General features: G+C 51.3%; 51 protein-coding genes and 1 pseudogene. 14 read left to right on the top strand and 38 right to left on the bottom strand.

Annotated elements, in window-relative coordinates:
- Nucleotides 1-299: 299 nt before the first annotated feature.
- A complete protein-coding gene (locus PsW64_RS04655) occupies nucleotides 300-1,400 on the bottom strand; it encodes a helix-turn-helix domain-containing protein (protein WP_082831016.1) in 1,101 nt (366 codons plus the stop codon).
- An 819-nt stretch (nucleotides 1,401-2,219) separates the two neighbouring features.
- On the opposite strand from PsW64_RS04655, the gene PsW64_RS04650 reads away from it, so the two are divergent.
- On the top strand, nucleotides 2,220-3,377 hold the full coding sequence (locus tag PsW64_RS04650; protein WP_063302857.1) for an acyl-CoA dehydrogenase family protein: 1,158 nt from the start codon (nucleotides 2,220-2,222) through the stop codon (nucleotides 3,375-3,377).
- Nucleotides 3,378-3,381: 4 nt separating this feature from the next.
- A complete protein-coding gene (locus tag PsW64_RS04645) occupies nucleotides 3,382-4,149 on the top strand; it encodes a 4'-phosphopantetheinyl transferase superfamily protein (protein ID WP_082831015.1) in 768 nt (255 codons plus the stop codon).
- Nucleotides 4,150-4,188: 39 nt separating this feature from the next.
- Here the strand turns inward: PsW64_RS04645 and PsW64_RS04640 are convergent, their stop codons facing one another.
- From PsW64_RS04640 to PsW64_RS04625, 4 genes are read right to left on the bottom strand one after another with little or no spacing between them, the layout of a single operon-like run.
- Nucleotides 4,189-5,391 carry an ABC transporter permease gene (locus tag PsW64_RS04640; protein ID WP_063302855.1) on the bottom strand — a complete coding sequence of 401 codons (1,203 nt, stop codon included), beginning with the start codon at nucleotides 5,389-5,391 and terminating at the stop codon, nucleotides 4,189-4,191.
- Between the two features lie 4 nt (nucleotides 5,392-5,395).
- Entirely contained in the window at nucleotides 5,396-6,538 is a 1,143-nt protein-coding gene (locus PsW64_RS04635; protein WP_063302854.1) for an ABC transporter permease, read from the bottom strand.
- Nucleotides 6,538-7,245 (bottom strand): ABC transporter ATP-binding protein, encoded by a 708-nt coding sequence (locus PsW64_RS04630; protein ID WP_063302853.1) that lies wholly within the window; start codon nucleotides 7,243-7,245, stop codon nucleotides 6,538-6,540. The genes PsW64_RS04635 and PsW64_RS04630 overlap by 1 nt, the downstream gene beginning before the upstream one ends.
- A gap of 2 nt (nucleotides 7,246-7,247) precedes the next feature.
- Nucleotides 7,248-8,351, bottom strand: coding sequence for an efflux RND transporter periplasmic adaptor subunit (locus tag PsW64_RS04625; protein ID WP_063302852.1), 1,104 nt, complete (start codon nucleotides 8,349-8,351; stop codon nucleotides 7,248-7,250).
- Between the two features lie 342 nt (nucleotides 8,352-8,693).
- Between PsW64_RS04625 and PsW64_RS04620 the strand changes: the two genes are divergently transcribed.
- The 6 genes from PsW64_RS04620 to PsW64_RS04595 all read left to right on the top strand — a co-directional run bounded on the left by PsW64_RS04620 (nucleotide 8,694) and on the right by PsW64_RS04595 (nucleotide 15,131).
- Complete coding sequence (locus PsW64_RS04620; protein WP_063302851.1) at nucleotides 8,694-9,764, top strand: glycosyltransferase family 4 protein; 1,071 nt, start codon at nucleotides 8,694-8,696, stop codon at nucleotides 9,762-9,764.
- A 100-nt stretch (nucleotides 9,765-9,864) separates the two neighbouring features.
- On the top strand, nucleotides 9,865-10,689 hold the full coding sequence (locus PsW64_RS04615; RefSeq protein WP_063302850.1) for a glycosyltransferase family 2 protein: 825 nt from the start codon (nucleotides 9,865-9,867) through the stop codon (nucleotides 10,687-10,689).
- A gap of 1 nt (nucleotide 10,690) precedes the next feature.
- Nucleotides 10,691-11,662 carry a glycosyltransferase family 2 protein gene (locus PsW64_RS04610; protein WP_063302849.1) on the top strand — a complete coding sequence of 324 codons (972 nt, stop codon included), beginning with the start codon at nucleotides 10,691-10,693 and terminating at the stop codon, nucleotides 11,660-11,662.
- A gap of 64 nt (nucleotides 11,663-11,726) precedes the next feature.
- On the top strand, nucleotides 11,727-12,653 hold the full coding sequence (locus tag PsW64_RS04605) for an ATP-grasp fold amidoligase family protein (RefSeq protein ID WP_082831013.1): 927 nt from the start codon (nucleotides 11,727-11,729) through the stop codon (nucleotides 12,651-12,653).
- Nucleotides 12,625-13,608: a hypothetical protein gene (locus tag PsW64_RS04600; protein ID WP_063302847.1), complete on the top strand. Its 984-nt coding sequence runs from the start codon at nucleotides 12,625-12,627 to the stop codon at nucleotides 13,606-13,608. The genes PsW64_RS04605 and PsW64_RS04600 overlap by 29 nt, the downstream gene beginning before the upstream one ends.
- A 362-nt stretch (nucleotides 13,609-13,970) precedes the next feature.
- A complete protein-coding gene (locus PsW64_RS04595; RefSeq protein ID WP_063302846.1) occupies nucleotides 13,971-15,131 on the top strand; it encodes an IS30 family transposase in 1,161 nt (386 codons plus the stop codon).
- 283 nt (nucleotides 15,132-15,414) lie between these two features.
- On the opposite strand, the gene PsW64_RS04590 is transcribed toward PsW64_RS04595, so the two are convergent.
- The 4 genes from PsW64_RS04590 to repC all read right to left on the bottom strand — a co-directional run bounded on the left by PsW64_RS04590 (nucleotide 15,415) and on the right by repC (nucleotide 19,436).
- Nucleotides 15,415-16,641 (bottom strand): hypothetical protein, encoded by a 1,227-nt coding sequence (locus PsW64_RS04590; RefSeq protein ID WP_063302845.1) that lies wholly within the window; start codon nucleotides 16,639-16,641, stop codon nucleotides 15,415-15,417.
- Nucleotides 16,642-16,703: 62 nt separating this feature from the next.
- Nucleotides 16,704-17,132 (bottom strand): hypothetical protein, encoded by a 429-nt coding sequence (locus tag PsW64_RS04585; protein WP_063291674.1) that lies wholly within the window; start codon nucleotides 17,130-17,132, stop codon nucleotides 16,704-16,706.
- Between the two features lie 116 nt (nucleotides 17,133-17,248).
- On the bottom strand, nucleotides 17,249-17,701 hold the full coding sequence (locus PsW64_RS04580) for a MarR family transcriptional regulator (RefSeq protein ID WP_063291673.1): 453 nt from the start codon (nucleotides 17,699-17,701) through the stop codon (nucleotides 17,249-17,251).
- 304 nt (nucleotides 17,702-18,005) lie between these two features.
- Nucleotides 18,006-19,436, bottom strand: coding sequence for a plasmid replication protein RepC (gene repC, locus PsW64_RS04575; protein ID WP_063302844.1), 1,431 nt, complete (start codon nucleotides 19,434-19,436; stop codon nucleotides 18,006-18,008).
- Nucleotides 19,437-19,988: 552 nt separating this feature from the next.
- On the opposite strand from repC, the gene PsW64_RS28410 reads away from it, so the two are divergent.
- Nucleotides 19,989-20,915, top strand: coding sequence for a M48 family metalloprotease (locus PsW64_RS28410; RefSeq protein ID WP_063291671.1), 927 nt, complete (start codon nucleotides 19,989-19,991; stop codon nucleotides 20,913-20,915).
- 73 nt (nucleotides 20,916-20,988) lie between these two features.
- Here the strand turns inward: PsW64_RS28410 and traI are convergent, their stop codons facing one another.
- The 11 genes from traI to PsW64_RS04515 form a co-directional block, all read right to left on the bottom strand.
- Complete coding sequence (gene traI / locus PsW64_RS04565) at nucleotides 20,989-22,128, bottom strand: TraI/MobA(P) family conjugative relaxase (RefSeq protein WP_063291670.1); 1,140 nt, start codon at nucleotides 22,126-22,128, stop codon at nucleotides 20,989-20,991.
- A gap of 3 nt (nucleotides 22,129-22,131) precedes the next feature.
- Nucleotides 22,132-22,494 carry a hypothetical protein gene (locus PsW64_RS04560; RefSeq protein ID WP_063291669.1) on the bottom strand — a complete coding sequence of 121 codons (363 nt, stop codon included), beginning with the start codon at nucleotides 22,492-22,494 and terminating at the stop codon, nucleotides 22,132-22,134.
- Complete coding sequence (locus PsW64_RS04555) at nucleotides 22,491-23,789, bottom strand: DUF5710 domain-containing protein (protein ID WP_063291668.1); 1,299 nt, start codon at nucleotides 23,787-23,789, stop codon at nucleotides 22,491-22,493. Before PsW64_RS04555 ends, PsW64_RS04560 begins: the two co-directional genes overlap by 4 nt.
- Nucleotides 23,790-23,840: 51 nt before the next feature.
- Nucleotides 23,841-25,898 (bottom strand): type IV secretory system conjugative DNA transfer family protein, encoded by a 2,058-nt coding sequence (locus tag PsW64_RS04550; protein WP_082831012.1) that lies wholly within the window; start codon nucleotides 25,896-25,898, stop codon nucleotides 23,841-23,843.
- Complete coding sequence (locus PsW64_RS04545) at nucleotides 25,898-26,836, bottom strand: ATPase, T2SS/T4P/T4SS family (RefSeq protein ID WP_063291667.1); 939 nt, start codon at nucleotides 26,834-26,836, stop codon at nucleotides 25,898-25,900. The genes PsW64_RS04550 and PsW64_RS04545 overlap by 1 nt, the downstream gene beginning before the upstream one ends.
- Nucleotides 26,837-26,972: 136 nt before the next feature.
- Nucleotides 26,973-29,546 (bottom strand): hypothetical protein, encoded by a 2,574-nt coding sequence (locus tag PsW64_RS04540; RefSeq protein ID WP_153042340.1) that lies wholly within the window; start codon nucleotides 29,544-29,546, stop codon nucleotides 26,973-26,975.
- Between the two features lie 51 nt (nucleotides 29,547-29,597).
- Nucleotides 29,598-30,737 carry a TrbI/VirB10 family protein gene (locus PsW64_RS04535; RefSeq protein ID WP_063302842.1) on the bottom strand — a complete coding sequence of 380 codons (1,140 nt, stop codon included), beginning with the start codon at nucleotides 30,735-30,737 and terminating at the stop codon, nucleotides 29,598-29,600.
- Between the two features lies 1 nt (nucleotide 30,738).
- Entirely contained in the window at nucleotides 30,739-31,725 is a 987-nt protein-coding gene (locus PsW64_RS04530; protein WP_063302841.1) for a TrbG/VirB9 family P-type conjugative transfer protein, read from the bottom strand.
- Nucleotides 31,722-32,501, bottom strand: coding sequence for a VirB8/TrbF family protein (locus tag PsW64_RS04525; RefSeq protein WP_063302840.1), 780 nt, complete (start codon nucleotides 32,499-32,501; stop codon nucleotides 31,722-31,724). The genes PsW64_RS04530 and PsW64_RS04525 overlap by 4 nt, the downstream gene beginning before the upstream one ends.
- Complete coding sequence (locus tag PsW64_RS04520) at nucleotides 32,494-32,685, bottom strand: hypothetical protein (protein WP_063302839.1); 192 nt, start codon at nucleotides 32,683-32,685, stop codon at nucleotides 32,494-32,496. Before PsW64_RS04520 ends, PsW64_RS04525 begins: the two co-directional genes overlap by 8 nt.
- A 5-nt stretch (nucleotides 32,686-32,690) precedes the next feature.
- Nucleotides 32,691-33,740 (bottom strand): hypothetical protein, encoded by a 1,050-nt coding sequence (locus PsW64_RS04515; protein ID WP_063302838.1) that lies wholly within the window; start codon nucleotides 33,738-33,740, stop codon nucleotides 32,691-32,693.
- Between PsW64_RS04515 and PsW64_RS04510 the strand changes: the two genes are divergently transcribed.
- Complete coding sequence (locus PsW64_RS04510; RefSeq protein ID WP_063302837.1) at nucleotides 33,739-34,368, top strand: hypothetical protein; 630 nt, start codon at nucleotides 33,739-33,741, stop codon at nucleotides 34,366-34,368. The genes PsW64_RS04515 and PsW64_RS04510 overlap by 2 nt on opposite strands.
- A gap of 17 nt (nucleotides 34,369-34,385) precedes the next feature.
- On the opposite strand, the gene PsW64_RS04505 is transcribed toward PsW64_RS04510, so the two are convergent.
- The 18 genes from PsW64_RS04505 to PsW64_RS04410 all read right to left on the bottom strand — a co-directional run bounded on the left by PsW64_RS04505 (nucleotide 34,386) and on the right by PsW64_RS04410 (nucleotide 52,758).
- On the bottom strand, nucleotides 34,386-35,171 hold the full coding sequence (locus tag PsW64_RS04505; RefSeq protein ID WP_063302836.1) for a hypothetical protein: 786 nt from the start codon (nucleotides 35,169-35,171) through the stop codon (nucleotides 34,386-34,388).
- Nucleotides 35,168-35,740, bottom strand: coding sequence for a hypothetical protein (locus PsW64_RS04500; RefSeq protein WP_063302835.1), 573 nt, complete (start codon nucleotides 35,738-35,740; stop codon nucleotides 35,168-35,170). The genes PsW64_RS04505 and PsW64_RS04500 overlap by 4 nt, the downstream gene beginning before the upstream one ends.
- Before the next feature lie 46 nt (nucleotides 35,741-35,786).
- Nucleotides 35,787-38,144 carry a VirB4 family type IV secretion system protein gene (locus PsW64_RS04495; protein WP_063302834.1) on the bottom strand — a complete coding sequence of 786 codons (2,358 nt, stop codon included), beginning with the start codon at nucleotides 38,142-38,144 and terminating at the stop codon, nucleotides 35,787-35,789.
- Complete coding sequence (locus PsW64_RS04490) at nucleotides 38,141-38,464, bottom strand: hypothetical protein (RefSeq protein ID WP_063302833.1); 324 nt, start codon at nucleotides 38,462-38,464, stop codon at nucleotides 38,141-38,143. Before PsW64_RS04490 ends, PsW64_RS04495 begins: the two co-directional genes overlap by 4 nt.
- A gap of 10 nt (nucleotides 38,465-38,474) precedes the next feature.
- A complete protein-coding gene (locus PsW64_RS04485) occupies nucleotides 38,475-38,792 on the bottom strand; it encodes a TrbC/VirB2 family protein (protein ID WP_063302832.1) in 318 nt (105 codons plus the stop codon).
- Nucleotides 38,793-38,799: 7 nt separating this feature from the next.
- Nucleotides 38,800-39,258: a hypothetical protein gene (locus PsW64_RS04480; protein ID WP_153042339.1), complete on the bottom strand. Its 459-nt coding sequence runs from the start codon at nucleotides 39,256-39,258 to the stop codon at nucleotides 38,800-38,802.
- An 80-nt stretch (nucleotides 39,259-39,338) separates the two neighbouring features.
- Nucleotides 39,339-40,043 (bottom strand): nucleotide-binding protein, encoded by a 705-nt coding sequence (locus tag PsW64_RS04475; RefSeq protein WP_063291653.1) that lies wholly within the window; start codon nucleotides 40,041-40,043, stop codon nucleotides 39,339-39,341.
- Between the two features lie 36 nt (nucleotides 40,044-40,079).
- A complete protein-coding gene (locus PsW64_RS28320; RefSeq protein WP_063302830.1) occupies nucleotides 40,080-40,406 on the bottom strand; it encodes a TraK family protein in 327 nt (108 codons plus the stop codon).
- Nucleotides 40,407-41,900: 1,494 nt separating this feature from the next.
- Nucleotides 41,901-42,602 carry a hypothetical protein gene (locus PsW64_RS04460; protein ID WP_063302828.1) on the bottom strand — a complete coding sequence of 234 codons (702 nt, stop codon included), beginning with the start codon at nucleotides 42,600-42,602 and terminating at the stop codon, nucleotides 41,901-41,903.
- A 482-nt stretch (nucleotides 42,603-43,084) separates the two neighbouring features.
- On the bottom strand, nucleotides 43,085-44,950 hold the full coding sequence (locus PsW64_RS04455; RefSeq protein WP_063302827.1) for a ParB/RepB/Spo0J family partition protein: 1,866 nt from the start codon (nucleotides 44,948-44,950) through the stop codon (nucleotides 43,085-43,087).
- A 441-nt stretch (nucleotides 44,951-45,391) separates the two neighbouring features.
- Nucleotides 45,392-45,940, bottom strand: coding sequence for a DUF5983 family protein (locus PsW64_RS04445; RefSeq protein WP_063302825.1), 549 nt, complete (start codon nucleotides 45,938-45,940; stop codon nucleotides 45,392-45,394).
- A gap of 22 nt (nucleotides 45,941-45,962) precedes the next feature.
- Nucleotides 45,963-46,418, bottom strand: coding sequence for a hypothetical protein (locus PsW64_RS04440; protein ID WP_063302824.1), 456 nt, complete (start codon nucleotides 46,416-46,418; stop codon nucleotides 45,963-45,965).
- Between the two features lie 39 nt (nucleotides 46,419-46,457).
- A complete protein-coding gene (locus tag PsW64_RS04435) occupies nucleotides 46,458-47,327 on the bottom strand; it encodes a methyltransferase (protein ID WP_193757747.1) in 870 nt (289 codons plus the stop codon).
- Between the two features lie 513 nt (nucleotides 47,328-47,840).
- A complete protein-coding gene (locus PsW64_RS04430; protein ID WP_063302823.1) occupies nucleotides 47,841-48,455 on the bottom strand; it encodes a recombinase family protein in 615 nt (204 codons plus the stop codon).
- A gap of 516 nt (nucleotides 48,456-48,971) precedes the next feature.
- The gene (locus PsW64_RS04425) at nucleotides 48,972-50,204 is read right to left on the bottom strand and encodes a type II toxin-antitoxin system HipA family toxin (RefSeq protein WP_063302822.1); all 1,233 of its coding nucleotides are present in this window, start codon (nucleotides 50,202-50,204) and stop codon (nucleotides 48,972-48,974) included.
- Nucleotides 50,197-50,787 (bottom strand): helix-turn-helix domain-containing protein, encoded by a 591-nt coding sequence (locus tag PsW64_RS04420; protein ID WP_082826971.1) that lies wholly within the window; start codon nucleotides 50,785-50,787, stop codon nucleotides 50,197-50,199. The genes PsW64_RS04425 and PsW64_RS04420 overlap by 8 nt, the downstream gene beginning before the upstream one ends.
- 170 nt (nucleotides 50,788-50,957) lie before the next feature.
- Nucleotides 50,958-51,698: a M48 family metallopeptidase gene (locus tag PsW64_RS04415; protein WP_063302821.1), complete on the bottom strand. Its 741-nt coding sequence runs from the start codon at nucleotides 51,696-51,698 to the stop codon at nucleotides 50,958-50,960.
- Nucleotides 51,688-52,758, bottom strand: a complete 1,071-nt coding sequence (locus tag PsW64_RS04410; RefSeq protein ID WP_063302820.1) for a hypothetical protein — start codon at nucleotides 52,756-52,758, stop codon at nucleotides 51,688-51,690. Before PsW64_RS04410 ends, PsW64_RS04415 begins: the two co-directional genes overlap by 11 nt.
- Before the next feature lie 34 nt (nucleotides 52,759-52,792).
- Between PsW64_RS04410 and PsW64_RS04405 the strand changes: the two genes are divergently transcribed.
- The 4 genes and pseudogenes from PsW64_RS04405 (at nucleotide 52,793) to PsW64_RS28405 (ending at nucleotide 57,060) form a co-directional block, all read left to right on the top strand.
- Nucleotides 52,793-53,503 (top strand): IS6 family transposase, encoded by a 711-nt coding sequence (locus PsW64_RS04405; RefSeq protein ID WP_063302819.1) that lies wholly within the window; start codon nucleotides 52,793-52,795, stop codon nucleotides 53,501-53,503.
- 215 nt (nucleotides 53,504-53,718) lie between these two features.
- Nucleotides 53,719-54,960 (top strand): multidrug effflux MFS transporter, encoded by a 1,242-nt coding sequence (locus PsW64_RS04400; RefSeq protein WP_193757746.1) that lies wholly within the window; start codon nucleotides 53,719-53,721, stop codon nucleotides 54,958-54,960.
- Nucleotides 54,950-55,852, top strand: a complete 903-nt coding sequence (locus tag PsW64_RS04395; RefSeq protein WP_063302817.1) for an SDR family NAD(P)-dependent oxidoreductase — start codon at nucleotides 54,950-54,952, stop codon at nucleotides 55,850-55,852. The genes PsW64_RS04400 and PsW64_RS04395 overlap by 11 nt, the downstream gene beginning before the upstream one ends.
- Before the next feature lie 109 nt (nucleotides 55,853-55,961).
- Nucleotides 55,962-57,060 (top strand): annotated as a pseudogene (locus tag PsW64_RS28405) (IS1595 family transposase).
- The last annotated feature ends 206 nt before the right edge of the window (nucleotides 57,061-57,266 follow it).

Here is a 57,266-nt window from a genome sequence, read left to right as displayed (position 1 = left end):
TTTTTTTTTGGCGGAGATAAAAGGCTTTTGGCGGCCTATTTTCCGAAACACATTTGATTTACGCGTTTCAATAGTTTCAGGAAACAGGACTTCCCTATCCAGATCTAAAAGAAGACGCGCGGGTCTGCTGGGGCATGGTCAAATTGCGCCGTTGATGGTCAGCTGAAATGGAAAATGCAAAAATCTCCGTGCCCGGCTGCTAAGTTGAAAACAGCAGCCGGATGCTCGAGCAACATAAGGTTGGCTTTAGGCAATTTAGAGCGGCAAAAGATTCAATTATTCGTTCCATAGTTCTTGATTCACGCTTCAGCGGCAACCACGTTCGCTCGCGAACGCCACATTTGCGGCGGCATGTCAGTGATGCGTCGGAACTCGCGATGAAAGTTCGACTTGGTCTGAAAACCCACATCCAGCAAGATCTCAGTTACCGATTTGTTTGTGGATTCTAGGAGCTGGCAAGCTTCAGCAATACGATATCCGTTCACATATTGCGAGACATTCATGCCGGTTGCCTGATTGATCGCTTGAGAAACTTGACGTTCTGGGGCGACAACCTTTCGGGCAAGGCGATTAAGGTTCAGGCTCGGTTCCCGATACACTTTCCGCTCCTCCATGAGCGTGGAAAGACGCTCAATGATTTCCTCATGACCTTCAGATACGTCGACGGTCTCGCATTCAGCTTCTTGCTTGAGGGGAGCTTCGACCGCGAACTTACCTTCTTCCTGAGATGTTGGATCATCATCGATTGGCGGAAGGGCCAGCGAACTACCGCGGCTCGCCGCCGCTCCAACCGCACCGAGCATGGCAAGAATGAGTGTGTGGCCAAATACGATCAGTACAGGCGCCTGTTTTCCTTCGGCGAACATGAAGTTGAGCATCACTATGGTGTCGATGACAGCTGAAAGACAAAGGATCAGAGTAGAGAACAAGATGCTCCTGTGAATGAAGGATACACCCTCCAACGGGAAGTGGATGAAAGCATCTTCACCTGGCACCAAAAAATAAATAATTCGACCGGCGTAGGAGATGACAATAAGTATCAGCAAGAGATCTATCGGTTCTCGGTAAAATATGACGCATATTGTTATCAATGTAGTCGGTATCGCACTGTAAACTGGACTGTGTCCATTCTTGCGCAGAAGTTTAGTTAGGCTGAAGTAGATTAGGGCCGGGATCATCGAGCCAACAATTGGCATAACGTAGGAGACGCTCAGAATTCCGTATCCCCAGCGCAGTCCGATGAGAATGGATTGCAAGGCGCTGACGAAGACTAGAGCAATGAAGCTCAGCTGAAGGGGGGAGGTTTTTCTATCGCTTCTCAGTGCTGTGAAGGAATAGGCAACGAAAACGGCAGCGACCAAGAACGAAAGGGGGACCATCGGCATTTGTAGTAACGGCATCAGGACTCTGGTGTTTGGCTCAATGGAAAAGATGATGGACGCTTTCGAACCAGGTAAAACCCATCTTCAATCCAGGGTAGATTAACTCAAGAAGTTCGCGCTATTATTGTACCCCTAGGCAGATTTGGCAAGCCCCAAGTGACGCTTGGTGAGGTTGTGAGCACCAAATATGAGCTGGACCACGACCGCGCCGTTCTAAGATCGCGGAATATTTTTCATCCACTGTCAAAAACGCCGATGCCATTTTAGGTGTGGTTTGTAAAGGGGGGGAGCTTCTGCAGAGGGAGGCGGGGCCTTATTGCCTGAGGCTACGGGTCTGATAATGGTCCTGCCGTTCGACGCCTCGCGGAGTTTGACTGGATTCCCTTAAATTGAGGTCTGTTGAGGATACGTGTAAAATATACTCACATGACCGTATCTTATTGACTTGCCGACATTAATTCGAGTGGAGTTAACATCCTCATTCGGCTTTCTTTCTGATAAGTCTCTCTGCGTCCATTTAGGTACAGGTTTCTGGACGACGGATTTGAAAAGTTAAGTTGCTGAATTTAGGTCTTATTTTCTTCGGGTTTCGCGAAACCTTTTTTGGACGAACATCAAGTGAAAATCCGCTTATCTCGAAGTGAGAACATTTTACACGTACCCTCAACTGACCCCAAAATCGACATGTCGAACGCATTGACATGACCCTCAAGCCCGAAACGGCTGGCAAAAAATCAACTCCTGGTTGAGAATTGTAGAATTTTTCTGATAGATATATTTTACAGTGACTTTTCTGGACGGACTAATTTGTATCAAACGTTTTATCGGGAATTTTAAATGTTCAGACGTGATATTTTTGATGACGAACATATCGTTTTGCGAAAACAAGTATCCGACTTCCTCGATATGTATATCGTTCCATTCCACGACACCTGGTCGCAAAATCAGACAGCGCCAACCAAAATTTGGCGCGAGGCCGGGGCGCAGAGACTGTTGTGCCGCGGACTGCCCTCGGAGTTTGGCGGAGCACAAAAGGACTTTCGCGATTCAGTTATTATCATCGAAGAAATTGCAAAACGACGTTTGCCTGGCTGCCTTCTCTTTTTGCAAAGTGACATCATTGCGCCGTTTTTGCATCAGGTCGGCAAACCAGCTCAGCGCGAAAAATGGTTGCCGAAAATATGTTCAGGTCAATCGATTTGCGCGCTTGCGATGACAGAGGCTCAATCGGGAAGTGATCTGTTCTCGCTTGATTGCAGTGCTGAGTGGGACGGAGACAAGTTTATTTTGAATGGTGTTAAAACTCATATTTCCAATGGGTCTACGGCCGATATCATTCTGGTTGCCGCACGCAGCAAAAAAACAGGGCTCGATGGACGGCCTGGTTTTACGCTTCTTGTTCTCGAGGGAGATCCGGTAGGCCTGACCCGAGAGAAGATTTCCAAGTCGGCAATGAGGGCACTTGATACGGCGACCCTCCGTTTCGAAAATATTCGGGTTCCAAAAGAGAACCTTCTCGGTGTCGAAGGAATGGGTTTCTTAAATCTCTTTACGTTTCTTAGTATCGAACGTTTGGTCTTGTCGGTCTTCGCTCAGGCCGCCACAGAGGCGCAGCTGACTGAGTTGATTGCCTTTTGCCACGCCAGAAAGACGGTAGCTGGCACGGTGTTGGATTTTCAGAACACGCAGTTTGCGCTCGCAGACCTTTACGCAGAGTGTGCGGTCAATCGCACCTTTGTTGATCAATGTATTGCTGGCCGCTTGAAGGCCGAGGCAGATCCGCGTGCCGGGTGTATTGCGAAATTGCGAACCACCGAAACTCAAAAAAAGGTTGCAGCCTTGGGTGTTCAACTGAGAGGGGCATCCGGGTTGAGTGGTGATGAGGGAAAACAGGCCATCAAGGATCTGACGGATAGCTCGGCCCAATCCATATGGGGCGGCAGCAGTGAGGTGATGCGAGATATCATCGGTCGGAGTCTCGCCAATCTCTTCTAGTTCGATGCGCTTGATGGCCAAGAAACAACCTCGGAAAATCCAGCATGTCTCACGGCAAATCGGCCCTTCTGAAGTGCATATCTGGCATCTACACTTGATGTCGTCAGTAGTGGGCTCGCGTCTGGATTTTTCCAGGGAGGAGAGAGTTCGTTTTTTGAGAATGGCACATCGAGACCAACGGCGTGTCTATATGCTGGCGCATCATGCACTCCGGCACATCCTGGCGAGCTATCTTTCGATCCCTCCTGCGCAAGTTGCCTTTCGGACCCAAACTGGAGGAAAGCCCGAGTTGGTTGGGACGGCCCCAGCGCGAGGACTGCATTTCAACATTAGTCATTCAGGGGATCGAGCGGCCATCGCAGTCAGTCGTGCCGCTGCGCTTGGGGTCGATATCGAGCGGGTCCGGTATGATGGGCGTGTCGAAGCGGTGATCCGAAGGTTTTTCGCAAGCGAAGAGCGGGATATTCTCGAAGGATACGACGCACAGTCTCGGCATAAAGCTGCTTTTCAGCTTTGGTCGCTCAAGGAAGCCTACATCAAGGCAACGGGGAAGGGGCTTGCGCAGCGGCTGGACAGTTTTGCCATGGATTGGCGTAGAGACAGGCCAGTTCTCATTCGTTCCATTGAGGCATCTGAGAAGGAGTGGACACTCCGGTCCTTTTCACCGCATCCCGATTATTGCGGTGCGGTGGCAGTTCGAAGTCGTCGGGTCTCAGTAAGGCATCTCTCTCTGAGATATCAGAGTCCTGGGCGCTATCTCGTGGTACCTTGATCCAGGCTGTTTCCAATGAGATAGCGTCCTCACTTGGCTTTATCCGTGTGCGCGCAGGGCGATGATGACAGGTAGTCGTGTGGCGGATAGAGCGGGCAATGCGCCACCGACAACGCCGACGAGCAGTCCCAGAACGCCAGCCGTCAGCATGACTGTACGGTCAATTGTTAGCTGAAACGAAATGCTGACGTCATTGCTGCCGACGGTGCTTGCTTGCCAGCCGTTGAAAAGCAGCCATGAGGCCAAAAGGCCGATTCCGACGCCGATTGTGGCCAGAACCATCGCCTCGACCCAGGTGGCGAGAAAGGCCGGGATACGACCAAATCCAAGAGCGCGAAGGGTCGCGACCTCGATTTTGCGATCCGACAGAGAGCTCATCATGGTGTTGAGGGCACCGGCTGTCGCTCCTATGGCCATGAGTAGCGCAAGCGGCCAGCCGAACATGCGGATCAAGGTCGCCGTCCTGTCCGATTGCGAGGCATAAAGATCTGCTTCGGTGAGCGCAGCCAGAGGCGTTGCCGAGAGATTACCAAGGGCCTGCTGAAGCCTTGCAAGGCCCGAGGCATCGGCCAAACGCAAGCGAACGCTTTGAATTTCGCCCATGCGATCAAATGCTGAGCGGGCCGCGTCAAAGTCGGTCCATATTTCGGATTCAAATGCACTGCCACCAGATGTGAAATGGCCAACCACGGTCCAAGTTACCGGACCAAGGCGAGCGTCACGGCCCATGGCGAGCTCTGGGAAATTTGCAAGAATTTGCTTGCCAACAACAATTTCGCGCGCGCCCGGTGCGGGCAAGCGTCCCTCGGAAAGTGTGATGCCGTCGCGCAAGGTAGGACCGGTCGGGTCCATGCCCCGAAGGGCGACAACCTTTGAAAACGTGCTTTGCTCTTTTTGCATTTGCACGGGGATGACGATTTCCTTTGAGAGCAGCATGTTGCCAGTCGCGTCTCGAGCGACGCCGATGTCTCCTTGAATAGCTTCAAGGCTTCGGAGCGCATCTGCGGGAACTTCCGAGCCGTTTTCCTGATTTGTGCCGCCGCCGAGAATGACGGCGACTGAAGTAGAGCCTGCACTCTGTAGTGCTTTTTCAAAGCCTGTTGCCATGGAGAGGAAGCCGGAGAGCACGCAAACCACCAGCGAAATCGACAGGGCCATCGAGGCTGCAATCGGAAGTCGGCGCGGAAGACTGAGCAGGTTGGCTTTTGTCATTACAAGTGTTTGCTTGAGACTGGAGGACATGGGTTTATCTCGCTCTGAAAGCTGCGGTGATTGGCGTGCGCATGGCGTAGATCGCGGGCAGGGCCCCGGTCATGAGACCAAGCACAGCGATGTAGACGATAGCCTGGGCTAAAACGCTTGCCGAGAAGACCAGGCCGAGGCTCGATCCGATCAGCACCGTCGCCACCTTGGCTAGGGCCAGGCCGATCACGCCCCCGATGACAAAAACGAACAGGGTCTCGACCAGAACCAGTGCCAGGATACTTTTGGACGAAAAGCCAAGGGTCTTGAGCAAGCCGATTTCAAAGGTCCGCTCGCGCACAGCGAAGACCATAGTGTTGATGACGATCATCAAAAGCGTTACGAAGGCTGCCCCAACAACTAGGTTGATGATCAGGGACACATCCGCGTATTGGCGCAAGAAAGCTTCCAGAAACTGCTTTTCTGACTGGGTGCGCGTCGGCGCTGCGGAATTGGCAAAGAACTCGTCAATCTGAGCCGCCAGTACGCCAGAGGAAACACCCTGATCTGGAACAACGATGAAAGCATCCACCGTATCCTGACCACGAGCCCTGGAGCGGTTGATGAAGTCGTAGTTGGCGATGATGAAATAGGTGTCGATGCTTGGGTTTTCTCCGTCAAATATCCCGGCGATTTCAAACTGCCAGTCGCGGGAATTGTTAGCTTGGACCATCTGGAAGGCCGTGACGGTCACGCGCTGGCCAACGGTCCAACCCTGGGTTTCAGCTAACGATCGGCCAACGAGGATCTGGTTCTTGTTTCGGCTGATCGCTGCCGTCAGATCCGGTGTCAGTCCGAGTTCATGGCCGTTCGTGACGGCAACGAGATCCGGGTTGACAGCTGTGATCGAGACCACATTGCGCTCAAGGGTGACGAAGCCGCGCAACTGGGTGATATAAGCGGTTGCTGCAACGTTTGGAAGCGATGACACCTGGTGGAAATAGGCCATGGGCAAAGGCTGCGAGCGGCCGGTGGCAGAGCCGACGCGCAACAGATCGTCGCTTGCCCCGGCAGAGCCTTGTGCGCCGTTGAGGAAACTGGCCGTCAGTCCGTAGATCATGAAGGCAGCAGCGACCGAGAAGAACAGCAGCAGGGTGCGCATGGGCTTGCGCCACACGCTCTTTCTGGCGAGTTTGAAAAAAGTCATCAGGCAGCCCTTTTCTCTTCGATAAACTGCCCCTTGTTGAGGTGCAGTGTCCGTTTTGCTTGTGTGGCGGCTTGCGGGTCGTGGGTAACCATGACGATAGTCTTACCAAGTTCACGATTGAGCAGACGAAGCATGGACAGCACTTCATCGGCAGATTTGCGGTCCAGGTCGCCGGTTGGTTCATCGCACAGCAACAGATCAGGATCAGCTGCAATGGCACGTGCGATGCCGACGCGCTGTTGCTGGCCACCGGACATCAGAGAAGGATATTGCTTTTCCCGGCCTCCAAGGCCGACGAGTTCAAGGACCTTGGAAACGCGAACCCGCCTTTCTTTTGCGCTTAGCGGCTTTAGCAAAAGCGGCAGTTCGACGTTCTCGGCAGCGGTCAGCATCGGCAGCAGGTTATAGAACTGAAACACGATCCCCATATGATGGGCGCGCCAAGTCAGGCGGGCATTTTCGCCCATCTGGTCCAGGCGGGTGGCACCGATTGCGATCTCACCGCCATCGGAGGCTTCCAGTCCGGCAAGCATGTTGAGCAAGGTGGACTTGCCCGAACCGGAGGGGCCCATGACGGCAACAAAGTCGCCGCGCGGGATTTCCAGATCGAGATTATCAAACAGGAGGATGGCCTCGCCACCGATCCGGTAACCCTTGCGTACATTGCGCAGGGCGATGAAGGGCTTTTCAGAAGACGTTGGGATCATGTCTATGGCTCCAATTGGGCGTTTTGAGGGGATATTAGTAGGCGAATACGCGCTGCCATGTTGGGCCTGATGCCTTCGGGCGGCGCGGAGATGGAGAGCCTCAAGTTAATCGTGCCGCGGTCGGCAGAAACGATGGGGGCGATGCGTTGAAGTGTGATTTCAAAGGGTTGATCCGGGAAGGCGTCGAGCATCGCCTCTCCGGTTGCGCCGGGCTGAAGAGGAGAGATCGCCTTTTCCGCAACGCTTGCGTCAATCACTAGACTGCTGGTGTCGACTAGAACCAGAAGGTTTTGACTTTCCCGAACGCTGTCAACGCGCGCCAGAATGGTGTCGCTCACACGGGCATTGATCTGGGTCACTGTACCTGCGAAGGGCGCGCGGATGGTCAGCTCATCCACTTGCTCTTGCGCGATCTCGACAGCCAGTTCGGCGCTTAGAACGTCCTGGCGAGCCTGCTGCTCAAGGTTGATTGCGCTCTTCCAGTTGGTTTCGGCCTGTTCGAAGGCTGATCTGGAAATGGCTGAGCGTTGCGCCAGAATTTTGTTGCGGTTGTAGGTGGCAATCGCCTGCACCAAAGCGATCTCCCGGGCCTTCAACGCTAGATCAGCAGAGGTTTTTTGAAGTTTGGCCTTTTCCAGGGCAAACTGGGCCTCAGGGGCATCGATAATTGCGAGAACCTGACCTGCCTCTACCTGGTCTCCCACCTCGACATTGAGCGAGTGAATGGCACCTTCGTATTTGGAAAAGACCGAGGTTGACCGAGGGGCGATAACGAAGCCGGATCCAGTGATCTCGCGTGCGGCGATGCGGGCAGGAGACGGATTGTCCACGAGCGTATCGCTCACTTTTTGGGTTTGTGACATAGGTGTCGCTGCGGCAGGCTCGAATTCGCCGAAGAGCCTTTCCAGATCAAGGGGAGATTGCAGGTCGACCCAATGGCCGGTCGAAACCAGGGCCACTCCAAGGCCGACGGCTGCTGTGATGGCGACGCCGAATATCCAAGGAAGGGTCTTCCGGCGTGGCTTTTGCTGGGCCGTCAAAGGCTCAATCGAGAGGGATTTGAGCGTTTCGGCAAGTTTGCGGTCGTTTTCAGTGAGCGTGGTCATGTCCCCACCTAATACCTTTGCGCACTTGTCTTCGACCTAGAATGCGATTCTGGACGTTCTAAAACGCGATTTGAGAAGTTGGTCTTTGCGGAAAGTTGGATGGCTCTTGGGAGTTTTAAACATGGACAGCCGGGGCAATGATCTCGCGGTACGACCGCGAAACCGCCACCAAACCTGGCAGGATCACACGTAAGGCCGCGTCGAACAGCAGAGCTCGAACCATCCTCGGGAAGGGTAAAGTCTTGGGGCGGCATCAGAATAAGGACCGAGGAATGGGGATTTAAATTGCTAATTAAAACGAACCCTTCTAAAACAGCTTCAAAAAATTAGGAAGTTTCCATAATGAAAATTGCTGTTGTTCTGCCTAGGGGCATGGTCTTTTCAGAGACTGGGGCTACCTCGATAGACTTGGTTGTTAGAGATCAAATTCAAAACAGCCAGTATAACCAAACAAGCTATGTTGTTGGCGTAGATGTTACTGAGCCTTTCGAAGGAATTGATTACCGTCCCATTTTACCGCTAGGGCAACGTCAACTTAATAAAGCATATTTGGAGCAGATAAAGAAGGATGTCCCTGATGTTGTGGTAGTGCATCAGTATCCGCAAACTGCTGCATACTTGGCACAGCATCTACATAAGGTACCTGTCATTTTGTACCGCCACGGTCTTCTCAAAAAGAGAGCAGGTTGGGCATCTAAACTCATTAAGCAGTTCCAGTTCCGAAAGCTCGCGCGGATTATATTCGTTAGCGACTTCATAAGGGACGCATTTCTTGAGGATTTTCCAAGCTGCAAGGCGCGGTGCACTACAATTAATAATGCGGTAGATACCAACTATTGGGCTCCCTCTGTGGAGAAGAAAAAAAGCATTTGTTTTGCTGGTCGAGCTCGGCAGGATAAGGGTATTCTTGAACTAATTTTAGCGTATCAAAGTCTTCCTGAAAGTGAGTGGGAACTTGATCTTGTTCTTGCCGTCCAAACTGATGCTGAGCGCGCCTTCTTTGGTTACGTTGAGCATCAGCTGAAGGATGCAAAAAATATCAACCTTCGGAAGAATTTGAGGTCGAATGAAGTGCGGGAGGTGTTTGCTTCCGCACAAATCGCAGCGTTGCCCTCGATTGTAAAAGAGGGATTCCCGCGTGCGGTTGTCGAAGCAATGTCTAGTGGGTGCGCAACAATCACTACCCGTAGCGGAGGTACGCCGGAGGCTGTCGGTTCAGCAGGAATTCTTCTGGAGAAAACTACTCCTGAGGTAATCAGTAAGGCGCTTTTGGGGCTTATTTCTCATCCAGACGAAATCGTGCAATGGGGGCGCCGCGCACGTCTACATGCAATCAATCACCTCGATCTTAAGGTTAAAGCAGTTGAATATGATGCTGTGCTGAGCAGCTACCTGAATGCGGCATTACTATGATAACAGACGATCTATGGGGCTACACCAAGGAGGTCACTCTCGACTTCTCCAGATCGGGAAAACCCACCAGCCAGGTGGTCCAAAAAAGGGGAGCACCTCAATGCAAATAAACAGGAAAATTGAAGATCAGGTCTCGATCATTGTGAAGACCTTCGAGAGGCCCGACCTTATCAAGCGGTGCGTCCATAGTATTCGGGCTCTTCATCCGAGGCTGCCGGTTATCGTTGCGGATGACAGTCAGGAAACAGTTCGCTTCGAAAACGACCCGCATACCACCGTCTTGTCTCTTCCCTATGACAGCGGCATCTCTTGGGGTCGCAACCGCGCGTTGGAACAGGTTGTGACGCCCTACTATATCCTGATTGATGACGACCATTGCTTTGAAGCTGACAGCAATATTGACGGCTTGATCCGAGTTCTTGAGGGCACCGATATGGATATCGTGGCCATGCGCATGATCGATTACCGCAATGGCAAGAGGTATTCTCGCGGAGAGCTTGTTTTTGCCGGAACCATGGATATTGAGGGAGGGGTGTTTCGCCACAAAGTAGGGGCAAATCGGGGCTATCACGCTGATCACCCTCTCTATGATCTTGTTCTGAACTGCTACATCGCCAAAAAATCCTCTACCTCAGACCTGACCTTTGATGAGAATATCAAGATCGGCAAAGAACACGGAGACTACTTCTTACAGGCAAAAAGCAAAGGCCTAAAGATTACAGTTGCCAAAGACGCCTATATCCACCACCGCCCTGTTTATTCTGATGCTTACAATAAATTCAGAAAGAGAAGCGACGACTACTCGACGTACTTCTTCAACAAACATGGAATTGAGAGTGAAGAAATTATTGGTTCTCATTATTTCATTGAAAACAAGGTCCGACATTACGGCTCCAGACTGCTGAGTTTCTTCAAGAAAGTTTAAAATGGATAGCAAACCACCAATAGTCGGTGTTGTGATGCCCGTGAGGAACGGGGAGATCACGATCAAGGACGCGATACTGAGCATCTTGACGCAAACTCTGGCGGACCTCGAACTTATCGTTATTGACGATAACTCCACCGATGGGACAAGGCAGATTCTTGAGGATTTGTGTTCGAAGGACTATAGGATCCGCGTGTTTGCATCTGAGGGAACCGGTATCAGTGCGGCAAGAAACACCGGCCTAAAGCACGTCAGAGCCGAATTTTATGCCTGCATGGACGCCGATGATATCGCGCAGCCCACTAGGCTAGAAAAGCAGGTAAACGCTTTTCTGGCGCGCGCAGACCTTGTTTTGCTTGGCAGTTTTTGTTCCACATTTCACGGGAACCCCGGTCTTGAGGAAAAAGTACCTCTGCCCACCGGAAACAAGAAGCTGCAAGTGGAAATACAGTTTGATCCGACTTTCTTCCATCCCAGCATTATGGCCCGTACTGAGCATGTACGGAAGGTTGGTGGATATCGCTGTGCATTCGATGGAGCGGAAGATCATGATCTCTATCTGAGGCTGGCCAATGTTGGTGACATTGATATTCTTCCAGAGTATTTGCTAAGCTATCGGCTACACCAAGCGCAGATCACTCAAACAAAAAAAGCGCGGAGCCGTGTTGCCTCGCTGGCCGCTGTTCGAGCGAACGAACTATCGTTGACCGATGAGGACCTTATGCTCTTAACGTCCATTGACGAGTTGGCATACGACAGGCTGGAAAGCATGTGCGCTAAAAAAGGAAGACTTTCAAAGCGGCAGGTAACACAGGCCGTGCGAACATTTCCGGCACTGGCTGCCCGCCAGTATGACCAGCCAAAGCTCACTGGGTTAAGAAGGAAGTGGATGGCAAAGCTCTTGCTTTCCTGTGACTTCCTTGCTGCCATCCGCTTCCTGAAAAGAACGACTGGTCTGCGCTACCAGTCCTGATTCTGTATTGCGATAGAAAATCAGAAAATATGTATTTTCTACTCTAGAAAGTAAGGCATTCCAAATGAGTATTGATGCGATCAAAAACAACTTAAAGATTGTTTCACGTCCATATTCTTACCTAAGTAGATGTCTCGGGTATAGCCGCACAGTTCAATCCGTGAAGAAGTCTTTTCAAAAAAGGATGGGGTACCCTTTAGATATTGATAATCCGCAAACTTTTAGTGAAAAACTACAATGGTTAAAACTGAACTACTCCGATGAATGCTTAGTAGCGTACTCTGATAAGTTAGCTTTTAAAGATCATATTACTGAGATGGGGTTAGATCATTACAAGATCAAAACCTTTGATTCAGCTTCATCGTTCAATGGCATTAACTGGGAAACTTTACCTAAAAGTTTCGTTCTCAAGACCAACCACGATAGTGGTTCAGTTTGGTTAGTACACGACAAGAACGCAGCAAATACCGAGCTACTAGAAAAAAAAGTAGATACATCCCTAAAAAGCACCTTTGGATTAAAAACATTTGAATATAATTATCAAAAAATCTATCCAAGAGTCTTTGCCGAAGAGATGCTTTATGATTGCGATCTAAAAGATTTTAAGTTTTTCTGTTTCAACGGAAAGCCTCACTACATTCAAGTTGATTTTGATAGGGCTACTAATCACACAAGAAATTTTTATAACACACGATGGGAAAGACTTAACTTTTCTACATCGGGATATAAGATATCTGACAGGGTTATAGAGCGCCCAGATCATCTTGATGAAATGCTTGAAGTCTCGGAAATCATTGCTTCGACTTTACCATTCTTACGGGTCGATTTGTACTACGTAAATAAGAAAATCTACATTGGAGAAGCGACTTTTTTCCCAAGTGCTGGGTGGGGCAAGTTCTCAGAATCAAGCTGGGATTTGAAGCTTGGCAACCTACTGAAGCTTCCAGAAAATCTCAAAAACTATGAACCTGGAAAAAGAGTTTATGAGTAATAATATAGATCTTAGAGATATGGTTACAGTAATCATCAGGTCTATCGGAGAGCGAACAGAGCAGTTGTGCCATTCTCTTATTGCAACTCAAGTTCCATCGGAAAACATTCACATTGTTGGAGAGGTTCCGTTCTCAATTACTCTTGAGAAAACCTACAAAATAGGGTTGCAGGAAAACAGAAAGTGGACTCTATGCATCGATTCAGATGTTTTAGTAAAATCAGGGACTATCAAAGAGTTGATCGGTTTTGCAGAAACGTGTCCCGAAGAGGTATTTGAAGTTAATGCCTTAGCTATTGATAAATTTCTTGTAAGCCCTCGAGAAGTTGGACAGCGATTATACAGGACAAGTTCGTTAGATTTGGCGCTGGAACACGTGCACGCCGCCAGAACCGAACTCAGGCCAGAGACGTTCATCGTAGATAAAATTATAGAAACCGGATTGAGGCAAGAACATGCGAACGTGATTGTCGGCATACATGACTTTGAGCAATCCTATCGCGACATTTTTCGCAAAGTATTTATACATACCAAGAAACACAGGGACGCAGGTGTCGCAGCAGACTACAGACTATGGGAAAAGTACTCAAACTTTGATGAGGACTTCAAAGTAGCTCTGGCTGCCTACGATCTGGCTACTAAATATTCCGATAGCGTGATGATAGATCGTGATGCAAAATTTATGGCCCTATTTGATGAAGTCTTAGATAAACTAAAGCTTATTGAGAAGGATTCTTTATCACCAGGTAAAAGTACTTCTTTTGAGTTAGTGAGCGCTATACTCAACGACCATTTGTTAATGTACAAGGTACTACAAAAAGAAAATCCTTCATTGTACAGAGATCTGAAATCTAAAGGATTCCTAAAGAAACTGATAAGAAGAATAGCTCACATTCGACTTAGGAAAGACAGAAAGTTGGTCAAACTCTTCGGCATTACTTTTGTCGATAGTTAATCTGTGTCGTTTGGGATTCCACTCTCAAAGGTTCTTCCCCGCAAAGGGACGAAACGCGACATCCATTTTTGCGTAACATGTTGATAAAAATTCCAATACACCGAGTTTTACTCCCCCAAAAGTATGGCAAAATCCCGCTAGATTTTTGGTTGAAGAATGCCGAAGCTGTCCGCGAGCTTTTCATCCGAAAAGTCATACTGGCCCAGTCGGAAGGTTTGTGCGTACGATCCCGCTAAGGGAGAACAAATGAGAAACCTTGCTGCTGGTCTAAATTCTCTTAAAGGTCTAACGTCAGTTTTAGGCGGTGGGTTCAACTGGTGGGTGCAACACTTTAATCTTTAAATAGAGATGGAGTGTTCTACATGAAGTATCGCCGCCGTATTTACTATTCTTCCGCACAACGAGCACAGATTTGGGATCGATGGCAGCGGGGAGAGTCGATGAGTTCGATTGGCCGCCTGTTTGACCGGAACTCCTCCTCGGTATTTTCTGTCATTTCGCCAACCGGAGGCATCCGCCCCTCTGACCGGCATCGTGGTAAGCTGACGCTGAGTTTGAAGGAGCGTGAGGAAATATCGCGCGGTCTCAGCATTAACGCCTCTTTACGATCTATAGCCCGCAAGTTGAACCGGAGCCCGTCTACGATCAGTCGCGAGGTGCAACGAAATGGTGGTCGGCTTGCTTATCGTGCAGCAGCGGCTGATCAGGCCGCCTGGGACCGCGCTCTACGGCCCAAGACATGCAAACTCGCTTGCCATCCTTCTTTGAGCCACGCAGTATCTGTGAAGCTGCGCAGCAAGTGGTCTCCAGAACAGATTGCCGGTTGGCTCAAACGTAGCTTTCCAGGGGACGTAACCAAGCAAGTGTCTCACGAGACGATATATCGAAGCCTTTACATACAGGCCCGCGGCGTATTGAAGAAAGAACTGCTGGACCATCTGCGTGCTAAACGCACGATACGTCGGTCCAGACACGCAAGCCTCAAACGGAATAGTTTAGGCCAAATTAAGGATGCCGTTTCGATCAGCAAAAGGCCTGCTTGCGTCGAAGACCGTGCAATACCGGGGCATTGGGAAGGAGATCTGATCGGAGGATCCAAGAATAGCTATATTGCCACTCTTGTTGAGCGGCAAACACGCTATGTCATGTTGATCAAGGTTGCCAACAAAGACACGAGCAGTGTTATCTCCGGGTTGATCAAACACACCCACAAATTACCAAAAGAGCTTTACAAATCTTTGACTTGGGATCGAGGCAAGGAGATGGCAGATCATCTAAGCCTGACATTAGTAACGGATGTTGCTGTATACTTCTGCGACCCACATTCACCGTGGCAACGAGGATCAAACGAAAACACGAACCGCTTGCTGCGGCAATATTTGCCCCGAGGTACTGACTTATCTGTACACACGCAGCCTGAACTTGATGCAATCGCAAGACAACTCAACGAACGACCACGCAAGACCTTGCAATATCAAACTCCAGCTGAGAAGTTTTCACAGTGTGTTGCCGCGACCAGTTGAATCCACCTCACTCAGCAACCAGCTGACCAAAATCGACCTATGGTTGAAGTCACGCACTGGCCGGGTGCGTTTAGATTAAGGCCAAACGGCAGCAATTGGTCAGCTACGTCGTGCCGCTACTAGGAATGCTTTGCGCCGATGAAGGTCCGCAAAGGGGGGCTTTCGGTATGAATCTTTATTACTCTCCCACAGCCGCAAAACAAAAGATTACGGCACCACAGATTTTCATCTTTATGATGCCGTAAGACCTTACATGGCCCAGTTCAGCCGACGAGACAAAAAATTAGGATCGTTTCGCTTTTTTGCGCGCAACAGCCGACTTCAGTTCTTCGAATTTATCATCAAGTCGCTCTATTCTATCTGATAGATATTGCTTAACTCCACTGTCATTTCTTACTCGGAAATATGAAGCGTTCATGTGGGTATGATCTTTCAAAATATTCTTTATTTCCTCTATGAAGGCGGTTTGTTTTTCCTTCAGGGCTGCGAGATTATAGTTTTTCTCGTGACATTGGCGGGGAAGGTAAACCTCACTGTAGACTAAGAACGCTTTGCCTATTCCATTGGCTTTGCCAAATGAATGGTTTCTTTCGCAGTACTTCTTAAAGGTTGAAAAAAGCTCTCCAAGTTCCAAGGTCTCAGCCTGTGCTTGATTGATTGCTTTAACTAGCAAAGTCTTCCGCTCGTTATATCGCTCCTGCCTTTCCTCCAAACCAACAGAGTAATCTTTCTGAAGTGTCACCACCTTTTCAAGGGCCGACGTAATCGGACGTTGGAAGCGGTCCAAACGCAGCTTGTCAAACGGATTACGCAGCGTGGGATCACCCAGGGCCACCTCATCGGCCAAAACCATCGCAAGCTTTTCCTGCTCGCTATTCAGGAAGTCACGATACGCTGAAAATTCTGTTTCTTCGCAGATGGAAGGTAGGTTGAAACGAAATGAATAGAGAATCTTGGTTTGTTTATTCTCTTCCCTTAGTTTTTCGATATCTGCACAAGCAGCTTTAACTCGCCTGATTGTTTCTGGAAGACGGTCCTGTGTATTTTTCACCATCTTCAACCCTTGTTGGAGATCTTCCTTGTGCTGTGAAAGGATTTCGGCATTTCTTCTCTCAATCAAGCTTGCCCTCAGATCAATAATCCGCCTGGCGAGTTCTGCATTCTCGAAATGTTTCAGCTCAAGTTCTGTTGAGTTTCGTTCGGGGTCACTCAGCCTTTTTTGCAGATCTTTTCGGCATTCAAGCGTCACTTGACTAATTAAAGTACCATCAAGCCCGGCATAGATCGGCACATCCAAGCCAGCCATAAGCATCACGCATTGTTCAGTTGATTCCGAAATCAATGGCTGAAGGTCGCTGTTAAAATTCCAGCCTTTGTCGCCAAACAGAGCTGTAAGTTGATCATCAGACACTTCAGGAAGAGGATTGCAGCTCACTAATAGAGCGCATGACAATATAGCTACTGCGCTCAAAGTTGCTTTTGCTGAATGCTTCAAAATCATTTTATTCATAGTCCTTCCAAGAAAATAAGTCTCATTTCGCGAATAAAAAACGCATTATGGAGGCGCGGTGGTCACTGCAAGCCTTCCAACAAGCGCTGCAGGCGAGCACCATCAGGGCTATCCAGCAGCGTGACTTTCTCTTGATTGGCTTTGCCCGGATTGGTGATCATATCGAATGAACTTGTGATCTGAGTACCACCATCAACCCTGCTGAAGCGCAAAGCAGCACGGGCACGTGGAATGCCATCGCTGTAGGAGGCATGCTGCTTTCGTTCCGTGCTGTTTGGGGTGAGGATCTGTTCGACCACAACAGTGTTGCTGGTCTTGCGGATCACCTTAAATCCTATGCCAGCAAATGCATCGATCACAGCCTTTTTGGCTGCTGGAACAGATTTTTGTGTCACCACCCGAGGTGGCTGTTTTGATGAGACGGGAATGGATGTTGTTTGGCAGGCCGCTAAGAGCATGGTTGCGGCAAGAAGAACGAAAAGCTTTTTCATGGAAATCTCCGTTTGAATGATCCATCAAGTTGCGATGGGTGGATTGGTAAGTGATCTGCAACAGCGCAGAGCTTGGGACTGAGTGCGGCTGAGTGAGAAATGACACCCTAAGCGAGCTAAGAACGGCCAGCCGTTAAGGAGGCGAGATCCTCAAAGTTGCCTGAGCGGTCTATGCCGCTCATAATTTGGATGAAGGTTTTTGAGAGCACAGTGCGCTGTTCTTCATTGAGATTTGCCAGCAGGTTTTCAGCTGCTTGCCTGCGGGACTTGACAAGTTCATCAGCTTTTCTTTTGCCCCCGGCCGTGAGCTTCACCTTAACTTGACGGCCCTCACGCTTCATACGCCGGACAAGCTTGCCCTCTTCTAACCGGTCGACAAGCGTTGCCGTTGCGGATTGACTGAGACAGACTTGCTTTGAGATGTACGCAAGAGAGGGCGCTGCTTTTCTCCGCAGAAGTAGCAAGATTGCTGCGCAATTTGCTGGAAGCTCCCCATAGGTTTGCACAACTGCATCTTCTAAAGCGGTGCTGACTTCACAAAGCTGGTCGGCAAGATACTTGGCCTGCACTATAAAATACTCCAAATTCAAATTTCAAAACAATGAGGTGTTGTTCGTTCCCAACATCGCTCAGATCGGTTCATTTCTTCCGTCACAAAAACGGGGGAGAGCGCTGTCAAGGATCGACCCTGAGGCGGGGTATCTCCCACTGGAATGCACTTGCAGCTCGTGTCCTTCTTGCATGACTTTTGGGCCGGATGTGCCGGCGCAAAAGTCCTGCAGGAAGGATGGGGAGGCCTCAGGGTCGGGGAGCAGTAGCTCCCTTGTCCTTGACAGCGATCGGGGGCACAGTCCCATTTTTTTTGAGAGGTGCTTATTCATCCAGATTTGCCTTGCTGAGCAGGCCAAAAACAGACTTTTGAAGGTGCAGATCCCCGGCTTTAGCTTTTGCCAGACAGCCGCGCACAAAGCCGCCATAGGAGTTGATGGTGGTGGCCGGATCGGTGCTGCGGCGCTCGGCAATCACAATCAGCGTTGCGGCCGCGCTGCTCCCAAGTTTGCTGCACGCCTCCTGCCATGCTGGTTTTGAGATCCCAAGATATCCTGCTGCCAGTGTTGCGGCCTCGATGACAGAATCCCAATCGGCACCACCGCTCTTTGAGGCATTGCGGATCATATCGCGCAGCATGGGACTGGCACAGGCTAAAACCTGTTTGAGCGTGATGTGCTCGATACCGGAGCTCAGGAGCACGGCTTGTGCTGAAGGCGGTTCAAGACCGGGCAGGGGAGGCGAGTTGGACCTGTCCTCATGTGCAATCGGGTGTTGACGTGCTGGAGCAGCACTTTCACGCTCGATCTTTTCAAGAGCCCTTTCCGCGTCAGCGGTCAAAGCAATCTTCAAGTCATTGCCGGCAGGCAGTGTCCGCTCACTACTTCTTTCGTTAGAAAGTGTTTGTTTTGTATTGCTTGTATTTATGTGTCGGAACTGGATTTCCGACCTGTCGGAAGTTTTCTTCCGACCAAAGGTGTTTTGAGGTTCGGATTCCGCTGCTGGATCGTCCTCGATCTGGTCAGTGGAAGAAGCCTCACGCACCTCATGAAACGCTGCGATCAGCTGCAAGAACTGCTTGCTCCATTGCAACAGCTGGGTGATGGTCAAGCGTGCCTCGATGCGGCGCGGCAATGACAGCAACAGCTTTTGCGCATCCCCTGCAGCTGGATGGCCTGGATGCAATGTCAGCCGCTGTCTTAAGACCTTTTTGTGAAGCAGGAGCGTTGTCTTTTGCTGTTTCCAGACAAGGGCGCGCTGCTCCAGTTCTTGCGCCATGCAGTACAGGCGCTTGTAACTTGCGGCCAGAGGGGCAAGATTGACACCAAACGCCTGCAGGAGCTCGCCACCAGCTGAGCGATGGCCGAACCGGCGCAGGTTGCCACTGTCATGCCAGCACACAAGACCGGCACGGTTTAAGGCCCGCTCGATGTTGAGCACCTGGCGCTCGCAGATCGAGCGCTTGTTGGCGGTCGCGCTCACCGTCAAATAGACAATCGGATTGCTGCCGCTCTGCCAATCCTGATCGCGGGTATAGCCCACGAGGAATTCCAGGTGCGCAACTTGTGTTGCGGTCAAACCAAGCTCGCGTTGCAGCTTCTTCACCAGCGAGAGCACATCCCATCGGCTCACACCGACCGGCAGGCCTGCAAAGCTTCTGGCCGCGACTTCTGCCTTCTCATTCTGCTGGCGCGATGTGTTGCCGATTCCAAACACTGCCGCTGCCTCATCTGGCATATAGGCATCAATAAACATTCCAAAATTCCGTCTTCACCGGAAGCGTTGAGCTAAATTCAGAGTGAGTTTTCCTGTTCGCAAAAATTATTGCGTTCTTCACTCTTGCAATTTATGGGAGGGCAACATAGAAATTCAGGTGCTAATCTTGGTTTCTATGTTGACCTCCCCTGGTGGCCTCTGGCTTCCAGGGTTTACTTTTTTATAGGGCAGTGCCCTGATTGCTTTTGTCCTTGAGATTTTCATTAAATTTCATTCAATTGTTACAAACCCCTTTTCGATTTAAAAAGTACAAGTTTAATCAACTTGTGTGTTACACACATGTAAAGACTGATTTCTGATCAATTATTCATAGGACTTTCGAATAGAGCTATGGATTTCCCTAAGTCTTCGAGTAAACTAATCTCATTCTTACTTATTAATTGAGCATCACTACATTATTGATAATGCCCTCCTTTACTTGAACACATTAACTATACTTGAGTTAGTTGTGAACAAAGATGGAACATGCCCAAGTTTCATTGAGAACTCCCCCAGAGTTTTGTAAACTAAAACCAATGGAGGGACATTCAAATGCGCAGAGTATTCAGACACATAGCTATTGATTTGAGCTGGTTTATTTCGTGGGCCGTGATTTCGGCTCCAGCTTTTGTAATCTTGTTTTATGCTTTGATCCCGGTGACTTCTGCCATTAACAATTATGACTTGCTGCCGTTCCATGTCCCTCACGTCAACGAGCTGTTTGTTCTTTGCGTCCAATTCACGCTCATCCTGTTCCTGGCTTCGATACCGGGCATCTCTGAATTCTTTGATGATATCAGGTTGGGTGCGCGCCGCTGTTCGCAGCGCGAGCTTGATCAGATCGAATCCGCTTTTGCCTATCTGCAACACAGCGCCGATACCAAGAACATCAAACTGCCTCACATTGTGTGGCGAGTGGTTGACGACAAAAGCTACAATGCCTGCGCTTATGGCCGCAACCGGATTGCCATCCATAGGGGCGCTCTTTTTGATACCAAATTTCGCGAGCACGGCCTTGAAGAACTGGCTGGGCTTCTTGCTCACGAGATAGCTCATTTGCGGTATTGGGACACAAAACACGCGGTAATATCGGCTGCAATCTTCACGCCGTTCAATGTGCTTTTGTTTTTTGCAAATCTCTTCAAAAGTGTACCAATCCTCAATCTGGTCGTGATGTTCTTCTTCTTTCCTTGCAGCCTGATTATCGGGATCGGAAATCGTATCCCGGCCCTGACCTCTCGTATGGCTGAGTATCGCGCCGATGAGTTTGCTCAAATGCTGCTTGGAAAAGACTGCATGTGTCAGGTCTTTAACAGCATAGGCGATGAACGGGGCGGCACGAACATCATGGCTCACTACCTGACCTCCCATCCCCCGACTGAACTGCGTCATAACAATTTGCAGCTGCGATCTGATTATCGTGCCCAATTCAATGCTCCTCCCTCTGAGGATCTCCTCGCCCGCTTCCGCAAGCATTAAAATGCCTTGCCAAACATAGTCTTCATCCTGTCCCTCTTGCCGCTAGCACCACCAGCAAGTCGGGCAGGGCGCTTTATCTGTCCCGGCCTTTGTCTTTGACCTTGTCGTTGTCAGGCCGCTTAGCCTTGTGCTGCTTTTGCTTTTGCAGTTTCACTCCAAAATGCTTCTCCAGCAGTCCTGGTTGTCGTCTTGACCCAAGTCCCATCAGGGACAACATGGCCTCTTCCCCTTTAAGCATCTCGATGGCCGCATGATTGAGCTGGGCGTAATCCGTTAGAAACGACTTCCAACTGTGTTTGCGTTTGCGCTTGGGTTTACTGAGCTGATCGGTGAACTTCTCCCAAAGATCGGTTTCCCGGTGCCGGTCATAAAGCGGCCTGCGTTCATAGCGGTCCTTGCGCTTAGCCTGAGAGAGATCTTTCTCCGCTGCCTGATAGGGGCCGAACTTGTCTTCCAATGCCTTTTTAGAAAAGTCACGGTGAACCGTGCTGGCTTTTTCCGAACGCGGGCCGTCCAGCTCCTTGAACACCAGGCCATTGCCGCGCTGCTTCAGTTCCAGCGAATACGCCGCGATGCCCTCATGGAACTCCGGCCATGTCTTAGAGCTTTCACGGATCTTCAAAAGCTCTTGCTTGTAATCCTTCACATAAGTGGAGAAGGAGACCTCATAGGTGTTGGCCTCATAATCCCTTGCCTTTGGATTGGTCTTCTCCAGCACCTCGCCCTTGGCGTTGGTGCGGGTCAGGCCGTATTTCACTTCCATCTCAAGACGGGTGCGCTCCAGAGCGTCAAAATCCATATAGGGCGTGTGGACCTTGTAGGTTTTGGGATGAATCCGATTGATCGCCACGTGCATGTGGTAGTTGTCTGTATTGGTGTGAGTGCCGATGATGCGCTCATGCTCTTCAAAGCCAAGCGCCTTGGCAAAGGACTTTTCAATGTCCTTCAATGCCGCCAGCTCGGGCACTTCTCCTTCCGCAAACGAGATCACCAGGTGATAGGAGCGGTCGCCCTTCACACGGGTGTTGTGCTTTTGCGTGTTTTCAATCTCGACAATGGCAAGCTCCAGTTCGTCTTTGGTGCTTGCCAGCTCGCAATTTTCAATCCAAAGATCGCCCAGCTTCTCATTGTCTTCCTTGGCAGCAGCCACATAACGCGCCAGCGCCTTAAAAGAATTCTGTCCGGATTTACGGTCTATCTTGTGTGCAATCATGGATCAGAGCGCCAATACTTTTGCTTTGAGCGCGCTCTGCGTGTCGCGAATGTCGTGCAAGAGCTTTTCCATCTCGCCGTGATTGGCCCTGAGCGCCATATCGGCCAGACCAGCGTTCAAAAGGTTGCCCAAACGCGCCTGGTCGTGATTGACCTTTTTCAGCTCATCAATGGCGGTTAGTTTTGCCGGGTCCGGATGGGCAACGTTTTCATAAACGTAGGCAACGTAATGACCGTATTTCCAGTTCAGCTTTTTGGCCCGCTTTTTGATGTCAGCAATCACGCTGAGCGGCATGTAAAGGTTGAACGCTGCCGTTTTCTCATTCTTTCCTCTTCCGAACTTAAAGCCTGTCTTGTCGATTTTCATAAGCTCATCTCCTGCTCAAAGCTTTGCTGTTTAGATTTTGTGGTATCGATCTGAAGCTCCTGCGCGTTTCCCAGCTTCCGTGCCAACCGGACTTGCGTAATGAACTGGGAGGCCGCTCTTTCTTCGCCGCGCGCGGTGGTCAGATCGTTCCAATCTTTCAGACCTTTGGCTTTATCAGCCTTGTTAAGGGGAGGGCGCACCACATACCCGCCAACGGCCTGCGCGGCCTCAATTGCTTTCTCCATTCCCTTATTGGGAAGAGGCTTTTCGCGTGTGGTGAGATGATGGTCATCATCAGCTGCAAACAGCATGGTCACGTCTGGGAATTTGTCACGCAGCGCTGTGGCAACCTTGACCAGGTTGTCAGCATCAAATGTCACGATGACTGGCTTATTTGTGAGTTTGTGAACGGACGCACCGGTCGCGTAGCCTTCTGCAAAGATAAGCGTATCTCCCTGTCCAGGCTTTTCCGCATCGTTTAAGTAACGCTTTGGATCAATTGCATGGAACAGCCCCTCTTTGCGGCCATGCTTGAGATAGTGTTTGCCTTCACCAACAAACTGCAGCGAGTGGATTTTAAGATCCGTATCACGTAGCGGAATGACCATGCGAGCGTCTTTATCCAGCTTCACACCAAACCCGAGGACGTTTTTTCGTTTCAAGTACTCGCAGTTTGACGGCTTGGCCCAGTCGGTCATGTTGGCCCATATCCCATAGGCTGTCTTCGCAGCTTTTTCCTGATCCAGCCTGCGCTCATTATCCCGGTTTCTTGATGCCTTTTTCCCAGCTTCAATGGCCCGCTGAATTTCATCTTTGGAAAGGTTAAGGTCTTCAAAAACCCACCTTTCTTGCTTGCCTCTGAAGTTGTGCAGCATCCCATTTGGAACACCACCTTCAAGGAAACCTCGATAAGAAGCACTCTTGTCTGGATCACCGTCAATTTTTACCCGGTGCCACTTGCCATCCATCTGTGCCAAGCCGCCAAGAACGACGTTCTTAGACCTTAACCATTTGCTGAACTCCCCTTCCGGATCGCGCTTTTGCTCAGCCGCAGGCGCTTTGCCTTCAACCGACCATTTCATCGTTGCCTTCGCGATTTCAGCGGTCGGCGCAAACCAGCTCTTAGCTTTGCGATCAAACCTGGCACCAAGTTTCTTAGCCTCCTCGCGCTCGTCATAAGGAACGGCCAGATAAGTCCGCTCGCGCTTGTCCCGGTTTGCAGCCTCACTCACATTTCCTTGCTTAAGCACGGGTGTCTTGGATCGGGCAGGGGCTTTGGTCTCACGTTGTGCCATGGTGGATCTCCTCAGGGTTTAAAACGACAGAAAGAATGAGAACTTTTGAGCTCATGAGCCGCCAGCCTTGCTATCAGTGGCCGGGCCTTCAGCAACCCGGCTGAGGGGGCCAAGAAATGGATTGCTCTGAGTTGCAGTCCCGGATTTGCAAGTCTCAGCCTCAAAAGCTTCCTGGATCACCTCTGGCGCGACCTGTTTATCCATATCTGGCTTGGGTGAGGGCTCTGGCATTACAGCTTGCGCAGGCGAAGTCGGTCCATCTTCAGCAGGGTGAGCACTGTTGCCGCTCTCAATCTGAACTCCGGCTTTGACGTTGCCAGAAGGTTTCAGTTTGGAGCGGGCGTTCATCACCTCATCAAAGAAATAAAGGTATTGCTGGCCCTTGATGGTTGGTTTACCGGCTGTGAACACCAGCACCTCACCTGGGGCAGTAACCCTGCCGTCTTCATCGTATTTGAGACCGGGGAGCAACATGCATTCATCGGGTGTCATCAAAGGCCGTGAGGTCTCAGAAACACTTTCCGAAAGACTGGCACCGCCCCGCTCTAAATTCTTTGACACCGAACGCTTGCGTTGCACCACCGTTGTCTTGCCGGTCATGTCAGACAGAACACGAGCCGTCTCGATCTTGTTAGGTGCATAGGCGATGCGCACATGGCAGTTGGAGATGATGCTCTCATCACGGGTATAGGCGCTTTGAAGCTGGGTGATATCCTGCGTGATCAGGAAAGCTTTGAGGCCATAACCTGCCATGAAGGCAAGCGAGCTTTCAAAAATGTCCAGCTTGCCGAGCTGGGGAAACTCATCCAGCATCAAAAGCATGCGGTGCTTGTAAAGCGTCTCACCCTCATTATGGGACATTTTGGCTGTCAGGCGCGTGAGCATCTGATTGAGGATGATGCGGATAAGCGCCTTCATGCGCCCAATCTCAGCAGGCGAGAGGACCAGATAAACATTGGTCGGCTGATCCGCGTTCATCAGATCATGAATGGTAAAATCACAGGCCGATGTGTTTCGCGCTATGATCGGATCTGCAAAGATCGCAAGTTGAGCCGTGGCCGTGGACGAGACACCTGAGCGTTCATTGGCTGCCCGCTTGCGCATGCGTGATGCCCCGCGCCGGACTTCCTTGTCAGCACCCTCATTGCCGTGCTCATAGCCCTCCATGTCGAGCAACAGCTTTTCAAATCCGTCCTCGTCCTTTTTCTTGCCCTCCGCTTTGGCTTTAACAAGCGCATCAAGCTTTTGCTCATCATCACCGGCTTCATCATCACCGACTGACAGGAAGTGGAGCACATCGGCCAGATTTGCCTTGCGCTTTTCCTCATTGCGTACCCGGTAAAGCACATGCAAAATGGCCGTAGACAGCCACGAAAACCCTTCCTGTTCCCAAAAGTTTTGAAGCCCCTTGCCGGAGGTGTCGATGATCATCTTGGCAACGTTCATGCAGTCACCAATCTGGAAATCGGTGTCGATGCGGATCTCTTCTAAGGGGTTGTAACGGGCAGAGCCTTCGGTTGCAGTCGGCTCAAAGTAAAAGACGTTCTGGCCTTGCGCCGCTCTCCAACCCGAAGTCTTCGCGTAGTTCTCACCCTTGATATCAAGGATGATGGTGCTTCCAGGCCAGGTCAGCAGGGTCGGGATGACCACGCTGATGCCTTTACCGGAACGGGTCGGGGCAAAGGCAAGCACGTGTTCAGGTCCGTCATGGCGCAGCATGGCCGCGTTTTTGAACTTGTCTTCCAGACCACCAACCACAACGCCTTTGCCGCGCAGATAGCCCATGCCCTTGATCTCGGCATCTTCAGCAAAACGTGCCGTGCCATGCAGCGAGCCTGAATCGCGCTCACCAGAGACCGTTTTGTTACCCGCCTGTTCCATGAGGATGCGGCCGACAATCATGATGATGATCATGGCGACAAATCCGCCGCCAAACGGGATCAGGATCTCATGGGGGAGTTCATTGGTCTCAATGTAAAAGGCATAAAGCCATTTCCACCACTGGGCATCGGTGGGATCAAACGCGAGCGTGTAATACCACCCTGCAAGCGTGACGGCGATGAAGGCAAATATGGAGACAAGAGCAACAACGCGAGGGAATACATGCATCACTGAGGTTTCCCGTCTTTGAGGATGTAACGGTTGTTTTTGACCTCGTAAATGTCAGTGACATGACGCACTCCGCGGTCAAAACGAGTGATATGGAAGACCACATCAACCAACGTGTCGAAGTACTCGCTGACTGGCTTTGTCAGGTTCATGCCTGACATATCGATGTTGTGCTGGAACCGCTCAACCACCATCTCAGCACGGTCAGCGTGGATCGTGCACATCCAACCCTTTGCGCCGGTGTTAAGCGCGTTCAAAGCTGGAAAGGCATTTTCAGTAGAGATCTCTGAGAAGATGATGCGATCTGGAGAGATACGCATTTTGTGATTGAACAGTTGCTCCCATGTTCTCAGGCCTGCGCCTTGTGAGGCTTCACGAGCTGCAAACAGCGCAGATCCATTCCAGAAGCGCTCAACTTCCAACTCCGGCGTGTCTTCACATGACACAATGCGCTCTTGGACAGGCAAGAGGCCAAGCAGTTTGTTCAGGAATGTTGTTTTGCCAGTGTTGGTGGAGCCGGATATCGCAATATTCCAACGCTTCTGCATGGCTTCACCAATGTAGTCGATGATCATTTGGCTAAGCCCCAGATCTTCGAACTTGATCTCATAGGGATGCTTACAACGCACCGCCATGGAAAGGCCGTTCTGTGTGCTTGGCCCAATCAGACACTCAAAACGATGGCGCTCGGGAAGTGACACGGAAAGATTGGGGTTTGAACTTTCAGAAAACTTCAGGCCGTTGTAGTTGGCAAGCGCCTGACATATGCGCCGGATCTCGGTGAAGCCGATATTTGGCGTCTCGATCTGCTGCAGGTCTGACTTGCGATGTTCCAGAATGAGTTTCCGAGGCCGCATCTGGCGCAGCTCAACTACATTAGGATCGCTGTAGAGCTCAGCTAAAGGTTCCATAAGCTTCATTATCAGTCGATCAGACATAACTTACCCGTTCACCCTGAGAATGACCTCTGGGAGTTGCTTTCAAGCCCTTGGCGTTGGTTGCGTTTTTAAACTCTAATCAGGTCTGGCAGGTACAAAGCCCGTACCTGCCAGACCCTTTGGTGTCAGCTAAGCCCTAGCAATACTCACGGTCATTCGACCTTTTGCCGTCTTTACGCACGAGGCTCTTAATGAGCTTTGAGCTCGAATGGTCTTTCCAGCTGGTGTATTCCACTTTTCCATCCGGATACGTGATCTTCGTGCGGGTCCGATATTCCTCTCTCTCATACTCGTTGGTAATGAAACCACGCGAGCATGTAGGAACACCCGGATTATAGTAGGTGGTTTTGCGTTTGGTTTTGCGTTCCGTAACACGGGTACAAACATCGCTGACAACACCAGATCCGGCACCTGCGGTTTTGACATAATCAGAACCATCAGGCCGCTCATACGTACGCCTTAACGTGGATGGGACTGTTTTGTTACAGCCATCAAACGTTGCATCGCCAGCACGAGGTACTTCCTCTTCATTTGTCAGCGAATAAGCAACTTGCTGTGCTCCGGACAACAGTTTCTTGCTGGCAATAGTATGGTTGGTACCTGCAACTCTGATCCAAACATCAGAAAGAGGTTTGGCTTTCAGTTTGGCATCATTATTCTGCCAACCGGTTGTTTCTACATTGTGATTAAAAGTCTTGTCGCCCTTCTCACAAGAACCAACATAGTTACGATCCGGGTTGTTGTAGTAGAACCGCTGCAGACCGAAGGAGTAACCGGATGTGAAGTCATGAATGAAGTCACTTGGCGTCATGCAGCCTTCAGTGGTTGATTTACATTGATAGCCTTCCGCGTATGGCGTACCAGCACCCAAAGCAACTTCATGACGTGTTCCATCTGGGCGTTCAAAAACATCGGTCAACCTGGTTGGAATGAAACCGTAACAACCTTCAAAATAACGACCACCCGGCTTCTGCTCACTCTCTTCACCCAATGAAGTGTAAGCAATTTCCGGCGCACCTGGCAGCAGCATGTTTGACGCCAGCGGATACACCTGACCGGCCACATTGATCGACACATCAGAAAGCGGCTGAGCAACCTTCTTCTCGTCATCATACTTCCACGAGGACAGCTCCACATTGTGGGTATAGCTTGTTCCGCCCTGCTGACAGGAACTCACATAAAACCGGTTCGGGTTCTCATAATAATGCCGCTCAAGGCCATAAGAGACACCAGCTGCAATATCGTGATTGAACTCGGCCGGATTGATGCAGCCTTCTGTGGTGGATTTGATCTCAACGGAAGCATTTGAATCGGGCGTACACTGGTCAATGTACTGCGCAGCGCCATTCACTGTGATCTGCGTGCGGTACTGAGGAATAGCCCTGCGCCCGCTCAAATCCACCATAGTCTGGCAGATATCGACGCCATTCTTCTTGAACACCTTCTCATGCGGATAGGTGTTTTCTGTGACACTACAAGGAGAGGCCTGGAAGAACTGCTCGTCCTTTTGATAGATCCACATCGCCATTTCAGTAGAAAGTTTATTGCCGAAATCATGACGAACGTTACAGCCATCTGTGACCTGCGCCATTTTGATTGGCTGGTAGAATTGGGAGCGCTCACAAGTGCGTACTGTCTGCAGATTGTTGTTGCCATCGGTGTAGACCAGTGAGGTTTCAATATAGGCCATGCCATTTTGCAGATCGATATCAATCGGGCAGCTGTCATCCTCGGTAATAGAGAATGTTGTATCTGGATCAGGCTGACAATCAGAAAGCTGGATGCGCTCCTGCTGGCTGTTGACGTAATATTCCAGATATTGCGGCTTTGCGATCCGGGCAGTCACATCGATCTTATCGTCACAGGTTGCCCCGCTCTTCTGGATCGTGAAATTGGTCCCGCTGTCTGAACACGCGCTTTCCTCAACCACAATGCCTTTTTTGAGCGTCTGGGTCTTGCTTTGAACCCGCACCTGGCCCTGATTGCGGTCAATGACTGGCGAGCAACCCTCAAAGGTCACACGGATTTCTTCCAGGTCTTCCTCAGGAGCGTCTTTTTCTTCCACCTCTTTACGATCAGGTGTCTCATAGCCGTTTTGTCCTGGCGTCTCCCCACCATCAGATGAGCCTGACCCAGCACCGGACCCGCCATTCTCATCGCGGTCAACATCCTCGTACTTCTCGTCGTCTTCTTTATCGTCCTTGTCTTTGTCGTCCTCAGGCTCTTCTTGCGCATTGAGCTTTTTAAGCGCTGCGATCAGCTCTTCTTCATTGCCCGATACATCAAGTGTTTCTTCCGGATTGATGGCATCCTCTTCAACATCGAACTGAGAAGAAAAGTTTTCTGCATTGAGTTCAACAAAACGCTCACCCTTCGTCAGGCGTGTGAGCACAGCTTGCCCGATCTTCTTCCCATCATGCATGACATATTGGGAGAAGCCTTCTGCGCTCACACCTGATACTGACACTTCGTCTTTGTTGACCCCCGCGGTGAACTGCGGGGCCTTCTTGATCTGCAAGGCAAGCTCAACCGCTTTGCCCTCAAAAATGGGTGTGGTCTGCTTCACGGCAACGGCAAACAGCTTTTCACGAAGGGCAGCGGTGGCCTGCGCTGCACTCGTTGTTGGCTTGTCTGCCCCGACCGCCTGCGCGGCGGGTGTTGGAGGGGCCGCTGTTTGGGAGAACCCGGCTGCTGTACTTGTCAGCAACATGGCCCCCACCATTGAAAGTCTTAAAATATTCCGCATCAAAATAACCTCACATTACTGCTGGGTAGGTGGAGCCAGGTACCAGTCATATTCAGGTCTGATCTGAACTCTGGTGCCCTGGGAAATACGGATGACCGGCCTTAAATTGACCGTGTCTTCCATAAACTTTGCCGACAACTCGCCAACGTTCTCCGAGATGCCTGTCAGGGCAGAGGCAATCGTGTCGGAGCCCTCTAAGCCATAGGCAGAAGCCATGGTGACGGCTGATTCAACGCCTGCGCCAATGGCAACGGTGGTCACAGCAGTGCCATACTTCTCCCACCAGCGATTATCGACGTGGCCGGACATGCCGCCATAGCCCTGCGCATCGCCAACCTTGGCTTTGAGCTGATAGATTTCAGCGCGGCTTTCAGCCATGAGAACACGCTCACATTGGAAGCCGATACGGGTCTGTCCAACCTTCTTGGCGCTTTCATATCGGCAGATCATCCGGCTTCCTTTTGGAACCAGAAGATTGGCCCCGTGATAGCCGTAAACGTCCCTGCTCACCTGAATGACGACCGTGCCCTCATCAGCAAGCTGGCTGTTAATGCCGGTTTCCATGATGCCGGTGATGTAGCGATCAGCCGTCACAATCCGGCTGTTATCAACCGCACTGGTGGAGATCCGGCCAGACGCTTTGTAGGTGCTGTTTTGCGGGTCAATGCCTTCCGGAGGACTGAAGGAACCGGATAGTCCACCTGCAGGAGGTACGTTGAGCGCCGCTGTGCGCGTTAGACCTTCATCAAGACCTGGAACATTGCCCTCTAACCCGTTTGCCAGCACGCCTTGCGAGGTGATGTAACCTTGCGTCCCAAAGCGAGCAGCTCTTGCAGCCTGCAGCTCCAGCTCGAACGGGCTTGGCTCAATGGGTTTTGGAGGCTCAACGATCTTCTCGACCGTGATGTATTCTTTCTTGATGATCGTTCTGGGCGGCGCGTCCTTGCTGACTTCCTTTTCAACCACGATGGGAGGAGCCATGATGATACGCGGCGGCGGCGGTGCTGGCGGTATCACCGGCTTGGGAGCCGGTGGCCGCTTATATTCAAACACACCATCATCATTTGGCGGCAAACCACGAGAGAGAACCGGCTCAGGGACACACGCCCCACCAAAACTCAATCCAACCGCAAGGAATAACTCACATACACTCATGTTAGTTACCCTTGTACTGGATACACATGTAGGACTGACCGGATTTTAAGGTGATGAGTTTGCTGGTGTTCTCAATGATGTATGCCTTGCCGGACACGCGGGTATTGACCAGTTCATCAATCCCATCGACCACCACATACGCGGTCGGCAACTCCAGATCATTCCATTTGTCGCCGTAAAAAATGTAGGTGAAGTGATCATCACGCAGCACCAGTTCAGGCTTTAACGAGTTGTCAGATCCCCAAAGCTTGTATTCTCCCCAGCCGCGCAGTTTGGAGGGGTCGATGTTGGCGCGTTTGACATAATCGCCTGGCACCTTCTTCGTCTCGCCGCCCTTGGGAGTGTAAGCAGGCATATTCATCAAGGGCACTGGCGATCCCCCTGCTGCAACTTCGATCAAAGCCGATTGCACCAATCGGTGTTTTTCGATCTTGAATTGCAGATCCGGAATATGCTTTGAATTGACGGTTTCTGCACGCAGGTAAAAACTGAACACTCTGCCATCTTCAGCATAGACCTGCAGGGAGCTGTCAACGCCTGCTGCCAAAGGCTTGATGACCAACGTGGTGTCATTGCGCACTTTGGTGTCAAACAAGTTCACATCCGCCACATCCGCGTTTTTAATCTTAACGTCTTCAGGAAGCTGGATCACGGTGAGCATGAACTCGCGAAGACGGACCCGGTAAACGCAGGTTCCGCATTCAACCTGCGTGTGAACGCCGCCATCCTTGCCAGCCTTATCCCAGGCCTTCTGGATCTGGCCCAATGGCACGGTCGTGCGGTTCAGGGGACCAAACTGGCCGCGCCGCTGCGCAGCTGCTTGTTTGAGCGCATCCTGCGGCACACTGGCAGCAACATTTGACGCTACCTGCTGACCCTGCGCAACCCGCTGGTTTGGTGTTTGAGGACCGCGGTCCAATGAGGTCTGGGCAAGAGCGGTGTTTGAAACAAGTAATGTGACAAGAAAAAGAGAAATACGGGGGCTCATGTGGTCGGTCTTTCCTGAACAGCCAATTTTAAAATGCGAATGCCGAGGGGGTTCTCAAAGCGCTCCACGCTGGTGACTTCTTGCGGGCGTGTGGTCATTTCCACATAGGCGCGAAGTCTGGATTGCTCAGGCTTTGCCCTGCCGATCCTGTCTGTTTGAATGAAGTCAACGGCGTATTGGTAGATCCCGCCATAAGCATCGACCTGGTTGGCGCTTTCAACGGTGATTGAGCGGTTCAAACCATCTTCAATCGCTTCATCGATGCGGCCTTCGTTTTCTTTCAAGAACTGACGGTAAAAATCCTGATCGGAATACGTGGCGACTTCCTGAAACCGTGAGCCTTGAGAGATACCATCAACGGCGAGGATCTGCGCCACATAGCGACGAGCCATTTTCTCCAACATCAACTCAAAGCCATCGACCTCGACAGAGATCGGCTCGACCCGGTAAATCCGCTCATCTGCCGGATCGACACGTAGCAGCGCGATTTCCGTCGTCTTAAGAGGCAGGGCAACCGCAATGGCCTGCAAGGCCAACGCCAGACACACGCCCAAAACAACATTGAGACCGGCTGAGATCCTGAACAGCGTCACCATGCGCCGATGGGCGCTTTTATAGGCAAACGGATCTGCATCCAGCACCGCCTTGCGCTGTGCCTGGTCTTTATCAGGAACGCCCACATCAGGCGCGTTGTCCTGAACAGGGACCGCAAGTCCTTGATGCAGTGCCCCCTTAGGCTCGCTCTTTCCCTTGTCTTGCCGCCTTCTTTTAAACATGGGCCGCCTCCACCCACTCAAAGCTTTGCGGCTGGTAGTCCAGATCTACGCAGGCACAGGGCGAGGGACGCATTTCGTCCGTATCAACCGGGGCGTAGGGCATTTCTGCATTGGAGGCGCAGCCAGCCAGAAACAGAGCCAGAAACAGGCCAGGGGAAAGCGTGAAGAGGAACGGTTTGCTCATGATAATTACTTCTCTGATTTCAGGGCATCGGTTGCTTTGGAATTGGGATTGCCGCCAGATTGCAGGCTCATGTCAGCGGCTTTGTCACTGAGCGTGGCATTACTCACGCCAAGCGCTGCCTTACCAGCGCTCCAGCCGCCTTTGGCTCCAGCAGCAATGCCTTTGCCGTAAGCCCCGGCTGTTTGAGCTGCCCCGCTCATCATCGCACCCGGAGTGGCGGCATTGAGCGTCACTTGTGCCAGTGTGCCGGCCAGTGAGGTTGCTTCCTGCACCAGCGCCACACCCGACCACGCGGTCAGGATCACAAGGATGTAAGCCTTCCAGGCGGTATCATCTAAAACATCAGAGCTGATTTGCTCACCACCCGGCATAAGATTGCCGATGCCAGTAATAATCAGCTTGAACACCAGCGTGACTGCAACCAGCGTCAGGATTGAGGTCAAAAGAGTGGAGACCCCGGAGCCGATTTTCTCACGGCCAAAGGGAAATGCAGCCATGGAGATCACATAAGGAGCCAGCAGGCACACCATCATGATCCGGAACAGGCCAATTGCCACATGGACCACGAACACAATCATCATGATGATAAAGGGCAGCATCAGCGCGGCGACAAAGAGCACGATCCCGAACTTTTCTAACCACCCTGCCCCATTCATCATGGTTTTTGCCATTGCAAAGGGCTGGGTAAAGGCAGCTTCCAGCTCGGTGACAAGGCCGGTGATGGCATCCGCGCCACTGCCAGCCCCCATGAGCGCACCTGGGATACCGAACATTAAGGTCGTGGTCGCTTCATAGATCATTCCGGCAAGGCCGAATTTGAGGGCCGTGAGCACGCCAAAACCAAAGAACAAGAACACAAACTGGGAGGCGACCCAGGTTAAATCCGTGGTGGCTGTAGCCAGTTTAAATCCCTGCCAAACCGCCCATAAACATGCTAGACTGGCAAATATTACCAGCATCGGCTCATAGGCTATTTCCATGTATTTATTGACGAAAAATGACCCGCTCTCAACATACTGCTCAATCAAGGGGCAGCTGATACAACCGTTACTCATGACCATCTCCCTCGTCGGATTTATTGGTGCGGCCCAGGCTGCGCCCGACATCAATCATTTGAAGGGCTCCATTGTTCTCAAAGGCTATGGGGCCACCAATATTTTTGATGGGATAAAAGACACCAGATTCCTTGATCTGGCTTACGTCAAATGGGCCTGGAACAACCTGAAGAGCCCAACCGATGTTGCGGCCGAGCTTGCCAAATATGAACCTGACTACAAAGCCTTTGAACAGGCGGCGAAGGCCGAGTTCAAACCTCGCTGGAAGGTCAAATACATGAGTATTCCAGACAATCAGTGGACTAAGGCCGGACGAGAACTTCGGGCTCAGGTGGACCGGGAGGTGTTTTTGCAAAGCCCGGATCAGGACGCTATTGCCCGCTACCACGATCTGAGCCTGTTGGAACTTGCATGGGATGGAAAAATCTCCGGTAAAGCCCCGTGGCACCCTGAAGATTGGGAAGCCTTTGAGCGCTTTTACTGCGAAAAACACACCCGCGTTCTTGGCTTCGTCATGGACGGCTGCGCCATTCCCAACTGGCACAGGCCCGATCCGGGCGCGTGGAAAAAGGTTGGTTATGAGCGACTGAAACGCGAAGGCAGGCTTGAATTCCTGCAAAGCAACTGAGGAATGCGTCTGGGAGGTCATGAGGAACCTCCCTTTTTCTTCATGTCGTCCTTTGCCAGCTCGCTTTCCAGCGGAACGCCCTGAATAATGGACTGAGCCGCAGAGACTTTAAGAAGCTGGGCTAGCAGCTGATTGGTCTGGGACTGGCTTTGCAGCAGGGCGGAATTAACTTCAATCAGCACCTGCAGACGTTCATTGACCGTTTGTGCCTTTGCCCCCTCGCTTTTGAGCTCTTGCGCCGCCCCCAGAGTTTTAACCGCGTTTTCCTGCGCCATATCAGCCTGCGCCAGCCCTTTAAACGAGGCATCGGCCACCGTACTGAGGCGGGCCTTTTTAACACTGTTCTGGGCTTTTTCTTTTTCCGACCATGGTATGCTCTCTATGTCTTTGGGATCAGCCACCAGACCGTTTTGATAGGCATCAGAACGCGAGCACAGCGAGCCCATATCCATCTCGTCAAAGCTCACATCCGGCATCAGGCTTTCAAAGTCGGGAACCAGGCAGGAATTGTCAGACACGATCTGACCGGTAATGTCGCTGAAGTTGATGGAAGGGATCGAGATCGAGGAGACCTCTCCGATGCTTTTAAGCGTATTATCGATCCCTGCCCGCACATCCTTGACCACATCAAGCTGCTCTTTGAGCGTCTTGATCTGTTGTTTCATCTGCGCAATCTGATTTTTGGCCTCTGCCACAGCCTTCACGTCAAATACGGGCTGGGTCGCAAAACCTGGAGCGCTCATCAGGGCCAGTGACAGAGCAATGGCAAGCGCGGCAAAGATCAGTCTTTGTGTCGCTCTCATTGCCCCACCTCAACTGCTGGAACAGTCTCGGAAAGTTTAATGATACTTCCCGCGTCCACTCGCTGTGGTTCCATCACAGGTTCTAGCGGCACAGCGGCAGGCTGAGCGGCCAACGCCTCCCTTTTGAAGATCATCTCAGGCGCAGCCAACCGGTTTGCCTCTCGATCAATGATGACAGGAGGGTCTATAATGACAGGCTGCGCAGTCAAAGAGGTCGCAGACAAAGGCATAGGCGTCACAGATGCAACCAGATGAACAGCCCCCTCCAACCGGGACAGTCTATTTTCCATGTCGCTTTCATCGGACCCACTGAAGAGGAATGATCCCAGAGCAAAGCAGGTCAGGCAGGCCGCCATGACAGCACCCCACGAAGGCCGGTACTGATAAAGATCTTCGTCTACAAGATCTTCATCAGTAGATCCTTCCTCCTCAACGCCTTCCTCGTCTAAGCCGTTGTCGTCACAAAGGTTCTCACCCTCATAATAATCACCAAAAGAATAGTGATCGTCCAACCGATCAGCCTGATGGTCATAGGAGTGTTTTGAACCTGTCCCGTTAGATGCATTCATTTTACTTTGTTCCCGCCGCTTTGATGATTAAGTCCTGCATGTGCCGTTAGACATGAGCGAGCCATTGCTCGCCCCACACGTCCTGAATTTTGCGAAGTTCAGCCATTGGCCCGGTGCCTGAGCGATAAAACCGCAAGGCATCCCCAAGGCCGGACAGGTCCACATCAATGATGGTGCTCTCGTTGAAGCCGGAGGCCAGATCACGCTTGACCAGAAGAACCTGACGGCCGCCTGCCAGATCCACCTCACCGCGAATAAAGGCGATCTGATCATCGCTCAGATTGAACGGCTCAAGGGCTTTATCGCTGCCACCACAGCCAGCCATGAACATAAGGTTCGGGGCGTTGTTGACGATCTTGGCTGAGCCTTCAAACTCCACCAGCGCTTCCGGGTTCTGGAAGGCCAGCCCGACAACTCCGCCCAGTTTGCGGTACTCCATGAACATCTGCCCGACGAGATGACGGAAGCCTTCATTGCGCAAAAGGTTGGCCGCCTCATCGACAAAGATGGAAAAGCCTTTGTGGTTGACCTTGGCCGCTTCATAAATGGCGCTGGAAATATGCGTGACCAGCGCAGGACCAAGCAGCGGGTCTTTAAGCGGCTCGGTCATATCAATGCCGACCAGATGGCTTTGCTCCAAAAAGGTGCGGATGCTGTCATGGGGGGCGTTGAAGATATGGCTATAAGCCCCCTCTCCAAGCCGCTCATCCTTCACCCATCTGGTGAAAGCGCGCTTGATATCGGAGTTTGAGGGAAAAGCGGCTTTGAAAATACTGTCGAACGTGCGTTCACCCCGATCCATGACACTTGCAAAATCGAGCACGTCATTGATCTGGTCATCCATCTCCTGCACATACTGATCACCCAGCATGATCCGCATCATGGTCGCAGCCCGCTGGCGAGCGCTCTTATTGTCAAGATCACAATCAAGCGGGTTAAGGGAGAGCTGGTCAAAGGACTGGTACTGTCCGCCCATGACTTCGCTCATGAACCGCGCGCCCTCCAGACTGTCAAAGACATAGTTGCGCACGCCTGCAAACTTGGCGATCCCGCCAAGCAGATGCATGATCAAGGTGGATTTACCCGTGCCGGTCGGCGCAAAGATCAGGTAGTGCCCTGCAGCTTGAGGTTTGTCTGCAATATGGAACTGGAAGGAATAGTTCTGGCCTGTTGGCGTCTTGAACAGACGCAAAGGACGGTTCCCGAACGGGGAGGAGTACATGCCTTCAGGAGAATATTGCAGCGGCCAGAGCGCGGCCACGTTATAATCCATCAGTCGCAGTTTGCGCACCAGTTTGCCCCGTCCTGGCAGGCGGTTAAACCAGCAATTGGCAGCTGGGGCCGTCTCGATTGTATGTTTGACACGGCGGGTGTTCAAAATCGCCGAAATCTGATCGAGCACCTCATCCAGCTCTTCTTGTGTACGCGCTCTGACGGTGAACTGAAGCTGGGTCTGGAACATGGTGTTCGTGCTGTTGGTGAGCGCTTCAGTGGCGTGCGAGAGCTCTGTAACCATGGCCCCGGAGGTTAAGAAGCTGTTGAGCTGCTCTGCCTTCTTGCGGGTGTATTCTAAAATGGTCTTTTCTGAGCTGAGCGGTACACAGACCTGCATGACTTCCAGCTCTGCAGACAAGGCCAGCACCCTGGAGATCATCAGGCCCGAGACACTATCTGGATACTCACTCACGCCAATGGTTTTATGAATGTGTTTGAGCGGGGTTTGGGTGAGGATCGTCCCGTCTTTGTTGATGATGAGATCACAGGCGGGCAGGTTGGCGTTGATAGACCGGCTGACGCGCTTTGCATTGTCCGGCATATGTCCGCACACCAGATAGGTTAGGAACGCGGTTAATTCGCACGGCTCATCAAGGTCCTTTGCCGCCTCAACCGGCGTGACCTGGTAGTTCTCAAACCCGTTAAGAAGCGCCTTGCAATGCTTGTTCAAAGTTTCAAAGGTGGTTGCTTCCAGCAGGATATACCAGCTCATGGAGTAGGCATGTTTGTAAAGCTCCTGCTCTGCTTTGCCGATTTCAGCTAAGGCCGGAGAGGGCCAGTCCGCCTCAAAGGAAATGTCCTTGAGCCGTTTGACGGCCATCAGGCGAAACGCTGATCCGCTTGATCCAAGCTGGTGCAGGATGTTGCTGCGCTGGCGGGCAAGCGTTTCCTGCTGCGCAAAACTCATAGTGTCGTAGGAAACGCCTTTGAGCCGGAACACCCGGAACAAGGTTCCATCTTTAAGGGCAATGGTGGTGCGGTCTTCAAAAAGAACGTCAAAGTCCAGCTCATCTGCAAGCCAGTCCTGCTCAAAACTGCCCTGCCCATCCTGACGCAATACCTTATTGGCGAGCATGGCCGCGCCGCCTGCAAATCCCAAGGTCGCTGCTGTTGAAAGAAGGAGGCTCATTTTGTCTTGCCCTTTGTCGTTGTCTTTGAAGACCCGCCGACGATGAGGCTGCGGGCTTGATTGCCTTTGAAGAAGGTGTGAGGCAGCAACAGTGTTGCCTCACAATGTGCATCCTTGCGGCGCAAGGCGATGGTGAAGGCAAGGGCTGGGGGAATGGAGAAAATGCACAGAAACATGACGAGCGGCGGATCAATCACCAGGGTTAAGATTGCGCCCACAAAGAACACTCCACCCAACGCAAGAGCTGCAAACAATGGCGGCATGCCAAAGATGGTCGAGGGTGACTGAAGGTGCCGATAAACGCCGTTCTGCACTCGCATACCCGCCCCCTTAGGCTAGATTAACAAGGGCGCGGATAGCCGTTGGGGCGGCTACAATGATGATAGCTGCGATGACGTAGTTGACCAGTCTCTCCCAGCGCATGCTGCCAGACATGGCCGACCAAGCACCGAAGGCCACCACACCAAGGCCAACGACAACAGCACCGATCTGAACCATGCCGCTTTCAAGGAAGCCGAATGTTGTAACAACTGGGCTTGCCCAGTCCGCGCCGGCAAAGGCGATCGTCGGATTTAAAAGCAGAACAGCAAAGACAACGAGTTTGACCTCGCGGGTAAGAAGCGACTTTGAATTCTTAGATGAGTGCATGACAAACCTACTTCATGATCAGATAAAGGGCTCCAACTGACATCCAGTTCAGAGCGGTGAAAAAATACAGAGGCGATGAAAAGCGTTTGATTTTGGATGTGAGATCGCCAAGCTCGTTCGAGAATTGAGCCTGCTGCTTCAAAAGGCCCTCAATTGAGCTCGCCTCAACGTTCTGGCGGATTTGTCCGAGCGTGTCGCTAAGACGCGATAATTCGCTCTGCATCTGCTCAGAAAGGATCTTTGCGCTCTCTCCAACCAGTGCTTTGAGCTTGTCTCGTTCGCCGGATTGTCGGGTTTCAACCTCGGAAAGGAGCACGGACAAATCCGAGGTGAAGACCTCAAACAGCGAGTAGAGCATCCAGATCGGATCGTCCGATCCCATGGACTGACCACCATGTTTTTTGGCGATCAAAGCACGAACATCTTCAAGCGAGGAAATCTGAGCACCCTCCAGAGGGGTTGACACTTCCGATTCTATAAAGTCGAAATTTGCCTGATTTTGCTCCGAATCGGGTGTCATAGCCGCCATCACATCCTCACCCACGCTTACAAGGCCATGTTTTCGAGTTGCGTGGAGACGTCAGACCAGACCTTTTTGAGCCTTTGACGGGTCATAAGACCGAAATTTTCGTCCAAAATGGCCTCAGAGAAGGTCTTTCGGCGCTCAATCATGGCCTGAATGTCGTGGTTGAAGGAAGAGCCGGTGCGCTGCGCTAAAGTAGGCACAGCGTATATCCGGTCCTGATTTTCCTTAAACAACTTCAGCTCTTCAAATGGCTTACCGTTCTTCTCCGCCCGTCCAGAGTATTCGTTCTTCCAAAGCACAATTTTTTGCTTTGGGAATACTTCAAACAGTTTCTCAATGCAGGACAATGTGGCGTCGATTGCCCCTCCTCCGCTAACCACGGAATGGATGGCAATCTCGCATTCATGATCATGCAGGAGGTCCAGCACATCGTTCTCAGCCAGGTATTTGACCAGCGGTAAGAAGGTGGTTGCACCCGTATCAATGACGAAATGTGTCTCATCATCTGATTCGATTATGCCCTCAACAATGGCGTCAAAGCTGCGATGATCGATCTCTGCGTTATCCATCATCTTTATAAGGTTACAGTTGAGTGCCTTATAAGATGATAGAGTAGGGTTTACTGGATCGGTATCAATGGCAATAAGATTCCGTCCTTCTTGCCGAAAATACTCACAAAGCAGAAGAGAAATAAAACTCTTACCGGCTCCGCCTTTTCCTTGCATTACAAAGTTTACGTATCTCATGTTTGCTTAAACCTATCAGTCGTAATCTTTAATGGAATCGGCCATGGTGAACCGGTTTGTACCTTTAGGTTGAGATGGAAGGAGCGGATCCTGGGGTGTATTTGACCCGCTCCCTCCTGTTTTGGGTGGTGGTACAATGGCACTTCCTGGAGCCAATTCAGGCTTAAGGTTCAAAGCCTTAGCCGCATACTTATAAAAGGTTTTCTTTGCCATATCGATCTTCCCTTCATCACGAAGGGCCTCGAAGATCGTACGAGTAGACACACCTCTCCCGATCTCAGCCTCGACATGCGCACGCACAAGTTGAAATTGAGCTCGAGCATCTCCCCATGGAAGCGCCATTGTTTGACTACCCGCCTGTAAAACGGGTATCCCTGATGTTTAATGTTTGGATAAAGGAATAAGACGCATCTCTGCCCATCGCGTTTCGAGACGAAACACGCTAAGCCTCACATCCAATAGCGGATATGAGATGAGCTGCGACTGATTTTGAGTTGTGGGTTCTCCCTATGCGAGTGCCAAGATATGTTTGGTACTTGCAAGGCTCTGACGGTTAGTTTTTCCAGAACTTCATGACCGTCAGAGCCGCATGCCATTTTGCTATGGCAGCAAGTAGTGACGTGCATAACGCATCCTTACAACTTTATCTAGCCCTTTTTTGGTCACGATTTCCCAAAGTAAAGCCTTTGTTTTTACTTAAATTTTTACCCATAATATAAAACGGCAGAAATCTGAGGGTTTTGACTCAAAGTTGAGGGAATTCCTTCAGCGTGTTTTCCACAGATAAACTCAACCACAAGTTCCTTTAAATTTGCGCAGCAAAAAGCGTTGAGCACGACAGTGCGAATAAGCTCAATTGTACGGGTTGGGCTCAACTCGTGGAATTTCCGCTAACCGGCTCCGGTTAGCATATCTTGCCAACTTTCACTCGGGGGAACCTTAGAGAATGTTAGAGATATTTGGAGAAACTCGGAGAACCCACTTGCGAAACGGAGAAACTCGGAGAAACTTAGAGAATTCACCACGCAAACTAGGGGATTCTCAGCGAATGTCGGAGAAACTCAGAGAAACCATGAAAATTCCCTGATGATTGAATATAACTGCATAGTTATTCAGCTGATGCAGGGAATTTCTGTCAAGGCGACATGGAAATGAAAACGAAAAATCCGTTACAGCAGCAACAATCACCAGAGCGCGGAGCAAGTGCGAGCTTGCAAAGCTTGCGCGTGCTTCGCGCGACAAGGCGCTTTGTGATCTGTGAGTGCAACGAGCGATCGCAAAGCGCCGCACGCCCCGAGCTGACAAGGCGAGTGCGAGGCATCGTGTGCCCTGCAAGGGTGCCGATGCCGAGTGCTCGCCTTGTCAGACGGTTGGCAAGAAAAATGAGCGCAGCGCCAAAGCTGGAAGGAGGAGTGGGATCGGCAGATCCCGCGTAGCCTGGAAGGTTTGGAGCAAGCCCAAAATCACAGCCACTCTGCACGGCGATGCTATTTGATTTTTAGGGAGTTTCGGAGTAGTATACCGGAGTGGCAGGGAGAAAATCCCCCTGCCGTTTTCTGACTTACTTAAAAGAGACACGGAGACTCAGTAGCCAACTGTTCCGTGTCTTTTTTATTTTCAGCGTGACAGAAATTGGTAAAAACCACATCTGTTCACCCTCCGGTTTTAGGGCAAGGCTGTTGCCTCAGTCGGGAGAGCCTATCTTTCCCGATGCGCCGGTTGGCTCAGCGCCGCTGCTTTTGCCCCAAAACTCTCAACTGCTTGTAACAGATACACCCCTTGGTTGCTATGGGTGATCACTCAAGGGCTGAGTGATCCCGCGCTTTTTGTCTGTCTTCAGTACACGGCCCATTCAACGTCTTTGCATTCAATGTGCTCGTGTTTGTACCGCTGCCCCATACAGTCCATCGCCTGAAGGCTCCACGCCCCTTCCTTCGCAAGGCGGGTGGAAAGCTCCTTTATCACCTGCGAAAACTCTTCAGCTTGAATGAAGACAAGATTGCCAGCGTATCCGGTTGAGGCAATCTCTTCACATACCGGACTGATGAGGCAGGCAAATTCTCCCATGCCCGGATCAATGTCGAACTCATGGAAATAATCGTGCTCGTTGCCTTCAGCTTCACACCGGTGCTTGTAGGTGTTGTCGTTCCAGTCCCGTGCACTTACGGACCATGAGTAATCGCAGTGGTAACGCTCAGAGAGGATCGCAATCACCTCTTCAAAGGTGTCCGCCTCGATGATCTCCTGATAGTCAATATCAGCTTCCGCGTTCCATCCCTCACAACAATGCGTTCCGCTGATGGTGCAGGCAAACTCACCCTGTGACAGGTCCGCTTCCAGCCGTTGGAACACCTCGAACTCATCATCCAAATCATCTTCCTGCTGCGCCTCATCATCCAACATCTGAAAGTACAACTCTGCTTCAGGGTCATGCTGGCGATTTTTGAACTCCAGCTCTTCGCGCTGGTGATCGGCGGAGCTGACAAACAAGTCAGAGAGGAACTCTTTCAGGGTCGTCAGGCTTGGAAGATACAACATGATTTGTCTCCGTCTTGGTGTGGTCCGTTTCTATTTTCCTTGCCAAGCAAACGGGTGAGCGGGAGCTAGTGAGGAGAGAGGCTGTCCACATTCTCCCGCAGCCCATAAGGCGAGGAAGATTGTGGGCAGGCGAGTGACGATCTAGCTTTCGTGAGGGCGCAAGCCCTAACATCTGCCCCTCAGGTCAAAACGACAGAAAAGAATGAACAGACGTGCGGCTTGCTGGAGGCTGGCATGTGGCCCGTGCGCGGGGCGCTTGCCAGCCTCCAGCCCATTTTAAGAACATGTGTGGTCTGGTTTGCAAGCGCGAGCTGGGCTCGGCAGAGCCCGGTGAGCGTTTGTGAGCCAGATCGCCCCGCATCAAGACAAACTATATTTAACCTGCCCTGACCTTCAAACAGAGGAAGGGCGCGGAACCCGCCCCCTTCTCTTCCATTCCCTCCTGCTGGCCCTCCCTGTGGCCCTCACTGTGGCCTTGCCTCTTATGCGGCGAGCTGCTGAATTTCTTCCTCCAAGATATCCGGTGCCTGATACTGGGTCTTCAGGCATTCAGGAACCCAGTTTGCAATCCGCTCCTTGCCCTCACTGGAAAGACCATTGCGATCCGCCTCATTGTTAAACAGCCCATGAAGGCAGGATACTTTGTCGCCTTTCTTCATATTAGCGAACTCTGGTCCTACTGGCTTGCCGTCAATGTAGCTCTTGACCGCATCCAACTGGCCGGACTTAAGCCGCTTTAAAAACTTATTGTTCGGCGTCCATGTCTTGCGGGCATCAAGACTGACGGTGTCAGCCACCAGTTCAACAAACGGCACGTGCCCGCTGACAAGGGCGATACGAGCCGCAAAGGACCGCGCAACGGCCTGCGTGAGAAGGGTTGATTTTTCCTGCTCGCTCTTCAGGCGGAAGGCCGCAAACTGTACTGCAACATCTTCACCATAAAGAGAGGTCTCATTCGCAAGGGTCAGTTCTTCAGGTAGGTTCTGGCCGTGACCTTCAGCCTCATTGCGCCATGTCCCAGACTGGATTTTACAAGGCAGGTCGCCCTCATAGCTCTTGGTGATCATGGAAAAGATCGCGATATCCTTTGCAAGTTCTGCCTCATTCAAAAGAGCGGCCTGCAGGGCACCTGTGCGGATGGCGCTCAAATCGTCCATCAAGGCTTGGGAGTACTCTTTGCTTTCTGGCTCCTGAGACGTGCCTGCGATGATTTGAGAGCCCTTCAGCACACCAGCGGCAATCGCTGCATCCTGATCTTCTGCCGCAACATAGCCTTTCTCTGCTCTCAAGTCCCCATGATAGCCGATGCCAACAAAGACCCCTGCAACGCTCTTTTGAGCTGGGAGGAACTGCAGCTCACTCAGTGCTTCCAGTTCTTCCAACTCTTCCGGTGTGGCCCGCTCTTCATACTCCGCTTCGATAAGAGCCTCTCTGCGCTCTTCCTGCTCCTCGCTTAAGCGCACATCTTCAGCATAAAGCCGCTTGAGGCCCCGCAGTTCTGTATGCTCTGGCAGTTCGATACTGGCTGTTGCCCACTTCCAGCCCTGTGCCAGAAGCTTCTGGCGGGCTTCTTCAAGCTTAGCGGTGGCAAGCTGTTCTAAAAGGTTGCTGTCCAGATAATAAACCTCTTCCCCAAACAGGTCTTCGCGGATCGCTCCCCCTGCAGCTTCATAAGCCTCACGGCCAACAAACACCGCTCGGCGGTCGTTGCCCTCTCCAACCTCATCCATCAGACTGCGCTTGATGGTGTGCGGCTGATCTCCGCCCCATCGCTCATTCAAGCGGCCAAAGATCTCTGCTTGCTTTTCCTGATCATTGGAAACCGTATAAGCTGCCGCGATATCAAGCGTGATCTGTCCAGCTGCCAGCGCGTCAAGGATGCACTGCGCCAGTCCTGCAAGGCGCAAACGTCCTTTGACGTGGCGCACGGTCTGGGCAAACGCGATTGCGATACTATCAGGTGTGTGACCTGCTTGCGCCATGGTGCGGTATGCTTTGATCTCTTGCGCCGGATTGAGGTCTTTCCGGGCGGTGTTCTCGGCATTGGCCCACTGAAGCGCCTGCTGCTGCGTGGCCGCGATGCGCACGGCAACGCTGTAGTTTGGAAGGATATCCTTGCTCTCTTGCAGGACTTGCAACGCACGAAGGCGGCGACCACCAGCAACGATGCCGATGCTGTCCCCTTCAGCAAAGCCCACAAGGTTCTGAATCAGGCCACAAGCCTTGATAGACTGAGCCAGCATTTCAATCTCGCTGGGATCAACGCTCTGGCGAGGGTTCAGTGCTGACAAGGTGAGCTTTGAAACTGGTACGTTGGAAAACAGTTTGCCGTTGGTGGTCTTGGTCATGATGTTGTCTCCGCATCGATAAGGTCCGTTTTTCATTTTCCTCGTCAACAAAACGGGTGAGCGGGAGCTAGTGAGGAGAGAGGCTGTCCATGATCTCCCGCAGCCCTGGGGGCGAGGAAAGATTGTGGTCAGGGGAGCGACGATCTAGATTTCGTGAGGGCGAGAGCCCTGCTGCAGCGCCTCAGGTCAAAACGACAGAAATGAATGATCAGAAGTGCGGCTTGTTGGAAGCTGGCATGTGGGGGGTGCGGCCACCGCTTGCCTGCTTCCAGCCCTTCAGCAGACATGAGTGAGCGGGATTGTGAGGGCACTGTGGGATCAGCCGATCCCGCTGTGCGCTTGCAAGCCAGATCGCCCCGCTCTCAGATCACCGGAGCCGAACAGCTAACCAGAACGAAAAAAGGGAGCTTGCGCTCCCCTCCTCTGCCGCGTTCCTCACACCTACTCGGGATCGTCATGAGAGTAGGCATACAAGCTCTCATCAATCGGCCCATCACAATCAAAGAGAATGTGGGAGCAGTCCTGCGCCCATGCAGCCGTGAGGCAGCTAAGCAAATCAATGGGAAGCTTCTCGCCGCTGTAGTCGTAATCCTTACTGGCAGAGACAAACAAACCGTTCATGAGGTTGCCACCATAGAGCGGGAAGGTCTCAGGCGTCTTCTCGCTAAGCATTGCAAGCGTTTTGGGTGATAGATGAGCGGTCGATAGATCGAGAACAGATAAGACATTCGAAGTCCGGCTCACAGGTTGTTCCTGCCGCTGACCTGGTGCCTTATCAATTTCACAGACAATCGCACTTGGATCTTCAAGATAGTGATGAGTGGCTTCCATGTGCTGATCCATCATCTCAAGCATCAAAGATGGAAGCTCTCTGCCAAAATCACAGCCTTGAGGGCTGTCGTCCGGGTGAAACATCAAGTCTGCTTTATGCAGTTCAATCAGAAAGGTGATTGCGGTTAAAGAGCAGGTCGGCTTTGTGAAGTTGTACATGAAGTGTCTCTGGATCTGTGCGTTAGAAAAGGCTTGGTTGCTGGTAGCCGGTCGGGCTTAGTTCAACTTGCTGGCGATGGGCTGCGGCCTTACTGGAGAGCTTGTGTGTTGGGATGTGAGCAAGACTGGCCGTTGTCTGCTGCCACTCGGCAAGCCCTGCCTTGCTCATATGGCGCAAAATCGCCTGCTTTAGCTCAGAATCGGTTTCACTGAGGCGCATGAGAGCTGCAACGACAAAAGCTCCATCATACATTTCAAAGCAATTATCAAAGGCGCGGCTGTCTTCTCCAAGGCAGAACCCTTCCCGCGCATAATTCACCCGCTGCTTAAAGGTCGTGTTTTGCGGGTTGGTCAGACGCTTCCAAGCCCTGGCACAGTAATAATCTCCCATATCATCAGCCTTCCGCTCATTGGCTGGCACATGAAACGCCTTGCATCCCTCGCAATACCAGTTTGGTGCATCTTGCTTCGTTTTCATATTCTCAGATCTCCTGTTCAAACTTGCCCCGTGTCCCCCTCAAAAGAGGGAGAGTTGGGTGGTTGGGGCTACGTTGGAGAGTGCGGCAAGAGGAGGAAGGCAAACTGGTTCCACGGGCACAACAGGAGGTGCTGGAACTGGTGTGGCAGTGAGCTGGACTTCCTCTACCGGACACGGTGAAAAGTCGATCAGGGCCACCTCACACAGCGGGGAAACATCTTTCCAGCTTTTGCGGTAGACGGCGGTATCAATCCCCACGCCGGCCGTCATTTCAAAACCCTGTTTAGCTGCAAACTTGCCGCCTGCGCTGGTTGGCGTCAGGCAATGGCACTGCACACCAGAATAAGCAAAGCTGGCGGAGTTCTGAGGAATGATAAATGTTCCCTCATCTGCAAGTTTTGAGGCAATATCTATGACATGGTGCTCAAACAACCCGCCTTTATAGCTTGGGCCATTGCCTGAGCGCGGCACCTTGCCAAAGGGCGGATTGCTGATCGCCTGATCAAACCGGCCAAGGTTGAGCTCTTCCCACTCAAACACATCAGCACAAATCCAGGTCGCTTCTGGAAGCAGTTTCTTTCCAACGGCCACATAAGCGGGGTTGCGTTCAAGGCACACGATTTCCGGCGCTCTGCCGTTGCGCTCCTTTAAGCGGTGGTAGACTGCAAAAGACAGCATTCCAATGCCGGCACAAAGATCAATGATCCGGTGGCCGCCACAGTCAAATGAGAAATCAAAAGCCAGATCCCAAGGGGTGAAAAACGCGCCACGGGAACCGTTTTCAAACTCAGCGCCTTCATGCCAGTTTTGAAAAACAAAATCCTTGTCGTTCTCGGTGAGCACGTCTTTGTTAAGGAGTTCCACTGCTTGTGCGTGGCGCTTTGCTTCTGCTTTGGTGAGTTTAGCCATTGTTCTTGCTCCCTGTGAGGTCCGTTTCATTTCCCTTGTCTTTAAAACGGGTGTGCGGGAGCTGGTGAGAAGAGAGGCTGTCCATGATCTCCCGGAGCCGCCAGGTGAGGAAGATTGTGGTCAGGGGAGCGACGAACTAGCTTTCGTGAGGGCGTGAGCCCTTGCAACTACCCCTCAGGTCAAAACGACAGAAAAGAAAGAAGAAAGTGCAACCCAGCACGAAGGACAGTCACCGTATGGCAGAGACAGACTGCCTAAGGCACTTAGCAAGGCTTGGCGCTGAGGTGGCTCTGGAAGAGACAACGCGGCTCCTTTGCCGCGCTTAGTGGTGTGGTGGTTTGGCTCTGTAAGCGCCGAGAGGCGCGTTGATTGGCCTGACCCGTCAGGGGCGTGTCCAATTACCAATCAAACCAAAGCGATAGTGCCAACTATGACACTAAGGCCATAGAAACTTAAACAACCCCAGACTTTCGGGCGTTTCCATCATGGGTTGATATGATCTGAATAGCGGGCTTAATTTTGCTCCCTCTTCCCAAACATAATTTCCCGCAACTCATCACGGGGGATATTGGCGAAGGCATCGAGTTTCGATGTCTTCGGCTCTAACAAACTGTAAATCGCGGCACGTGAAACGCTGAAGGTTGCCGCTATCTGTGAGATGGTCTTGCCTGAAGCCTTCATTTCAACAGCTTCAAGCTGCTGCTCTTCGTTCAGCTTAGACGGTCGCCCCTGCTTCCTCTTCGCCTTCTCAATCGCCAATGCCCGCCGCTCATCATCCAGCCCGCGAGCGAAGCCAACAAACGCCGCCATAACCTGAAACACACCTGGGTTTTCCAGTGTGTTTAGTCCCTCACGAAGCACCACCACATCAATGCCTAGCACTTGACATTTAGCGAAGAATTCAGCTAAATCCCGTTGATATTCCGCGATACGATCCAAAGAGCAAAATACCAACACATCACCCGCAACAGCCTCTTGCATCAGCCCAACAAGCTCAGGCTTCAGGAAGGAGCGCCGCGAAATTCCCTCATCAACGTGGAAGGTTTCGCAGTTTGCGGCTCGCAACTCTTCCATCTGGTCATCTCTGGTGTGTTCGGTTTTGTCGGTTCTTATATAGCCACGTATCATTTCGAATACCCATGTGTAGGAAAAAATCAATTTCAATTGTTTTACTACATCTCATCAGTGCGTATTAAAAGATTGCAATTACATATTTTCCGACATCATCCATTTTAAACGCCCGAGTACGTTTGCGGCACGATAGCGCAAAAAGAGGTATGGTCTGTGAGTAATAGAGCCTCATTCTGAAATGACGCCCAATGATCCGAGTTGCCTGTCAACGCGGTTCGATTTCATAATTGAAGTCTGGACTTTGCTGACGTTCGCTGCGGCGTAGAGAACTGGAAGTGAGTATGGCTACGTCAGGATGCGTCGGGCCAAGAGTTGCCATTCGAGCAGTTCAACCTTAGATTGAGATAACTCGTTTAGATAGGGCCACGAACGTCTTGAAGAGTGCTCCATGGTTGTTTCTTGATCATTGGAGCCTAATATAACAGAAGTTCGTTGCCTCCATAACAGTCACCCATCAGCTTGCCAGTCTTCGCAGGTGCAGCATATCGTACCAGCATTAAGTTATCGTTGATGTTACGAAAGCTCTTCCAGAATTGGTACAGTATGCATGTGCGCCTCTATTGCCAATCTTACATTTTTACTCATTGGCATGTTCACGGCTTCTCGCTCCCAATGCTCCCGAAAGAGCTGAACCGTCTCCTTTGCAGCATCAATTGCCATTTTTGGTGGGATTGCGGCCTTGACCGCAAGGTGTGTCAACTCGTCGACCGTAAAGGCTGAGAACACCTTGGCACGACTTATTTTCATATTGGTTGCGTCTCCCGGAATATAGGGCACAGTCGCAACAAAGTCATAGGCGGGTGCCAGCGAGACGTTTCGCCTGTTGGGATAAATCAACGACCAATTCTTCATATGCATGTCGGCGTTGCCGATCAGCATATTGAAGGTCAGGCGTCGTATATATTCCATGATGTCGTTATCATTACCTTCGGCTGCGATCACCTGTGCGATATTTCGGAAGCTGCCACTGCCGTATTTGTCATCGGGGTATAGCCCATAGACTTGCGCGAAGTCTTCAATATGCACACGCGACCCATCAGAGAGACGATCAAAGCGTTCGATTACAAAGGCACGGCCTCCGATCTTATCGATGCCTTCAGGAAGGTTTTTAATTGCATCGATGCTAACCAGGTCAATTGCGGGCACATTCAGGCCTATTAGGCTTGCGAGCTTCATCATCGAAAACTCGTTCTCAGGTACACCATTGTATTCGCGCGATGGCAACTTGACGATCCAAGAACCGCCAACGCCAGAGGCGGGTATAGTAAGCCCTCCACTTGCTTCCATCACGGCTGAGAACTTCAGTTGAACGCCAGCCAGAGAGAAGCGTAGCGCGTTCTCACGCTGATGATCACCATGATTATCATCACCACCACCCGCATGGGGCGGCCCAGCTTCGCTATCAGCGGGGGTGATGGTGATTGCACCTGGTAAATCATGACCTAGCGCCCAGAGTAGATAATATTCACGTTCTGGGTTCACGCCTGCCTGCTCTGCTAAATACTTCCGCAAGTGTCCTTCCGGCAGAAGGTTTGAGAAGTAGGGCATAACGCGCTTCTGGTAAGGGCGAAAATCCGTAAGGATCTCACCGTATTCATCTTTGAAGGAGAGTCCTAGTGTCGATCGGTCTTTATCTGCGATATATTCTTCCGTAAAGGCAAAGATGGTGCGATCTCCGCCAAGGTTAGTTAACGTACCGATCAGTTTGTCATAGAGTTTCACGTTCAAAACTGAGGCATTACTCATCTTCGTCTCCATCAAGACGGTAGGCGGGACGCGGCTGACGTATCTGATTACCGTCAGCTGCACCATGAGCGAGCATGTTACGTAATTTGTTTATCTGCAGTAATGCTTCTTGAAGAGCTGAGGTGCTGCCCAACGTCTCAATCACTTTGAGGTTCTCTCTGACACTACGCAGTACATCGGTGCCCTGGATAAGGTTTGCGAACTGCCGCAGCTCTCGAAACTGACGTTGCAGATCCTCGAAGGCCGAACTATCAATCTTGAGTGTCTTAATGTGCTCGATCTCCTTGGCGATCTGCATAATTTCTTTGCGCACTTCAGGCTTGGCTTGCGGCGCGTTGTTAACGCTGCGAGTAATTGTTCTGACAGCTGGGGCTACCTTGCGCGGAATGAGTGCGAGTTCCAGATCGAGGGCGTTGGCTATAGCTGTAAGGCTGGAAAGCGTTAGATTCACTACACCACTCTCGATCTTCGAGATGTGTGACTGCGGCACGCCTGCAAGCGCGCTAAGCGCACGTTGACTAAGGCCCTTCCTCTCGCGTGCAGCCTTCAGGTTAGCCGCTAGTTTTTCAATTTCATAATTCATCTGATACATTCCTATATATCAAATAACTCTCTTGATATATAGGAATGTATCAGATCGGAAAATATTTTTCAACTTCTGATCTAATAAAGTATATCTATAAGTAATTTCGATATACTTTATTAGATCAATATCCTGTAGAAATCCAGTGTTTCTGCCGATAGATCACTCATTCACTCATTCAGCAGCAGTTCTGCTAAATCGTCCAGTTTGAGCTTAGTCGCCTTCCAGTTCGGATCGTATCGATCCAGCAACGCATAGAATGCAGGGCTGTGATTGTGCTCTTTGTGGTGACACAACTCATGCAAGAGCACATAGTCGATACAGTCCCTAGGGGCCTTCACGAGAAAAGGATTTAGCTGAACGGTGCCGTCACTTGAACATCCTCCCCAACGCTTCTCTGTCTCCATGAAATAAAACTGCGGACGCTGGTTAACCCAAGGCAGGCGCTCTCCAAGGACTTCTAGCCTTTTACCAAGATAAGTCTGCGCACGGACCTTGTACCACCCCCGAAGGCGTCCTCTGATCACCTGAGGATCAACACTCTCTGATCTTACTTCAATGCACCCACCAAGCAATTTCACGCATCGATCAGCCCTCGGAACTTCAAGTACTTTAAGCTTGTATCTGCGCCCCAGATAGAACGCAGTCTCTCCACTGACATACTTACGCTCCAGAACATGCTCATGGCGTCGCTGAGAGTCTTTTACATGTTCGAAGATCCAACGCCCCCGCCGACTCACGGCAGCCTCTATGGACTCCTGAGAGGCTTCGGCAGGCGCTTCCACAATCACCCGTCCGTCTGGTTCTACATGGATTGTCAGTTTTCGCTTCTTCCCCTTAGTGGGTTGCACCACGTAGGGTATACGCTCCGTTCCATAGACCAAGACATACTGGAAAGCATCAGAAGTCATCACGGTTCACGCCCTTACGGGTCTTATCCAGAATCTGATCAATCAGCTTGTTTGCCGTTTCCAGACCACCATACTGCTTAAAGAAATGTGGCAGGAGCTTCTGCTTAATCTGCTGGTAGATTGCCTCATGAGACAATGTATTTGCGGCAACAGCCTCATTCACGATTGTATCGATATGGAGGGCTTCATTTACAAAGTGAATGTCGCCATGGTCATCTAATCCCTTGTCCGCTACAGCAAGTTTGAAGATACCGAAATAAGCTCGTTGATGCTTATTGCCGCTGATAACCTCAGGAATGTCAGGAGCAGCACCCTGGTTGATTGTATCCTGTAGATCTTTGAAGAGATCATACTGCAGATATGGGTGGTCGAAGTTTGCTTCCGCGTCTTCGATAGCCTTACGCAACAGTTCGGAGAAGACAGCCTGAGCATAGGGATCATCGTCAAGATCCTCTTCGATGGTCTTGCGAACCCTGCTGGCGATCGTATCGGCCTCGTTCTTTGCCTTTTCGTCGCTCCAGTCCTTCGGGTCGTCGCCATCCTCTGGAAGTTCGCCCATCTTATTGACGTCGAGAATACCTTTTGGGTCGTGCACTTTGACGCCAGTGACTTCCCGATCCACCAGATCCCGAATTTGCTTCTCATAAGCTGAATAGTCCACGGTCTCCTGAGCATCCAGTCGCGCTTGCGCACGGATCTCAGTGAAGAACTTCAGGTCTTTCTTGTAATTGTTGATTGTAGCATCTGGAAATGCAGGATCTTTGAAGAATGAAGAGGTTGAAAGGGCAACCTTCAAGCACATCCCGAAACTGGTGAGGGCCTCATAGAAGTCTTCGCGAACTTTCTGGGATTGATCGTAAGAGACACCAGCCTCATCCGTCACCATACGCGGAACAAGCACCTGACGGAAGGCTTCGCGGTCCTGCTTGTTTTTCACGCCAGAGAAGATTGCACGGAGCTTTTTGTGCAGGTCTGGCAAACGCTTGTACTCTCCATCAACACGGGAGTATGTTCCTTCCAGATCTTCAGGATCATATCCTTGTACGGTCTTGGCCGGCATTGCCAAATTGTTTTCTTTTGGTTACCCAACTCCAATGAAGGTTCCGAGTTCCTTTTCCCGCCTGAAAGACTTCCGTTTTCCTCGTGAGGTCATCGCCTATGCCGTATGGGCGTACCATCGTTTTGCAATGAGCACAGCTGACGTTGAAGACCTTCTCGCCGAACGCGGTGTCGTTGTCAGTCCGGAAACTGTGCGATTGTGGGTCAACCGCTTTGGCCGCCATTTCGCCGACTGTGTTCGCACAGACCGTCCGAAACCAAACAACATGTGGCACATGGATGAATGTGTGATCACCATCGGTGGAGTGAAATATTGGCTCTCGCGCGCGATCGACGCCGATGGCGACGTCCTTGACATTCTGGTTCAACCGTGCTGCAACGCCAAGGCAGCCAAGCGATTCTTCCGTAAGCTGGTCAAGCAATTTGGCAAACCACGGGTCGTGGTGACTGACAAGCTACGCAGTTACATCCAGCCGATCCGCTCGCTGGTTCCGGATGCCGATCATCGGGCCCACAAGGGATTGAACAATCGGATAGAAAACTCGCATCGTCCAACCCGAAGGCGGGAGAAGATCATGGGCCGGTTCAAGTCGCCTCAACAGGCACAGAGGTTTCTGTCAGCCCACGACCAAATCAACACCATCTTCCGTCCTCGCCGGTACAAACTTTCCAATCAATCTTACCGCCATGCAAGGTCTGATGCATTCGCCCTTTGGGCTGACTACACAGCTGAAATAGCTGCCTAAAGTCGGCTCAAATTGCCCCTTAGCAACTCATCCAAAACAATTTGGCAATACCGCAACTGCACAGAATATCGTCAGCAGTTTAACATTGACCTTCATTAGATCAGATTTTTTCATGTGTGACCTCAATGAAATGCATCTTGTTAATATTATGAGGAAGAAAGATATTTCTCGCAACACCAACCCAACTGATGGGCTTGCAGCGAGGATCGCTAGATATGTCAGCAACACACCGTCAAAGCGAATTTGAATTTGTGGCACTTGTCGCTCTGACCACATCGCTTGGCGCGCTGTCGATTGATGCAGTTCTACCTGCCTTGCCCGATATCGGCGAGAGTTTTGGAATGGCGGATGGAAACGCGTTGCAACAGATCGTCGGCGTTCTGTTTCTGGGGATGACCATCGCGCAACTGGCCTATGGCCCCTTGTCGGATCGCTACGGACGCAGGCCCGTGCTATTCATCGGCATGGCTATTTTCGTGCTAAGCAGCCTAGCATGCATTCTGGCGGACAATCTGGCCATGATGCTGGTGGGGCGGTTCTTTCAGGGCGTTGGGGCCGCCGCGCTGCGGATCGCACCAATGTCAATCATCCGCGACCGTTATGAAGGGGCAGCAATGGCGCGTATCATGTCCCTGACCATGGCGGTGTTCATCATTGTGCCTTGTGTCGCCCCGATGATTGGGCAGGGATTGCTCACGATGGCAGGATGGCAGGCGATCTTCTGGTTCATGGTGGGAATAACATTGGCTTCGAGCGTCTGGGTTTGGCTTCGCCAACCTGAATCGCTTCCGGTCGAGCGCCGCAGTGCAGGCGGCCTCGCCCCGATCCGCGACGGGCTGCTCGCAACGCTGTCGAACAGAACCACCCGCACTTACACAATAGCAAGCGGGCTGATCATGGGGGCCTTCATGGCCTATGTTATGTCAGCTGAACAGATCTATCGAGATGTCTTTGACGCGGGCGATCTGTTTTCGATCTACTTTGCGATCGGCGCAGGATTTATTGGTATTGCCAGCCTTGCAAACGCTCGTCTTGTTGAAAGCTACAGCCCAGAACGCGTGTGCAGGATGGCCCTTTATGGAATGATCCTGTCCAGCGGGTTGGCATGTGCCATCTCACTGATTGCTTCTCTGCCGCTCTTTGCGTTCCTTGTCTTGATCTCGGTTGTTTTCTTTTGCTTCGGTTTAACGATGGGCAACATGAATGCCATTGCACTTCAACCGCTTGGGCATGTCGCTGGATTGGCGAACTCTGCCTTCAGTTTTTTGTCTGGCTGCATTGCAATGATCATTGGGTCCGCAATCGGTGCTGTCTTTAACGTGACCGTAACCCCTCTGCTTTTCGGGATATTCGCAACCAGCCTGCTCTCGCTGCTCCTTCTGACATTTTCAGATCGCATACCCGCCCAGATGAGCGCAAAGCCGACAGTCTTAAAAGGAATCCAAAATGACACTTGATTTCACACCCTATCGTGCAGCGAGTGGAATGGTGCCTCGCATGATCAAATGCATGTATCGCCAGCAGTCTCGCACAATTGCTTGTCCCGACTTGCCCCGCTTGGATGGAAAGACCGTTCTTGTCACAGGAGGCGCGTCGGGTGTGGGAGAGTTCGTATCACGAGGCGCATTGGCGCGGGGAGCCAAGGTGATCTCTATGTCGCGCGGCGTCTCTGAAAGCAAAGGCGCATTGGACAACGTGCTGCAGATCAAATGTGACCTGGCTGATCTTACATCCGTCAGAGACGCCGTTGATCAGTTGAACGGTCAGAAGATTGACATTCTGTTTTGCAATGCGGGCGTTGTCATGAAGGACCGCAAGACGACCGCTGACGGTGTCGAGATGACCTATGCGATCAACGTCCTTGGGCATCACCTGCTGTATCGGCTGCTGACAAAGCTCGGCCTATTCGGCGACTCCCCCCGGATCGTGATGACCTCTGGTGATGCATATGTTGCCGCCAAAGAATGCGTGCCGAACCCGGGAAAATTCAGCATGAACACTGTCTATGGCGGCAGCAAATTGGGCAACTTGTGGCAGGCATTCGAGCTGACCCGGCACTACCCCGAAATCCATGCGGCGGCTGTACATCCCGGTGGAATCATGAGCGGGTTGGGCGACATGAACCCCAAGGGGATTGCACTTTGGCTCCTCAAGAAAGTCGCCATCAATGAAGAACAAGGGGCGCAGGCGTCTCTCATTGCGGCAACGCAAGATCTTCCAACCGGTGCCTACTGGCACAACGTGTGCGGGATCATGGAGCTCCCCAAAGGGGATGCCGGCCTAGACAGCCAGAAAGCGGCTGACTTGTGGGACCAGCTAGAAGCCTTCTGCGCTGACTACCTGGCCTAAAAGGCCCCAAGCTGCAAAAGTGGCCAGGGCATTATCAACCAAAGACAGCTATTTCGCTATATTAGGCTATTTATGCTATCCTGTGTCAATCGTGAGATGAGAGGTATGCATGTCAGAAACATTGTCTTTAGTTCTGGAGTCCATTCGTACTTTAGATGATATGGTTCTGGCTTTTCAGAGCGAGGACAAATGCCGTCAGCTTGTTGAGAGCATGGTATGGCCTAAAGGGCGGATTTGCCCTGCATGTGGCTATAAGCATTCGATCTCACTTGCTGATCGAGATAGTGGCCGAGGACGATTACGACCAGGCTTGTATCAGTGCTCAAACAGTCATTGTCGCTTCCAGTTTACAGTCACCATGCGCACGCCGTTGCATGCTACCAAGCTCCCGTTGCAGATCTGGTTGAAAGCAATGTGACTCATTTTACAGTCTGATAAGGGCCTGTCTTCCGTACGGCTGGCAGAAGCTTTAGGTGTTAGTCAGCCAACAGCCTGGCGTATGGGGCACGCTATTCGTTTGCTGACCGCGCAGGAGCATTTGCTGGATGGCACTGTCGAAACAGATCACTTTTATCTAGGTGGCAACCCTCCGAAAAAGCGGAATGTACCGCCTCCTGGACGTGGAAGAAAAGAGAAGAAGAAAACCGCTAAAACACCAATTCTTTCAATGGTTCAGAGGCCACAGTCAACAGAAGTTGGTAGCCCTGTAGGTCATGCCCGCGCAAGTGTCGTTGCTGATCTTTCAGCCGTGGAGGCAAGTCGTGTCTTTGGCCAGGAACTGGACCTGCAAGCGAACTTGATGAGCGATGACTGGACAGCCTTTGCAGCCCTTGGTCACAACTTCAGCGACCATCAAACAGTAAATCACTCAAAGGATGAATATGTTCGCGGAGCGGTACATATAAACTCCAGTGAGGGTTTTAGCTCCAGAGATCAGACGAACCGTATCCGGTGTTTTTCATCATATCAGCACGGCCCATGCTGATCTTTACATGCATGAAATTGGCTTCCGTTGGTCACAACGTGTTGTAAAGGGGCAGGCTGTCAGGCAAAGCCGCAATGGCAAGAAAAAACTTAGAACCATATGGTCACGTGCTCCTCCTGCCCTGCAAATCGCAAAACTGCTGCGCAATGCTGTTGGGCGTCAAATGCGATGGACCCAGCAAGGTGGTATTTCCGTCAGATCCGAGATAGCTGTCTTTGGTTGATAATGGCCAGTGGGCGTTACGAAGAACAACAAGGGAACATTGAAATACATTCACCCACGTTTAGTGATTTTGAACTGGTAAGATGCGGACTTTGCTGACGTCCGCTGCGGCGTAGAGAACTGGAAATGAACATGGCTACGTCAAGATGCGTCGGGCCATGAGCGGACCTTCGACGACTTCTATCAAGGGTTGCGCGAGTCTTTGCA

This window comes from Pseudovibrio sp. W64 (genome assembly GCF_001623145.1).
GTDB lineage: Bacteria > Pseudomonadota > Alphaproteobacteria > Rhizobiales > Stappiaceae > Pseudovibrio.
The sequence above is the reverse complement of the archived record's forward strand: the minus strand, read 5'-3'. Positions and strand labels throughout refer to the sequence as shown.

What these genes read in the sequence shown, in the direction of transcription:
- PsW64_RS04560 (WP_063291669.1), bottom strand. Translation starts at nt 22,494, where the DNA reads ATGAAAATCGACAAGACAGGCTTTAAGTTCGGAAGAGGAAAGAATGAG.
- PsW64_RS04620 (WP_063302851.1), top strand. Translation starts at nt 8,694, where the DNA reads ATGAAAATTGCTGTTGTTCTGCCTAGGGGCATGGTCTTTTCAGAGACT.
- PsW64_RS04520 (WP_063302839.1), bottom strand. Translation starts at nt 32,685, where the DNA reads ATGAGCAAACCGTTCCTCTTCACGCTTTCCCCTGGCCTGTTTCTGGCT.
- PsW64_RS04550 (WP_082831012.1), bottom strand. Translation starts at nt 25,898, where the DNA reads ATGCATGTATTCCCTCGCGTTGTTGCTCTTGTCTCCATATTTGCCTTC.
- PsW64_RS04495 (WP_063302834.1), bottom strand. Translation starts at nt 38,144, where the DNA reads ATGAGCCTCCTTCTTTCAACAGCAGCGACCTTGGGATTTGCAGGCGGC.
- PsW64_RS04475 (WP_063291653.1), bottom strand. Translation starts at nt 40,043, where the DNA reads ATGCAAGGAAAAGGCGGAGCCGGTAAGAGTTTTATTTCTCTTCTGCTT.
- PsW64_RS04460 (WP_063302828.1), bottom strand. Translation starts at nt 42,602, where the DNA reads ATGTTGTATCTTCCAAGCCTGACGACCCTGAAAGAGTTCCTCTCTGAC.
- PsW64_RS04545 (WP_063291667.1), bottom strand. Translation starts at nt 26,836, where the DNA reads ATGTCTGATCGACTGATAATGAAGCTTATGGAACCTTTAGCTGAGCTC.
- PsW64_RS04515 (WP_063302838.1), bottom strand. Translation starts at nt 33,740, where the DNA reads ATGAGTAACGGTTGTATCAGCTGCCCCTTGATTGAGCAGTATGTTGAG.
- PsW64_RS04415 (WP_063302821.1), bottom strand. Translation starts at nt 51,698, where the DNA reads ATGACTTCTGATGCTTTCCAGTATGTCTTGGTCTATGGAACGGAGCGT.
- PsW64_RS04540 (WP_153042340.1), bottom strand. Translation starts at nt 29,546, where the DNA reads ATGTTGCTGACAAGTACAGCAGCCGGGTTCTCCCAAACAGCGGCCCCT.
- PsW64_RS04605 (WP_082831013.1), top strand. Translation starts at nt 11,727, where the DNA reads ATGAGTATTGATGCGATCAAAAACAACTTAAAGATTGTTTCACGTCCA.
- PsW64_RS04640 (WP_063302855.1), bottom strand. Translation starts at nt 5,391, where the DNA reads ATGTCCTCCAGTCTCAAGCAAACACTTGTAATGACAAAAGCCAACCTG.
- PsW64_RS04405 (WP_063302819.1), top strand. Translation starts at nt 52,793, where the DNA reads ATGAAGGTTCCGAGTTCCTTTTCCCGCCTGAAAGACTTCCGTTTTCCT.
- PsW64_RS04590 (WP_063302845.1), bottom strand. Translation starts at nt 16,641, where the DNA reads ATGAATAAAATGATTTTGAAGCATTCAGCAAAAGCAACTTTGAGCGCA.
- PsW64_RS04595 (WP_063302846.1), top strand. Translation starts at nt 13,971, where the DNA reads ATGAAGTATCGCCGCCGTATTTACTATTCTTCCGCACAACGAGCACAG.
- traI (WP_063291670.1), bottom strand. Translation starts at nt 22,128, where the DNA reads ATGATTGCACACAAGATAGACCGTAAATCCGGACAGAATTCTTTTAAG.
- PsW64_RS04490 (WP_063302833.1), bottom strand. Translation starts at nt 38,464, where the DNA reads ATGCGAGTGCAGAACGGCGTTTATCGGCACCTTCAGTCACCCTCGACC.
- PsW64_RS04500 (WP_063302835.1), bottom strand. Translation starts at nt 35,740, where the DNA reads ATGAATGCATCTAACGGGACAGGTTCAAAACACTCCTATGACCATCAG.
- PsW64_RS04525 (WP_063302840.1), bottom strand. Translation starts at nt 32,501, where the DNA reads ATGTTTAAAAGAAGGCGGCAAGACAAGGGAAAGAGCGAGCCTAAGGGG.
- PsW64_RS04395 (WP_063302817.1), top strand. Translation starts at nt 54,950, where the DNA reads ATGACACTTGATTTCACACCCTATCGTGCAGCGAGTGGAATGGTGCCT.
- PsW64_RS04645 (WP_082831015.1), top strand. Translation starts at nt 3,382, where the DNA reads ATGCGCTTGATGGCCAAGAAACAACCTCGGAAAATCCAGCATGTCTCA.
- PsW64_RS04440 (WP_063302824.1), bottom strand. Translation starts at nt 46,418, where the DNA reads ATGAAAACGAAGCAAGATGCACCAAACTGGTATTGCGAGGGATGCAAG.
- PsW64_RS04485 (WP_063302832.1), bottom strand. Translation starts at nt 38,792, where the DNA reads ATGCACTCATCTAAGAATTCAAAGTCGCTTCTTACCCGCGAGGTCAAA.
- PsW64_RS04635 (WP_063302854.1), bottom strand. Translation starts at nt 6,538, where the DNA reads ATGACTTTTTTCAAACTCGCCAGAAAGAGCGTGTGGCGCAAGCCCATG.
- PsW64_RS04400 (WP_193757746.1), top strand. Translation starts at nt 53,719, where the DNA reads ATGTCAGCAACACACCGTCAAAGCGAATTTGAATTTGTGGCACTTGTC.
- PsW64_RS04625 (WP_063302852.1), bottom strand. Translation starts at nt 8,351, where the DNA reads ATGACCACGCTCACTGAAAACGACCGCAAACTTGCCGAAACGCTCAAA.
- PsW64_RS04630 (WP_063302853.1), bottom strand. Translation starts at nt 7,245, where the DNA reads ATGATCCCAACGTCTTCTGAAAAGCCCTTCATCGCCCTGCGCAATGTA.
- PsW64_RS04420 (WP_082826971.1), bottom strand. Translation starts at nt 50,787, where the DNA reads ATGAATTATGAAATTGAAAAACTAGCGGCTAACCTGAAGGCTGCACGC.
- PsW64_RS04600 (WP_063302847.1), top strand. Translation starts at nt 12,625, where the DNA reads ATGAACCTGGAAAAAGAGTTTATGAGTAATAATATAGATCTTAGAGAT.
- PsW64_RS04535 (WP_063302842.1), bottom strand. Translation starts at nt 30,737, where the DNA reads ATGAGTGTATGTGAGTTATTCCTTGCGGTTGGATTGAGTTTTGGTGGG.
- PsW64_RS28320 (WP_063302830.1), bottom strand. Translation starts at nt 40,406, where the DNA reads ATGGCGCTTCCATGGGGAGATGCTCGAGCTCAATTTCAACTTGTGCGT.
- PsW64_RS04430 (WP_063302823.1), bottom strand. Translation starts at nt 48,455, where the DNA reads ATGATACGTGGCTATATAAGAACCGACAAAACCGAACACACCAGAGAT.
- PsW64_RS04615 (WP_063302850.1), top strand. Translation starts at nt 9,865, where the DNA reads ATGCAAATAAACAGGAAAATTGAAGATCAGGTCTCGATCATTGTGAAG.
- PsW64_RS04555 (WP_063291668.1), bottom strand. Translation starts at nt 23,789, where the DNA reads ATGGCACAACGTGAGACCAAAGCCCCTGCCCGATCCAAGACACCCGTG.
- PsW64_RS04530 (WP_063302841.1), bottom strand. Translation starts at nt 31,725, where the DNA reads ATGAGCCCCCGTATTTCTCTTTTTCTTGTCACATTACTTGTTTCAAAC.
- PsW64_RS04445 (WP_063302825.1), bottom strand. Translation starts at nt 45,940, where the DNA reads ATGTACAACTTCACAAAGCCGACCTGCTCTTTAACCGCAATCACCTTT.
- PsW64_RS04435 (WP_193757747.1), bottom strand. Translation starts at nt 47,327, where the DNA reads ATGGCTAAACTCACCAAAGCAGAAGCAAAGCGCCACGCACAAGCAGTG.
- PsW64_RS04410 (WP_063302820.1), bottom strand. Translation starts at nt 52,758, where the DNA reads ATGCCGGCCAAGACCGTACAAGGATATGATCCTGAAGATCTGGAAGGA.
- PsW64_RS04610 (WP_063302849.1), top strand. Translation starts at nt 10,691, where the DNA reads ATGGATAGCAAACCACCAATAGTCGGTGTTGTGATGCCCGTGAGGAAC.
- PsW64_RS04585 (WP_063291674.1), bottom strand. Translation starts at nt 17,132, where the DNA reads ATGAAAAAGCTTTTCGTTCTTCTTGCCGCAACCATGCTCTTAGCGGCC.
- PsW64_RS28410 (WP_063291671.1), top strand. Translation starts at nt 19,989, where the DNA reads ATGCGCAGAGTATTCAGACACATAGCTATTGATTTGAGCTGGTTTATT.
- PsW64_RS04650 (WP_063302857.1), top strand. Translation starts at nt 2,220, where the DNA reads ATGTTCAGACGTGATATTTTTGATGACGAACATATCGTTTTGCGAAAA.
- PsW64_RS04505 (WP_063302836.1), bottom strand. Translation starts at nt 35,171, where the DNA reads ATGAGAGCGACACAAAGACTGATCTTTGCCGCGCTTGCCATTGCTCTG.
- PsW64_RS04655 (WP_082831016.1), bottom strand. Translation starts at nt 1,400, where the DNA reads ATGCCGTTACTACAAATGCCGATGGTCCCCCTTTCGTTCTTGGTCGCT.
- PsW64_RS04455 (WP_063302827.1), bottom strand. Translation starts at nt 44,950, where the DNA reads ATGACCAAGACCACCAACGGCAAACTGTTTTCCAACGTACCAGTTTCA.
- repC (WP_063302844.1), bottom strand. Translation starts at nt 19,436, where the DNA reads ATGTTTATTGATGCCTATATGCCAGATGAGGCAGCGGCAGTGTTTGGA.
- PsW64_RS04425 (WP_063302822.1), bottom strand. Translation starts at nt 50,204, where the DNA reads ATGAGTAATGCCTCAGTTTTGAACGTGAAACTCTATGACAAACTGATC.
- PsW64_RS04510 (WP_063302837.1), top strand. Translation starts at nt 33,739, where the DNA reads ATGACCATCTCCCTCGTCGGATTTATTGGTGCGGCCCAGGCTGCGCCC.